The organism is Shewanella sp. 10N.286.51.B2, assembly GCF_041469265.1.
Taxonomy (GTDB): Bacteria; Pseudomonadota; Gammaproteobacteria; order Enterobacterales; family Shewanellaceae; genus Shewanella.
Window position 1 is genome coordinate 57672 of record NZ_JBFRKH010000001.1, and the last position, 57671, is coordinate 115342.

At 42.0% G+C, this 57671-nt stretch carries 49 protein-coding genes and 1 pseudogene (2 of these 50 cut by a window edge); 36 read left to right on the top strand and 14 right to left on the bottom strand.

The annotated features are described in order from the left end of the window. On the bottom strand, positions 1-2135 hold the 5' portion of the coding sequence (gene pflB, locus AB4140_RS00235; protein ID WP_371999303.1) for a formate C-acetyltransferase. Its footprint begins 148 nt before the window's first position; the window shows 2135 of its 2283 coding nt (coding positions 1-2135); the start codon lies at positions 2133-2135; its stop codon lies beyond the left edge, outside the window. A 531-nt stretch (positions 2136-2666) separates the two neighbouring features. Between pflB and focA the strand changes: the two genes are divergently transcribed. Beyond that, positions 2667-3581, top strand: a complete 915-nt coding sequence (gene focA, locus AB4140_RS00240; RefSeq protein WP_102439872.1) for a formate transporter FocA — start codon at positions 2667-2669, stop codon at positions 3579-3581. Between the two features lie 352 nt (positions 3582-3933). Next, on the top strand, positions 3934-5460 hold the full coding sequence (gene yfcC, locus AB4140_RS00245) for a putative basic amino acid antiporter YfcC (protein WP_102439871.1): 1527 nt from the start codon (positions 3934-3936) through the stop codon (positions 5458-5460). Between the two features lie 114 nt (positions 5461-5574). Here yfcC and AB4140_RS00250 read toward each other — a convergent pair whose 3' ends face one another. Then, entirely contained in the window at positions 5575-6651 is a 1077-nt protein-coding gene (locus tag AB4140_RS00250; protein WP_371999305.1) for a methyltransferase, read from the bottom strand. A 277-nt stretch (positions 6652-6928) separates the two neighbouring features. Further along, complete coding sequence (gene cysK, locus AB4140_RS00255; protein WP_102439869.1) at positions 6929-7894, bottom strand: cysteine synthase A; 966 nt, start codon at positions 7892-7894, stop codon at positions 6929-6931. A gap of 357 nt (positions 7895-8251) precedes the next feature. Between cysK and AB4140_RS00260 the strand changes: the two genes are divergently transcribed. Next, positions 8252-9373 (top strand): beta-ketoacyl-ACP synthase III, encoded by a 1122-nt coding sequence (locus AB4140_RS00260; RefSeq protein ID WP_102439868.1) that lies wholly within the window; start codon positions 8252-8254, stop codon positions 9371-9373. 118 nt (positions 9374-9491) lie between these two features. On the opposite strand, the gene AB4140_RS00265 is transcribed toward AB4140_RS00260, so the two are convergent. Both AB4140_RS00265 and cysZ read right to left on the bottom strand, forming a co-directional pair. Next, positions 9492-11807 (bottom strand): carbohydrate binding family 9 domain-containing protein, encoded by a 2316-nt coding sequence (locus tag AB4140_RS00265; protein WP_371999334.1) that lies wholly within the window; start codon positions 11805-11807, stop codon positions 9492-9494. A 423-nt stretch (positions 11808-12230) separates the two neighbouring features. Then, positions 12231-12995, bottom strand: coding sequence for a sulfate transporter CysZ (gene cysZ, locus AB4140_RS00270; protein WP_076540003.1), 765 nt, complete (start codon positions 12993-12995; stop codon positions 12231-12233). Positions 12996-13199: 204 nt separating this feature from the next. On the opposite strand from cysZ, the gene AB4140_RS00275 reads away from it, so the two are divergent. The 16 genes and pseudogenes from AB4140_RS00275 to AB4140_RS00350 all read left to right on the top strand — a co-directional run bounded on the left by AB4140_RS00275 (position 13200) and on the right by AB4140_RS00350 (position 36672). Further along, positions 13200-16625, top strand: a complete 3426-nt coding sequence (locus AB4140_RS00275; RefSeq protein ID WP_371999307.1) for a chromosome segregation protein SMC — start codon at positions 13200-13202, stop codon at positions 16623-16625. Positions 16626-16654: 29 nt separating this feature from the next. Continuing rightward, positions 16655-17719, top strand: a complete 1065-nt coding sequence (zipA, locus tag AB4140_RS00280) for a cell division protein ZipA (protein ID WP_102440420.1) — start codon at positions 16655-16657, stop codon at positions 17717-17719. A 65-nt stretch (positions 17720-17784) separates the two neighbouring features. Beyond that, positions 17785-19791, top strand: a complete 2007-nt coding sequence (gene ligA / locus AB4140_RS00285; protein WP_102440426.1) for an NAD-dependent DNA ligase LigA — start codon at positions 17785-17787, stop codon at positions 19789-19791. Between the two features lie 149 nt (positions 19792-19940). Further along, positions 19941-20402 (top strand): annotated as a pseudogene (locus tag AB4140_RS00290) (DUF2919 domain-containing protein); the annotation flags it as partial. A 273-nt stretch (positions 20403-20675) separates the two neighbouring features. Continuing rightward, the gene (locus tag AB4140_RS00295; RefSeq protein ID WP_198589271.1) at positions 20676-21881 is read left to right on the top strand and encodes an HD-GYP domain-containing protein; all 1206 of its coding nucleotides are present in this window, start codon (positions 20676-20678) and stop codon (positions 21879-21881) included. 30 nt (positions 21882-21911) lie between these two features. Next, positions 21912-22733 carry an SDR family oxidoreductase gene (locus tag AB4140_RS00300; RefSeq protein WP_102440417.1) on the top strand — a complete coding sequence of 274 codons (822 nt, stop codon included), beginning with the start codon at positions 21912-21914 and terminating at the stop codon, positions 22731-22733. Between the two features lie 88 nt (positions 22734-22821). Beyond that, positions 22822-23055, top strand: coding sequence for an RNA-binding S4 domain-containing protein (locus tag AB4140_RS00305; RefSeq protein ID WP_102440416.1), 234 nt, complete (start codon positions 22822-22824; stop codon positions 23053-23055). A gap of 10 nt (positions 23056-23065) precedes the next feature. Next, the gene (locus AB4140_RS00310; protein ID WP_102440415.1) at positions 23066-23458 is read left to right on the top strand and encodes a ribonuclease E inhibitor RraB; all 393 of its coding nucleotides are present in this window, start codon (positions 23066-23068) and stop codon (positions 23456-23458) included. 131 nt (positions 23459-23589) lie between these two features. Next, the gene (locus AB4140_RS00315) at positions 23590-25575 is read left to right on the top strand and encodes an NERD domain-containing protein kinase family protein (protein WP_102476078.1); all 1986 of its coding nucleotides are present in this window, start codon (positions 23590-23592) and stop codon (positions 25573-25575) included. Between the two features lie 107 nt (positions 25576-25682). After that, a complete protein-coding gene (locus AB4140_RS00320; protein WP_102440413.1) occupies positions 25683-26150 on the top strand; it encodes an N-acetyltransferase in 468 nt (155 codons plus the stop codon). Positions 26151-26522: 372 nt separating this feature from the next. Continuing rightward, a complete protein-coding gene (locus AB4140_RS00325; RefSeq protein WP_102440412.1) occupies positions 26523-26876 on the top strand; it encodes a hypothetical protein in 354 nt (117 codons plus the stop codon). A gap of 551 nt (positions 26877-27427) precedes the next feature. Next, positions 27428-28807, top strand: a complete 1380-nt coding sequence (locus AB4140_RS00330) for a DASS family sodium-coupled anion symporter (RefSeq protein ID WP_102440411.1) — start codon at positions 27428-27430, stop codon at positions 28805-28807. A gap of 249 nt (positions 28808-29056) precedes the next feature. Next, positions 29057-29818, top strand: a complete 762-nt coding sequence (locus AB4140_RS00335) for a TSUP family transporter (protein WP_102440410.1) — start codon at positions 29057-29059, stop codon at positions 29816-29818. A 76-nt stretch (positions 29819-29894) separates the two neighbouring features. Next, the gene (sbcD, locus tag AB4140_RS00340; RefSeq protein ID WP_102440409.1) at positions 29895-31154 is read left to right on the top strand and encodes an exonuclease subunit SbcD; all 1260 of its coding nucleotides are present in this window, start codon (positions 29895-29897) and stop codon (positions 31152-31154) included. Further along, positions 31154-34951: an AAA family ATPase gene (locus AB4140_RS00345; RefSeq protein ID WP_371999312.1), complete on the top strand. Its 3798-nt coding sequence runs from the start codon at positions 31154-31156 to the stop codon at positions 34949-34951. The genes sbcD and AB4140_RS00345 overlap by 1 nt, the downstream gene beginning before the upstream one ends. Before the next feature lie 446 nt (positions 34952-35397). Further along, positions 35398-36672, top strand: a complete 1275-nt coding sequence (locus AB4140_RS00350; RefSeq protein WP_102440407.1) for a peptidoglycan DD-metalloendopeptidase family protein — start codon at positions 35398-35400, stop codon at positions 36670-36672. Between the two features lie 60 nt (positions 36673-36732). Here the strand turns inward: AB4140_RS00350 and AB4140_RS00355 are convergent, their stop codons facing one another. The 4 genes from AB4140_RS00355 to AB4140_RS00370 form a co-directional block, all read right to left on the bottom strand. Further along, the gene (locus AB4140_RS00355; RefSeq protein WP_102440406.1) at positions 36733-37167 is read right to left on the bottom strand and encodes an HNH endonuclease; all 435 of its coding nucleotides are present in this window, start codon (positions 37165-37167) and stop codon (positions 36733-36735) included. Positions 37168-37208: 41 nt separating this feature from the next. Further along, positions 37209-37892, bottom strand: a complete 684-nt coding sequence (locus AB4140_RS00360) for a M48 family metallopeptidase (protein WP_102440405.1) — start codon at positions 37890-37892, stop codon at positions 37209-37211. A gap of 101 nt (positions 37893-37993) precedes the next feature. Continuing rightward, the gene (locus tag AB4140_RS00365; protein WP_102440404.1) at positions 37994-38431 is read right to left on the bottom strand and encodes a DUF3010 family protein; all 438 of its coding nucleotides are present in this window, start codon (positions 38429-38431) and stop codon (positions 37994-37996) included. A gap of 79 nt (positions 38432-38510) precedes the next feature. Then, positions 38511-39878 (bottom strand): DEAD/DEAH box helicase, encoded by a 1368-nt coding sequence (locus tag AB4140_RS00370; RefSeq protein WP_371999315.1) that lies wholly within the window; start codon positions 39876-39878, stop codon positions 38511-38513. A 118-nt stretch (positions 39879-39996) separates the two neighbouring features. On the opposite strand from AB4140_RS00370, the gene rssA reads away from it, so the two are divergent. The 6 genes from rssA to AB4140_RS00400 all read left to right on the top strand — a co-directional run bounded on the left by rssA (position 39997) and on the right by AB4140_RS00400 (position 46210). Continuing rightward, on the top strand, positions 39997-40971 hold the full coding sequence (rssA, locus tag AB4140_RS00375; protein WP_102476082.1) for a patatin-like phospholipase RssA: 975 nt from the start codon (positions 39997-39999) through the stop codon (positions 40969-40971). Between the two features lie 406 nt (positions 40972-41377). Further along, positions 41378-43498, top strand: coding sequence for an anaerobic ribonucleoside-triphosphate reductase (nrdD, locus tag AB4140_RS00380; RefSeq protein ID WP_102440401.1), 2121 nt, complete (start codon positions 41378-41380; stop codon positions 43496-43498). Between the two features lie 146 nt (positions 43499-43644). Beyond that, complete coding sequence (gene nrdG / locus AB4140_RS00385) at positions 43645-44118, top strand: anaerobic ribonucleoside-triphosphate reductase-activating protein (protein ID WP_102440400.1); 474 nt, start codon at positions 43645-43647, stop codon at positions 44116-44118. A 139-nt stretch (positions 44119-44257) separates the two neighbouring features. After that, the gene (locus AB4140_RS00390) at positions 44258-44614 is read left to right on the top strand and encodes a YibL family ribosome-associated protein (RefSeq protein ID WP_076540062.1); all 357 of its coding nucleotides are present in this window, start codon (positions 44258-44260) and stop codon (positions 44612-44614) included. Positions 44615-44700: 86 nt separating this feature from the next. Beyond that, positions 44701-45315 (top strand): GTP cyclohydrolase II, encoded by a 615-nt coding sequence (gene ribA / locus AB4140_RS00395; RefSeq protein ID WP_371999318.1) that lies wholly within the window; start codon positions 44701-44703, stop codon positions 45313-45315. Positions 45316-45343: 28 nt separating this feature from the next. Then, entirely contained in the window at positions 45344-46210 is an 867-nt protein-coding gene (locus AB4140_RS00400) for a hypothetical protein (RefSeq protein WP_102476085.1), read from the top strand. Positions 46211-46329: 119 nt separating this feature from the next. Here AB4140_RS00400 and AB4140_RS00405 read toward each other — a convergent pair whose 3' ends face one another. The 5 genes from AB4140_RS00405 to suhB form a co-directional block, all read right to left on the bottom strand. Beyond that, positions 46330-46680: a VF530 family DNA-binding protein gene (locus AB4140_RS00405; protein WP_102440398.1), complete on the bottom strand. Its 351-nt coding sequence runs from the start codon at positions 46678-46680 to the stop codon at positions 46330-46332. Between the two features lie 114 nt (positions 46681-46794). Next, positions 46795-47460, bottom strand: a complete 666-nt coding sequence (locus AB4140_RS00410) for an AAA family ATPase (protein ID WP_102440397.1) — start codon at positions 47458-47460, stop codon at positions 46795-46797. 42 nt (positions 47461-47502) lie between these two features. Continuing rightward, a complete protein-coding gene (locus AB4140_RS00415; RefSeq protein WP_102440396.1) occupies positions 47503-47805 on the bottom strand; it encodes a PilZ domain-containing protein in 303 nt (100 codons plus the stop codon). A 147-nt stretch (positions 47806-47952) separates the two neighbouring features. Continuing rightward, the gene (locus AB4140_RS00420) at positions 47953-48360 is read right to left on the bottom strand and encodes a phosphate-starvation-inducible protein PsiE (protein WP_076540074.1); all 408 of its coding nucleotides are present in this window, start codon (positions 48358-48360) and stop codon (positions 47953-47955) included. A 194-nt stretch (positions 48361-48554) separates the two neighbouring features. Next, positions 48555-49358 carry an inositol-1-monophosphatase gene (suhB, locus tag AB4140_RS00425; protein WP_076542340.1) on the bottom strand — a complete coding sequence of 268 codons (804 nt, stop codon included), beginning with the start codon at positions 49356-49358 and terminating at the stop codon, positions 48555-48557. Between the two features lie 149 nt (positions 49359-49507). On the opposite strand from suhB, the gene trmJ reads away from it, so the two are divergent. The 11 genes from trmJ to AB4140_RS00480 form a co-directional block, all read left to right on the top strand. Continuing rightward, positions 49508-50245, top strand: coding sequence for a tRNA (cytosine(32)/uridine(32)-2'-O)-methyltransferase TrmJ (gene trmJ, locus AB4140_RS00430; protein ID WP_102440394.1), 738 nt, complete (start codon positions 49508-49510; stop codon positions 50243-50245). 24 nt (positions 50246-50269) lie between these two features. Beyond that, the gene (cysE, locus tag AB4140_RS00435) at positions 50270-51091 is read left to right on the top strand and encodes a serine O-acetyltransferase (protein ID WP_102476087.1); all 822 of its coding nucleotides are present in this window, start codon (positions 50270-50272) and stop codon (positions 51089-51091) included. Positions 51092-51404: 313 nt separating this feature from the next. After that, positions 51405-51866 (top strand): Fe-S cluster assembly transcriptional regulator IscR, encoded by a 462-nt coding sequence (gene iscR, locus AB4140_RS00440; RefSeq protein ID WP_076542338.1) that lies wholly within the window; start codon positions 51405-51407, stop codon positions 51864-51866. A 79-nt stretch (positions 51867-51945) separates the two neighbouring features. Further along, positions 51946-53160, top strand: a complete 1215-nt coding sequence (locus tag AB4140_RS00445; protein WP_102440392.1) for an IscS subfamily cysteine desulfurase — start codon at positions 51946-51948, stop codon at positions 53158-53160. Positions 53161-53199: 39 nt separating this feature from the next. Further along, the gene (gene iscU / locus AB4140_RS00450; RefSeq protein WP_076542320.1) at positions 53200-53583 is read left to right on the top strand and encodes a Fe-S cluster assembly scaffold IscU; all 384 of its coding nucleotides are present in this window, start codon (positions 53200-53202) and stop codon (positions 53581-53583) included. Between the two features lie 14 nt (positions 53584-53597). Then, a complete protein-coding gene (iscA, locus tag AB4140_RS00455; protein WP_102440391.1) occupies positions 53598-53921 on the top strand; it encodes an iron-sulfur cluster assembly protein IscA in 324 nt (107 codons plus the stop codon). Positions 53922-53981: 60 nt separating this feature from the next. Further along, the gene (hscB, locus tag AB4140_RS00460; RefSeq protein WP_102440390.1) at positions 53982-54506 is read left to right on the top strand and encodes a co-chaperone HscB; all 525 of its coding nucleotides are present in this window, start codon (positions 53982-53984) and stop codon (positions 54504-54506) included. A gap of 89 nt (positions 54507-54595) precedes the next feature. Then, entirely contained in the window at positions 54596-56458 is a 1863-nt protein-coding gene (gene hscA, locus AB4140_RS00465) for a Fe-S protein assembly chaperone HscA (RefSeq protein WP_371999323.1), read from the top strand. 8 nt (positions 56459-56466) lie between these two features. After that, a complete protein-coding gene (gene fdx, locus AB4140_RS00470; RefSeq protein WP_102440388.1) occupies positions 56467-56802 on the top strand; it encodes an ISC system 2Fe-2S type ferredoxin in 336 nt (111 codons plus the stop codon). Positions 56803-57089: 287 nt separating this feature from the next. Then, on the top strand, positions 57090-57497 hold the full coding sequence (locus AB4140_RS00475; RefSeq protein ID WP_371999325.1) for a GFA family protein: 408 nt from the start codon (positions 57090-57092) through the stop codon (positions 57495-57497). A 15-nt stretch (positions 57498-57512) separates the two neighbouring features. Then, positions 57513-57671: the start of a Rid family detoxifying hydrolase gene (locus AB4140_RS00480; RefSeq protein WP_102532190.1), read on the top strand. Its footprint extends 324 nt past the window's final position; the window shows 159 of its 483 coding nt (coding positions 1-159); its start codon is at positions 57513-57515; its stop codon lies off the right edge, out of view.

Here is a 57671-nt window from a genome sequence, read left to right on the forward strand (position 1 = left end):
TTCATTACGTTAACGTTTAAGTGTTGACCACCTTCACTGTTAGCGTTGCTCATGAAGTAACCATCCATCAATGATGCAAGGTTAGCACGACGTCCAATTTCATCTTTACCTAGTGCATTTGGCACGATAGAGAATGTGTAAGAAATACCGTCTTGTGCGTGAGCAAATGGCAGTTTAGCTACTGATGTTAATGAAGCGATTGCGCCATTTTCATCACGACCATGCATTGGGTTAGCACCCGGAGCAAATGGTGCGCCAGCTGGACGACCATCAGGTGTAGTACCCGTTTTCTTACCGTATACAACGTTAGAAGTAATAGTAAGAATAGACTGTGTTGGAATCGCATTACGGTACATTTTCATGGTACGGATCTTAGCCATGAAACGTTCAACTAAGTCACAAGCGATGTCATCTACACGTGGGTCATTGTTACCAAATTTTGGATATTCACCAGAAATATCAAAATCAATTGCAATGCCGTCTTCGTCACGGATTGGCTTAACAGTACCGTATTTAATTGCAGATAGTGAATCGGCTGCAATTGAAAGACCTGCGATACCACATGCCATGGTGCGACGTACATCACGGTCATGTAATGCCATTAATGAAGCTTCGTATGAATACTTATCATGCATGTAATGGATAGAGTTAAGTGCTGTCACGTATTGTGTCGCTAACCAATCCATTAAGCCGTCTAAACGACCCATTACATCATCAAATTCTAATACTTCAGATGTGATTGCATCTGCTTTAGGTGCAACTTGGATTTTTAGTTTTTCATCAACACCGCCGTTGATAGCGTAAAGCATGGTTTTCGCTAAGTTGGCACGGGCACCGAAGAACTGCATATGTTTACCCACAATCATTGGGCTAACACAACAGGCAATTGCGTAATCATCTGATTCGAAATCAGGACGCATTAAGTCATCATTTTCGTACTGGATTGAGCTCGTATCGATTGATACTTTTGCACAGTAGTTTTTGAAACCTTGTGGCAGCTCATTTGACCATAATACGGTAATGTTTGGCTCAGGGCTTGGGCCCATGTTGTAAAGCGTGTGTAAGAAACGGAAGCTTGATTTAGTTACCAAAGTACGACCGTCTAAACCCATACCAGCAATTGATTCAGTTGCCCAGATTGGGTCGCCTGAGAACAATTCATCGTATTCAGGAGTACGTAAGAAACGCACCATACGAAGTTTCATTACGAAATGGTCAACCATTTCTTGTGCTTGTTCTTCAGTGATAACACCGTTAGCGATGTCACGTTCAACGAAGATATCGATGAAAGTAGAAGTACGGCCCAATGACATTGCTGCGCCATTTTGGCTCTTAACAGCTGCAAGGTAACCAAAGTAAGTCCATTGGATTGCTTCTTTTGCATTCGTCGCAGGAAGAGAAATATCACAGCCGTATTTTGCTGCCATTTTCTTGATTTGACCCAATGCACGATGTTGCTCTGCAATTTCTTCACGCAGTTGCATTGTGTAAGTTAAATCTTCGCCAGCTTCAAAACCTGCTTGAAGTGAAGAGAACTGAGCGTATTTATCTTGCATTAGGTAGTCAATACCGTAAAGCGCGATACGACGGTAATCACCAATGATACGGCCACGGCCATATGCATCAGGTAAACCAGTTAAAATACCAGATTTACGACAAGCCATAATTTCAGGAGTATAAATATCGAATACACCTTGGTTATGGGTTTTACGTAATTCAGAATAAGTGTATTTAACGTCTGCGTTTAATTCGCGGCCATAAGCTTTACAAGAGCCTTCAACCATACGAATACCACCATTTGGCAGCATTGAACGCTTAAGCGGCGCATCAGTTTGCAAACCAACGATAGTTTCTAAATCTTTATTGATGTAACCAGCATCATGAGAAGTAATGGTCGAAACCATTTCTGTGTCGAAATCAACAGGTGCGTGGGTTGCATTTTCTTGCTTGATGCCAACCATCACTTTTTCCCAAAGTGATTCAGTAGCTGCGGTAGCGCCAGCTAGGAAAGATTCATCACCTTCATATGGGTTGTAGTTTTTCTGAATAAAGTCACGAACGTTGACTTCTGTTTTCCAGTCGCCAGCTTCAAAACCTTGCCACGCATTTGCAAATAACTCTGTTTTATCGGTCATGGTAATTTACCTTCTCGTCAATTAACTGCTGCTGAACTGCGACTTGATGTTAGTTGATGTCTATTACAAACAAGTTAGCAGAACAAAAATTGAGATCCCTATTGATGGATGATCGCAAGGGCATCTAATCCGTTGGCTTAACCGTTATCGTAATAGCGATTAAGCTAAATTTCCCATTTATCTAAATTGGTAAGACCAATTTACCCTGCAAAGATTAACATAGCTTTGGGTTAACTTCACTTAAAAAAATAAAATCTGGCTATGCGAACAGTGAAACTGTTAAGTGCTTAACAGTTTCTGAGCAAAAAGTTTTTTATTTAATCAATTGGGTCTATTCTTGCTAACCTTTTGCAAGCGTGCTGCTAAGGCTGCTTAGCCCTATATTGCTTGCTATACTGATTTATAGCACCTTTTAGCAAAACTGATACTTAATTAGTGGCTGTTAATCTAATTGGGTCATGGTGCTGGTAGATTTTTTAATCTTTGTTCTTGGTCATACCAATTTAATTTATAGTTTTACTCGGGGTTTTTATGAAAAATGCATCTGGCGATCAACAGCAAATTGCTGCGACGCCAACCACCTTCCAAAATGCTGAAGCATTTGGTTTAGCTAAAGTTGCTAAAAGCCCTTGGCAATCATTTATGTTATCGATATTTGCCGGTGCATTTATTGCGATTGCATTTGTGTTTTACATTACAGTGACTAACGGCAGTACTATGGGCTGGGGCATGACACGCTTTATTGGCGGTATTGCGTTTAGCTTAGGATTAATTTTAGTTGTGGTGTGCGGCACAGAGTTATTCACAAGTACCGTGTTAACCTCGATCCCTTGGGCGCAGAAAAAAGTCAAAACAGCGACCCAATTACGTTGTTGGGCCAGAGTTTATGCGGGCAATTTAGTCGGCGCACTATTGATGGTGTTTCTGATCATGAGTGCGCGCATGTTTGAACTCAATGATGGTCAATGGGGGTTAAGTGCAATGAAGCTGGCACAGCACAAAATTCATCACACTTGGTCACAAGCATTTACCTTAGGTATTTTATGTAACATGTTAGTGTGCTTAGCTGTGTGGATGACCTTTGCCACCAAAGATCTCCTGACGAAATCCTTACTGATGATCCTGCCTGTAGCCATGTTTGTGAGCAGCGGTTTTGAGCATAGTATTGCCAACATGTTTATGGTGCCAATTGGTATTGCTATCCATTCATTTGCACCGGATAGTTTTTATGTAGCACTTAACCTAGACCCGCAACAATTTGCCGATCTTACTGTGAGTAACTTCGTGTTTCATAACCTGATCCCTGTAACCTTAGGTAATATAGTGGGTGGTGGGGTGTTTGTTGGCATCGGCTTTTGGTTAGTTGAACAAGGTAAATTAACCCTTGGCACTGACGGCGCAAGTCACGGCACTATTACAAGCCGTGTTGAGCCTAAAAACGATTAAGCCCCTTAGAGTATGAAGTCTGCATAGAACTACTGTCAGTCTTAATTTGAATGCCCAGCCTTTGCTGGGCATTTTTGTAGCTAGCCTTTTTTACCAAAGCGATTTCAAACTCAGCAGCATTTGATATCAAGCAATAATATCATCAGGCTTTTATTGTTGACTGGTTTTTATTCGATTAAACTTTTTCAATAACAAACGAATATGCGTTAAGGCTACTTTTTAGGCGCTAATATATTGTTAACCTGCCATTTTTAGATATTTTAACTAAAAGTCTGCAATATTTAAGACTATTTAAATGCTAGTATTTTATAAATAAAACCTACCTGATAATAACAATAACAGTGGTAATGAAATGTTAGAGCAACAAATAGCCAGTAATCCCCCCCAAACAACCAAAGTAATGCCTGATACCTTAGTGATCATATTCTTTGTTGCCTTTGCTGCAGCACTGTTGACCTATGTGGTGCCCATTGGCTCCTTTACTACCCAAGAGGCACATTATGTTGTCGATGGTGTGGAAAAGACACGCAGTGTTGTCGACCCTAATTCGTTTAGCTATGCAACAGATGAACAAGGTGAGCCACTACTTAGCCCAATGGGGCTATTTAAAGGTGATGGTGGCATGGGCTTTTTTAACTTCGCCTTTGAAGGCTTAGTCTCAGGCTCTAAGTGGGGCAGCGCAATCGGCGTGATTATGTTTATGTTAGTGATTGGCGGCTCATTTGGAGTGGTGATGGCCACTGGCACCATTGATAACGGTATTTTACGCTTAATCGATAAAACCAAGGGCAACGAGCAGTTATTTATTCCGGTTATCTTTAGTTTATTTTCTTTAGGCGGGGCGGTTTTTGGTATGGGCGAAGAGGCAATCGCCTTTGCAATTATCATTTGCCCGTTAATGATCCGCCTTGGTTACGACGGCATATGTACCGTGATGGTGACTTACGTTGCGACACAAATTGGTTTTGCCAGTTCGTGGATGAACCCATTTAGTGTGGCGATTGCTCAAGGCATTTCAGGGGTGCCGGTATTATCTGGGGCAGGGGTACGCTTTGGGCTTTGGGTTGGCTTTACCCTCATTGGGATTATTTTTACCATGCGCTACGCCAGTAAAATTCAAAAGCAACCCAGCTTGTCGTTTAGTTTTCATAGTGATCAGCATTTTAGAGATAACCAGCAAGGAACAGTAAAAGACAGTCGCTTTAATATGGGTGACATCTTGGTATTACTAACCATTGCAGCAACCATAGGCTGGGTTATCTGGGGCGTGATTGCTCATGCGTGGTTTATTCCTGAAATTGCCAGCCAGTTTTTTACCATGGGCATTGTGGTCGGTATTATTGGCATATTGTTCAACCTAAACGGCTTAACCATGAATAAAGTAGCTCAAAGCTTTAAGCAAGGTGCAGGCACCATGCTCGAGCCTGCACTATTAGTGGGTTTAGCTTCTGGCATTTTATTATTAATTGGCAGTGGGGGGGCAACAGAACCGAGTGTGCTAAACAGTATTTTGCACAGTGCAGGTAGCGTGATTGGCCAGCTACCGAATGCCTTATCTGCTTGGTTTATGTTGTTATTCCAGTCGGTATTTAATTTCTTCGTCACCTCAGGCTCAGGCCAAGCGGCGTTAACCATGCCATTGATGGCGCCACTGGCAGATCTTGTGGGTGTGACTCGTCAAGTATCAGTACTGGCGTTTCAGTTAGGCGACGGCTTTACCAATGTGTTAGTGCCTACTTCAGCGTCGCTGATGGCGACTTTAGGCGTATGCCGAGTGGATTGGGGTGATTGGGTTAAGTTTATTTGGCGCTTTATGGTAGCGCTAATGGTGCTTTCGAGCATTGCAGTGATTACGGCCCATTATTTAGGCTTCAGTTAAACAAGGCGCGATATTATTTATTATAAATGGCATTTATTAAAAACGGCATCAATGAATTGATGCCGTTTTTTTATTGTGATAACGACTAAATAAGTCATTAACTTAAAAATGAGCTTAACAAGGCTTTTTCTTACAGCGTAACAAAGTATGACCTATGCCAATGTTATCTATATCTTCATCCACATAAAGGCCTGCTTCACTGATCATTTTTAGCATATCTTTACTGTGATACATGCGGCTATTACCATTCGCTATTGCAGTAAAATATAGTGAGGTGGCGTTAACACAGTAGGCACCCGCTTCGTATGGTTGTCTGTCCCAGTAAGTCTCTAAGATACACAACTCACTATCAGAGCGCATAGCAGCAGCGGCGCGTTTTAAAATAGTGACAATTTGCTGTTTTGAGAAACAATCCAAGAATTGGCTCATCCAATATAAATCAGCATGTTGATAGAAAGGTTTATCACTATCAAGCAAATCGGTTTCAAGTGGATGCACACGATCGGCAACCTGATTTATCTTGGCATTTTCCATCGCTACAGTTAACTGCCCCGGCAAGTCCATAATGGTGATGTTGACTTGGTCATCATAGCCTGTGCAAGCAAACGCCCACTTACCTGTATTGCCGCCCACATCAACAATATGTTGTGGCTTAGATCGAAAAATTAACGGTAAAAGACTATCAAACGCATGATCGGAATAGTAATGGTCAAACTCAAACCAGCTGCGTTTAACCTGCTCAGGTAATTGGCTTAATCCCGGGTAAATGGTGTCCCAATCGCCAAGGTATTTTAAGCCTTCAGCTTTGCCATTACGAAGTGATGCTTCTAATTCAAACAAACCTTGGTAACAGACATCGTGAATAAAGTTCAGATTCTTTGCAGCCATATCATCATGTAATAAGAAATGTCCTGTTTTATCTAAGCGGTAAAGCTCATCTTTGCACCAAAGCAGACCCATACTTAGACCCATATCTAGCAAAACATGAATAGCATACTCAGATACGTCAGCATCATTTACTAACTGCGCTAAGCTAATACCTTGATCGCCTGCTGCATCAATTTGTGCCAGTAGGCCGAATTGGCTAAGGCAACGGGCCACTTGAAAGCTTACAGGTGCGAAGGCTATTTTTTGTGCTTCGAATTTAGCATCGTAGGCGGATATTTTTTTCGGTGATTGATAAAAAGACATAAAATGAAGATTGCTCTAGCAGCAGGAGAAAAAGTGCTGCGATATTAGCAAACACTATTAAATAGGAGCTTGATCTAGCTCTAGATGTTGAGCTTGTTAACGACATACTAGGGCGGGATAATGCATTTTGGGGACACACGCCTTAGAAGTTGCAGATAGTTGAATTGAAACTTACTTATGTGCAGGTAGTTACGTTTGTTTAAACCAATAAAAAGCTCTGCAAATGCAGAGCTTTTAAAGTGTTTAGCGATTTTTAGCAATCAGTCACTAAATATGGTTACTGTACGTTTTCGCTATCGCTAAATTCGCCAGCAAATAGTGCTGATGATAAGTAACGCTCTGCAGCTGAAGGCAAAATAACAACAATATTTTTGCCTGCATACTCTGGCAGTTCAGCAATACGATTCGCTGCAACTACAGCTGCACCTGAAGAAATACCCACTAAGATACCTTCTTCTTTCATTAAGCGGCGCGCCATATCAATTGCATCTTCATTGCTAACAGCTTGCACAAGATCAACCAAATCTAAATCTAAGTTGCCAGGGATGAAACCTGCGCCAATACCTTGAATTTTGTGCGGTCCAGGTTGCAGAGGCTCACCTGCTTTAGCTTGAGCAATAACTTGAGAATCAACTGGCTCAACCGCCACTGACACAATATCTTTATTCTGACTTTTTAAGTAACGGCTCACACCCGTAATAGTACCGCCAGTACCAACACCTGCTACGAATACATCGACTTTACCATCGGTGTCATTCCAGATTTCTGGGCCTGTGGTTTTTTCATGAATTTCTGGGTTCGCAGGGTTACTGAATTGACCGAGAATAAGGTACTTTGAAGGATCAGATAAACGAATTTCTTCTGCTTTATCAATCGCGCCTTTCATGCCCTTAGCGCCTTCAGTTAACACAAGGTTAGCACCTAATGCTTTTAATAATTTGCGGCGCTCAAGGCTCATGGTGTTTGGCATAGTAAGTGTTAGCTGGTAACCGCGCGCGGCAGCAACATAAGCTAGTGCAATACCAGTATTACCTGAGGTTGGCTCAACTAATTCGATACCAGCTTTGAGGGTACCTTTCTTTTCGGCATCCCAAATCATGTTGGCACCGATACGACACTTAACACTGAAACTTGGATTGCGTGCTTCTATTTTTGCTAGCACATTACCATTGCTTACTCGATTAAGGCGCACTAGTGGGGTATTACCTAGCGTATATGAATTGTCTTCGTAAATGTTGCTCATGGTTTAGCTCCTTGTTTGCATTGTCTAATGATAATCGGTTTAGGTGGCTTTAACAGTGACAGTTAGTTATTCGTTATTCCTTTTAGTTATTAAAGCAAACTCTACTATAATAATAAAGCATCTTCTTAATTAACAATCATTTACTTTTGCTGCAACAGTTAAGCACATTATTACTCGCTTAGATGGTCAGACCTTTAGCAAATCGTCAATTAGTGCTTAGCGAAAATGCCAGAACCCAATAGACTTGTTTTAATTGTAAAATTTTCCCTGTATTAACCAGATGGCCAAAAGTTATCAGTATGGCAATGTCGAGGTGGGAAACTTGTTACTCCCCAATACCTTAATGGCAGATATAATATGAACAAAGTGGTGATTTCAGGAAGTGGACTTTACACCCCACCCCATAGCATTAGTAATGAAGAGCTAGTAACAAGCCTTAATCGTTACGTCGACCAATATAACAGCCAGCATGCTAGCTTAATCGCGAATGGTGAATTAAACGCATTAGCCCACTCATCGGCTGAATTTATCGAAAAAGCCTCAGGAATTAAGCAGCGTTATGTGATGGTCAAAGAGGGCATTTTAGAGCCTGACATCATGATGCCTTTGATAAAAGATCGCCCAAGTACCGAATTATCTATGCAGGCTGAAATGGGTATCGCGGCGGCGAATAAAGCCTTAGAACAGGCTAAATTGCTCGCCAGTGACATTGACTTAGTGATTGTTGCCTGTGCTTATACTCAGCGCTCATACCCTGCAATTGCTATCGAAATTCAGCAAGCCATGGGCACAAAGGGCTTTGCCTACGACATGTTGGTGGCGTGTTCGTCAGCTACATTTGCCATAGTCAATGCGATCAATGCCGTGCAGTCAGGTACAGCATCTAGGGTATTGGTGATTAATCCTGAAATATGTTCGCCGCAGGTTAATTATCGCGATCGCGATAGCCACTTTATTTTTGGCGATGTCGCAACCGCAGTTGTGGTTGAAAAAGCGAACAATGCTCACACTGAGTTTGCTTTTAATGTGCTGTCGAGCAAATGCGTTACTGATTACTCTAATAATATCCGCAGTAATTTTGGCCATATGAATCGCTGTGATCCGCTCAATGCTAACAGCAGTGATAAGTTGTTTCATCAACAAGGGCGCAAGGTATTTAAAGAGTTGTTGCCAATGATTTATCAGCATTTAGACAAGCAACTCGAACAAGAGCAGATACAAGCTAATGAATTTAAACGCTTGTGGTTACATCAAGCCAATATCAATATGAATCAGTTTGTGGTGCGTAAACTGCTTGGTGACAATGTGGATGCAGCGCAGGCACCAGTGGTATTAGATGAATACGCAAACACGGCTTCAGCGGGCTCGATTATTGCTTTTAATAAATATAATCAGGACTTTAAAACTGGTGATTTAGGTCTGCTTTGCTCGTTTGGAGCAGGCTACTCTGTTGGCAGTATTATTTTAGAGAAGACTTAATTTTAACTGTGTGTACTTTCAACTAAATCAAAAAGACTGCCAAGGCAGTCTTTTTGATCATCAATGGGTAAAATCTTAAACAACTAACAACTAACAACTAACAACTAACGACTAATAACTACAGTAACCAGGCATAACTTACTTTCATAAAGTAGGTTTTATCTTTTTGGGTTAATGAATCGATTTCATCGGTAGCAACCAAGCCGTCGGAATAACCCAGATAAAATACACTTTGTGGATTTAGCTTATAGCCATATAAAATTTCATTGCCTAAATTCTGACTTTGCTTATTCGGCGATTGGTATTGATATAAACTTGGATCGCGCTCAATATCGGTATAGACACTGCTTAAACGTAAAAAACTATTTAAGCTGATTTGCCAATTGAGACGTAAATCAGTCAGGTTAGCGGTAAACAAAGTACCTTCATCAACATCAAGGGTTTGGTAGCGATGATTCACATCTAAGATGATTGACTCAGTCACCTTCCACTCCACCGCTGGGTTAAACATAGTCACAGTAGCCGCACGGTCGTTGGCGTAATCAATATCATCACCGTAGTTCATATCAATTTCTAATTTCAGTGACTGTATCGGGGTAAAGTTGGCGTACAACCAATTGAAATTAATATCGTACATGGTGGCATTGCCATCAATGGCCAGTGATGAGCCATCATGGCGTCTACCTACGCGGTCTTTGTGAACAAAACCGGTTGAGATGTAACTTTGTAAGCCGCCGTTAAACTCAATATACACCTCAGCTTCTTGTTCAATTTTTTCATTATTTTGATTGTGGGTAATGTCCCAATCGCCGCCAAATACCACTTTGTTGAAAAAGTTTTCCATTGGGTACCAAACATAATTACCGCCGACGACAAACTTACTGGCATCAATTCGGTCAATAAAACCTAAGTCAGCTCTAAAGTCTTCACCAATGGATTCATAACGGCTAAAGGCGCGCCAGTTACGACGAATATGGTCGTAGCTTACCCGGTACATACTGTCGGAAAAGTTATCTTGCTTGTTAGTGCGTAGCACGCGTTCATTGTATTCACAATTACCCAACTCACAGCTTTGTGGCGGTGCGCTGCAATCCTCGCCTTGGCAAAACTGTTGAAACAAATCATCAGGATATTGCGTGTCTGAAAATACATATTGCCCGGTAAAAGTATCTTGCTCAGTGGGCTGATACTTGATATCAACACTGGCAACATAGTTATGGTAATTCTCTGAGGTTTTAGCGGTAACCAGACCACCAAAAGATAGCTTCTTGTTGGGATCAAAGCGGTACCTTGCTGCAAGGTTATAGCTTTCTTCGTTAATGGTGGCGATATCTGAGCTTAAGTTACCCGGGATTAAAAACTGGGTATTTTCGTCATTAGCCGCCAACACAGCTAAAGTGTGATCATCAGTTTTACTGGTAAGCTTTACCCCATAGTCAGGTGAGGCAATATTACGAGTGTGTAATAGGCTTAATTGGGTATCGAAATAATCTTTATTATCTAAAAAGAAAGCACGTTTTTCAGGGTAAAATAACGCAAAAGTATTGTTAACATCTAGCTGACCAGAATCGGCTTCTACTTGGGAAAAGTCAGGATTAATGGTGGCATTAAATAACGTTGTAGGGGTGATGCCCCAACGTAAATCGAGCCCAGCTTCAACATGATTATCATCTTCCCAAGGCTGGTTAGGATTAAGATTACGTTGATTATTACTGGTTGCCACCACTGATGGGGTAATTTGAATATCTTTACCTTGCTTAGCGCCTTCAAGGCCTGTTGCGGTGCCGAGCTGACATAATTGACATGACACATTGCGATCGATCTTATGGCTTGATATACGGTGAGTTTCGTTTCTTGGATAGAAGCGGATTAACTCAATCCCCCAAGTTTGCAGGTCTTTATTATCATCAAAGTTAAATAGTCTTAACGGTAGCTCCATTTCAACTTGATAACCTTGGGCAGTAATCTTACCGCTGCCATACCAGATACCATCCCAAGCATCACTTTCTTCACCTGTTAACTCATTTTCAATAGAGTCATTTTGAACCCCATAAGGGTTGATAAAAAACTGATAGGCAAGGCGGGCATTATTAAAGGTGTCGAGCTTAATACCCACTTGATCATCACCCCATGAGCTATCGCGGTCACGTAAATTACTGCGGATCTGTTCAGGGTTTGGGTCATTAGCCAAAAAGGCAACAAACAAACTGGTTTCTGTGGCAAATATTTTCGCTTCAGTGCTAACGGGGGCGGCAATGTTTTCACCCGGTGAGGTTTCATATTTAAGCTGCATAGTGGCAGCTTGTTGCCACTGTGGCTCATTCAACTCGCCATCGATTTCTACAGCCTCGGATAAGGTTGGAATGGCGATATTAAATTGACTTGCATCACCAGCGATAACAGAAGCAGGGAGCAGAAAAGTGCTAAAAAACACGCTTAAAATAGCTGCGCTTCTAATGGTGGAATTTGATAGAAACAAAGGTGTTGTCAGGTATTTTTTCACAATACTTCTCATGATGAATCTGTAACTTATTGTTAGTTTGCGAGATTGTCGCAGAAAGTCATACTAAAGTCGTTAATTTTATGTGATTAAAATGTTTTTAGTTGTTACTTGCGTTTGAGGGCTTGGAATTAACAATTGATAAATATTTACTTGTTAAAAACTAGGATGACGCATGCTCAATAGGCCGCTTCCTAACGTTAGCCTCATATGCATACTTAAAGGCAACAGCAAATAATCAAAGTATTAGTCACAAACCTCAGTAAGAGACAGATATGCAATAAAAAGCCTCAACAAAATGTCGAGGCCTCTTGATATCAATACCGCAGAATCAACAACGATATTCTCATTGCGAAACTATTCAGGTGCTATTTCTGGATGCTTATAAGCATCACGGTATTTATCAACCCACATGGCGGTGGCGCCGCAAATAGCTACTGGCATGACGATAAAGTTCACTATCGGGATCATTGAAAACAGCGTTACTGTGGCGCCAAAGGTGTAGCTGGTGCCTTTAGTTTGATTGAGGGCAAACTTCATATCCTCAAACGGCACTTTATGGTTATCGAATGGGAAGTCGCAATACTGAATTGCCATCATCCATGCACTGAATAAAAACCATAAAACGGGCGCGGCGGTTTGGCCAACAACAGGCACGATAAATAACACTAGAAACAGTAATGCTCTAGGCAGGTAGTATTTTAATTTAGTCCACTCTCGACCCATTATTCGCGGTAAATCTTTAATTAAATCTACCGTTGTGCCAGAGTTAAGTGACTTACCCGTTAGGTGCATCTCAACTTTTTCAGCCAGCAGGCCATTAAAGGGCGCAGCTATCCAGTTCATCACTGAGCTAAAGATAAAAGACATCACCACTAATAAGCTAACAACCGCCAGTGGCCACAGGAAAAAATTTAACCATGTGAGGTATTCGGGGATTTGGCCGTTCATCCAAGCAAACATTTCATCTAATTTACCAATGGCAAAATAAATGACCGTTGAGAATAAAACTAAGTTAACCATTAATGGAATGAAGACAAAGGTTCGTAGCCCCGGTTGTTTTATGAGCTTAAACCCATCCATAAAATAATTAACACCACTTTTCATTGGTTTAATTGGCATCGATTACATCCTTGAAAAAACTAGTTATGATGATTGTGGTGATGCATTGAGCGGAAAACAAGCCTTAAAGTGTGTTTAAGTCATAAAAATCGTTACAAAATGCAGCGCGATTGGTAAAGTTGTACTTTATCCGTCTTACGCAGACGAGATGATTATTCATCGACGCTTCTTAATCAATCTCACTGGAACAACTTCACAAGCACAATGCGATTAAAACAAATAAAACTTGCTGGCTTTAAGTCGTTCGTTGACTCCACCAAAATTCCCTTCAACCAACCTTTAACGGCCATTATAGGCCCCAATGGATGTGGTAAATCCAATGTCATTGATGCCGTGCGCTGGGTGCTAGGCGAAAGCTCTGCTAAGCATTTGCGTGGCGACTCGATGATGGATGTGATTTTTAATGGCTCTAGCGCCAGAAAACCCGTGTCAGTTGCCAGCATTGAGTTGAGCTTTGAAAATCTCGATGGTCGATTAGCAGGCCAATATGCCAGTTATCAAGAAATATCGGTAAAAAGACAAGTCAGTCGCGATGGTGACTCAAATTACTTTTTGAATGGTCAAAAGTGTCGCCGTAAAGATATTACCGATTTATTTATGGGCACAGGTTTGGGCCCACGAAGTTATGCCATTATCGAGCAGGGGACGATTTCGCGTCTTATTGAATCTAAACCCCAAGAACTGCGGGTTTTTATTGAAGAAGCAGCAGGCATTTCCCGTTATAAAGAACGCCGCCGTGAAACTGAAAACCGTATTCGCCATACCCGTGAAAACTTGGAGCGATTGGGCGATATTCGCTTAGAGCTCGGTAGCCAAATCGACAAGCTTGAACAACAAGCGCAGGCCGCCAAGCAATATCGTGAGTTTAAGCAACAAGAACGTGACTTACATGCGCAATTGTTGGTGATGCGCTATCAAGAGCTTAAAAACCAAAGCGACAATATTGCCCAAGAGATTTTACAACTTGAAGTTAATTTAGCTGCTGCCAATGCTGATGGTGAAACCACTGAATTAACCCTTACTCAGCTTAAAACCCAAATTGCAGAATTAACCGCTGCTGAGCAACAGCTGGTGGCCGAGTATTATCAAGCAGGCACAGAAATCGCTAAGCTTGAACAACAGCTTAAACATCAACAGCTACAAGATAATCAGCTGGAAAAACAATTAGCAGATCTCATTTCGCAGCAGCAAGTTGCTAGTAATGCGTTGCAAACCTTGATGCTGCAAGAGCAACAATTAACGGCGCAGTTAGCTGAGGGCAAACCTGAACTTGTTGCAGCAGAACAAGCGCTGGGCGTTATTGATGCTCAGCTGCAAGATGTTGAGCAAAAAGCGGCAGGCTTACAGCAGCATTTATCGGTGTTATCTGATGGCGCGGCGAATGCCAAAATGGCAGCGGCACTAACCCAGAGCAAATTGCAGCATCAACAACAAATGCTGTCGCAGCAACAAAAGCAGTTAATCGAACTTAGTGCTGAGCAGCAGCGAAATACTGAGTCTGACTCACAAGCTGAATTAACCGCACTTGACCTCAAGTTAACCGCCCTTAAAGAGCAACTTGAATTAGAAGATGAAATCAAACATCAACTCACTGATGAACTTGAAGATAAGCAACAACAGCTAGCTCAGGCAAGTGAAGATTATCAGCAGCAAAAACAGCAGTTATCGTCACTAAGCGCCAGAAGTGAGCTGATTGAGCAATGGCTAACCAGCAATGACGATGATCAGCAAGCTTTATGGCAAACCATTGAGGTAACGCCAGGCTGGGAAAAGGCTGTTGATGTATTACTGCAAGGCATTTTAGCCACCAAAGTGATTGATGCTGGTGGTGCAATTGGCCCATCAGTGAGTGGTTTTATTGCCACAGGTGAGGTGAGCGCGCTGAATCACCAAATTAGCGCTGCGGTTAATTTATCCCCTTGGCTTCACCATGTAAGCTGGTGTGCCAGTGTTGATGAGGCAAAAGCGCAGCTTAAGCAGTTAAGCTCAGATGGCATTTTTGCCACTCAAGATGGTTATTTAGTGGGTCATGGCTTTGTCTTTAAAAAAGCCGACTCTAAGCAATCACAGCTGGCACTTAAAAATGAGTACCAGCAATTACAAATACAAATTAGCCAATTAAATGAGCAATTGTTGCAGTTGCAGCAGCAAGTGAGCTTACAAACTCAGCAAGTTGGCGATGCTCACGCGCAATTGAGTCAATCTCAACTTAAACATCACCAGTTGCAATTAGATTGCAGTAAGCTTGATGCTCAGAGCCACAGTTTGGTGCTGCAGCAACAAGACAGATTACGCCGACAAAAAAGCCTTGATGAACAAGTGGCTCAGCTGCAAGGACAAATTGGCGCAGGTCAACAAGCGATAGAGCGATTAACTGCCGAGCTTGAGTTATCCCAGCAAACGCATCAACAGCAGTTGGCAACCCAGCAGCAAGTAAATCAAGATTGGCAAACTGCCAGTCAGCAGCTACGAGATTATAAAGCTAACCGCAGTCAGCAAGAGCGTGATAGCAATAGTTGCCGGCAAAAAATGCAACAATTGCACACTCAAGTAGCAGTATTACAAGCCAATATTAGCCAGCAAACCCAGCAGAGCGAGTCCACCACAGCGCAAATCAAGCAGCTGCGGGAATCTTCGCAGCAAACTAATGCCAGTTTAGGTGAGCAGCAATTACAACAGCTGCAAACACAATTAAACGCGCAACTCGACATTCAGCAAGCTAAACAACAATTACTGAATTCAAATCGTACACAGCAGGCAGAGTTACAAACTCGGCTCGATAGTGCGGTATTGATTCAAAAACAACAGCTTGGTGCACTGCAAAACTTGACTCAGTCTCTCAGCGGGTTAAAGTTACGTCGTGAAGGATTAAAAGGTCAGGCCGATGGCCAATTTCAGTTACTTGAAGAACAACAGATAAAGATTCAAGATGTGATAGCGCATATTCCTGAAACAGCTAAAGTCATTGTATGGCAGCGAAACCTTGATAAAGTAAGAGCTCAAATCAGTCATTTAGGGGCCATTAACCTCGCGGCAATCGAAGAGTTTGAGCAGCAAAGTGAACGTAAGGCTTATTTAGATAATCAAGATAATGATTTAAATAAAGGCTTAGCCACACTTGAAGAGGCCATTCGTAAAATCGATAAGGAAACTCGCACTCGATTTAAAACCACTTATGATGCGGTCAATGCGGACTTATCAAAGTTATTCCCTAAGGTTTTTGGCGGTGGTAAAGCCTATTTAGCCTTAACGGATGATGATTTACTTGAAACGGGTGTGACCATTATGGCGCAACCACCCGGCAAGAAGAATAGTACTATTCACCTTCTTAGTGGTGGAGAAAAAGCCTTAACCGCTTTATCATTAGTATTTGCCATATTTAGACTAAATCCAGCACCATTTTGTATGCTTGATGAAGTTGATGCACCCTTAGATGATGCCAACGTTGAGCGTTTTTGCCGCTTATTAAAAGAGATGTCACAGAGTGTGCAGTTTGTTTATATTAGCCATAATAAAATCACCATGGAAATGGCTGATCAATTAATAGGTGTCACTATGCATGAACCGGGCGTTTCACGTATAGTCGCAGTCGATATCGAAGAAGCGGTGGCACTTGCCGACGCTGAATAAATAGAATAAATAGGATTACAGGGTCACCAATGGAAGATTTTCAACTGGTTTTGTCAATACTAGGCGCAATAGCGATTATCGCAGTATTGGTACATGGGTTTTGGTCTATTCGTAAACAACAACCTAAAACGTTAAAAGACAACCCAATGACGGGGTTTTATAAAGGCCAAGCAGAGCAGCGTGACTCACAGGGGTTTGACGCTGATGGTATTGGTGAAGTGAGACGGGTTAAAGCTGACGAGGTCTCAGTTGAGCCTGTTATGAGACAGTCGAAGGTTAGCCCACATTTAAAGCCTAATGTAAGCAGCAGTCAACTTGATAGTGCAGAGCTAGAAATTACTGCAGCGGGTTCAAAAAAGGGCATTGGCCTACAAAACCAATCAGCAGTGAATGTGCAAGCGCCAAGTTACCATCCGGGTAGAAAAGATCCCGTAATGACTACCGCTGCCAAAGAACCAGAGCATATACCAACCCAGCAAGCGCTGTTTGGTGAAGAGTTTAATGATGACTCTAATGAACCGTTTATTGACGACCCTATTGAAAAAGCCTCAGTAACCAAAGCTGAATCTAATGTGAGCTCTGCAAGTGTTCATTCGCCAGAACATCAAACCTTAGCACAAGAGCCGCTCACTCCTGTTGTCGAAACTGCGCCAAAGGCTGAGCCAGTAGAAGAGCCACTTGGCGAGCCGCAAGATGTATTAGTACTGCATGTGGTTGCCCGTGACGGTGAACAATTACAAGGCGCCGAGCTATTACCTTGTTTGTTATCGCTTAACTTTAAATTCGGCGATATGGATATTTTCCATCGTCATCAAGATAATGCCGGTAATGGAAAAGTGCTATTCTCCATGGCTAACATGTTAAAGCCTGGGGTATTTGACCCTGACAATATGGAACAGTTTGCCACTCAAGGTGTGGTGTTATTTATGACATTGCCTTGCCATGGCGATGCGTTAAGAAATTTCTCAATTATGCTTAATTCAGCCCAGCAACTGGCTGATGACTTAGGCGCTGAAGTGTTAGACGACAAGCGTAACGCCTGGACTGATACTAATAAACAAGCATACTTAAGCCGAATTCGAGCCGTTTCTTAAATTTTATTATATTTTACAATGAGGCCGCACTTGCGGCCTTGTTTGCTTTTTAGATGAGTGATTTTATGCAAGACATTAAAACAGAAATACAGCAAATTAGCAGTGAACTACACCGTCATAATATTCTTTATTATGTGGATGATGCGCCGAGTATTCCTGATGCTGAGTATGACCGTTTAATGCAGCGCCTTATTGCGCTTGAAACGGCTCATCCTGAGTTGATTAGCATTGATTCTCCCACCCAAAGAGTTGGCGGCGCGCCACTGGCCAAGTTTGATCAAATTACCCATTTAAAGCCGATGCTCAGTTTAGATAATGCCTTTGAGCAAGCAGACTTTGAAGCCTTTAATAAACGTATTAGTGATAAAGTAGATACGGTCAGTTACTGCTGTGAGCCAAAGCTTGATGGTCTAGCGGTGAGTATTTTATATCGTAATGGCGTATTAGAGCGCGCAGCAACGCGAGGCGATGGCAGCGTAGGTGAAGACATCACAGATAATGTGCGCACCATTAACTCGATTCCGTTAAAGCTTCGGGGTGATGATTTCCCTGAACTGATGGAGGTGCGTGGGGAAGTGATCATGCCTAAAGCAGCATTTGATGCGCTTAATCAGCGTCAACAGGCCAAAGGCGAGAAGACTTTTGTTAACCCACGTAATGCCGCCGCTGGCAGTATTCGTCAATTAGACAGCAAAATCACCGCCACGCGCGCATTAGGCTTTTACGCTTATGCTCTAGGTGTGGTCGAAGGTGAAAGCTCGCCAATGGCACAGAGTCACTTTGGGCAGCTTACCCAATTAAGACAATGGGGCTTACCTGTTAGTCAAGAAGTTAAAGTCTGTGACAGCTTACCTGAAGTGTTTGCTTACTATAGCGATATTATGACGCGCCGCAGCAGTTTATCTTACGAGATAGACGGAGTGGTAATTAAAGTAAATGATATTGCCAAACAAACAACCTTAGGCTTTGTCGCTAGAGCGCCGCGCTGGGCAATAGCCTATAAGTTTCCTGCGCAAGAAGAGATGACGCTACTTGAAGAGGTTGATTTTCAAGTTGGCCGCACCGGCGCAGTAACCCCAGTTGCGCGTTTAAAACCGGTGTTTGTTGGCGGTGTTACTGTATCAAATGCCACGCTTCACAATGCTGATGAAATTGCGCGTTTAGGCGTAAAAGTCGGCGATACGGTGATTATTCGCCGCGCGGGTGATGTTATCCCGCAAATTGTTGCCATTGTGGCTGAAAAGCGCCCTGATGATGCTAAAGAGATTACCTTCCCGACAGCATGCCCAGTGTGTGACAGTTTAGTTGAGCGGCTTGAAGGTGAAGCGGTAGCACGTTGCAGTGGTGGCTTATTTTGTGAAGCCCAGCGTAAAGAAGCCATTAAACATTTTGCCTCTCGCAAAGCATTAAACATCGATGGCATGGGCGACAAAGTGGTTGAGCAACTGATTGATAAAGAATTAGTACAAAGCCCTGCTGAGCTGTTTACCCTTACAGCATCGATGATCACCATGCTAGAACGTATGGCAATGAAGTCGGCGACTAAGCTGGTTGCCGCCATTGATGATGCCAAAACCACTACCTTATCAAGATTTATTTATGGCTTAGGTATTCGTGAAGTTGGTGAAGCCACCGCAGCCAATTTAGCCAGCCATTATAAAACCCTTGATGCCATTAAAGCGGCCAGCATTGATGAGTTAATTGAAGTGGATGATGTCGGCGTGATTGTTGCCAAACATATAGCGCATTTTTTTGCTCAGCCCCATAACCTTGAAGTGATTGATAAGTTAGTCGCTGCGGGTGTAAATTGGCCTGCTCTTGAAGCCGTTGATGAGTCAGCCTTAAGCCTTAAAGGCCAAACCTGGGTATTAACAGGTACCTTAACTCAGTTAAATCGCAACGATGCTAAAGCGCAGTTACAAGCGCTGGGGGCAAAAGTGGCCGGCAGTGTTTCTAAAAACACCGACTGTTTAGTCGCGGGGGAGGCTGCAGGTTCTAAGTTAACCAAAGCCCAAGACTTAGGCGTGAAAGTGATTGATGAACAAGGCTTATTAGATTTGCTAAGTCACTAATTATTAATTAATAAACACTAATCACTAACAATTAGTCGCTTTAAATAATCTTAAAAAGTAGCTACTGGCAATTTATTAATAGCATAAGTTAAGGCTTACCTAGCTTCGAACTAAGCAAGTAAGCCTTTACCTAATAAACTGGATACCCTGTGAATTTTAGCAATATCACTTGGCTTGATGACAAGGGCCATATAAAACCGCCGATATTTTTGTATTTAATGCTGATCTTTCTCGCCCGTGGTTGGTGTGTCTTTATTGCATCGTTAACCCAATTTAACGATCGCACTGGGCTCGTGAGACTATTTTATCCTGAAAAAAGCGATTTTTTACTGGCATTAGCGAGCGGGGTTGGTGCGGTAATTATTTATGGATTAGTGATTGCGGAGCGAAAACGCAGCCCACAGGTATTAAGGCCGCTATTTAATCAGATTAAGTACATTCTATGGCTACTACTGATTGTTGATGCTTTATTACTTAGCCAACGCCTGGTTCACGATCATTTTGTTTTCAAAGTCAGCTTTGCACTTGATGCATTATTTATCTTTTGGTCAGCTATTTATTTATTAAAATCAAAACGATTGCAGCATTATTTTAAAGATTGGCAAAATGAAGCCGATTATATGGCAGTAGAAGCTGAACTTGCCATGGCGAAAGAACAACAAGATGCTCAACTTTATGAGCCAGATGAACAGTCACAAGCCGCGCAGCATACTCAAAAGATTGTCGAGTCAGCCAAACATAATCGAGGCGTGTCTAATAAAGTTATTGCAACAGAAATAACCGACTCGATAAAGGTGAATAAGTAAAACATGTTAAGTCATAGTAGCTGACAGAAATAAAAACCAATACCAGCGGCTGCTATGGCGGTTAAAAAGGATCTTATCTTGGCTAAAGTAGTGGCTAAAACTGAGCCTATCAATATACCGTTATCACAACTGGTGGTCGGTATGACGGTAAAACTGCCGTTATCGTGGTTTAATAATCCGTTTTTTCGTAATAAAGTACTGATTAGCTCCCAAGCAGAAATTGAACTGATTAATAGCTTAGGCATTAACTATGTGACTGTGATTGACGGTCAGCATTTATTTGTTGAGCCCGTTATCAGTCAACCTGTGGTTGCTGCGGAAGTGGCCCCCGCGTTTGATATTAACGCCATAATCAAAAAGTCAGTAAATACAAGTCGAGTTCGCTTCAGTAAAGCCTGCAGTAATCTTCGCCCCGCATATAGTAAAGTCATTAGTGATCCGCCGGTATCACATCGAGAAGCAGTGACAGTCGTGGAGTTACTATTAACCCATTTACATGAAACCAAACAGCCACAAATTGGATTAGTTAACTGTGCTGATAAAGAAATAAACATGGCTCAGCATGGGATCTCGGTTGCTGTGTTATCCATTTTAATGGGGCACAGCCTTGAGTTAGCCCCTGCGCAAATGCGAGATCTTGCGTTAGGCTGTGTGTTTCATGATATTGGCAAATTAAAAATACCTGATGCCATACGTCGCAAACGCATTGATTTAACTAGCCACGAGCGAAACTATATAAAGACCCATCCCAATATCGGCTATGAAATGCTAGATAGAAGTGGTTTATTCCCTAAAGCCATGTTGGATATTGTGCTACATCATCATGAGTATATCGATGGTAGTGGTTACCCCAATAAACTCACCAAAAATCACATTCCTTTATTGACCCAAATCGTGATTCTAGCGAATGACTATACGGTATTGTTAGAAAGCACAGGCTCAGCACAATTGGCATTAGGCACCTTATTTAAAAGCCGTGCTGATAAACATGATAAAGCCTTGATTAGCATACTAGTGAAAACGTTAGGCGTTTTTCCTCCGGGCTCCATTGTTAAATTGTCCGATGGTAGTATCGCCAAGGTAATGATGACATCAACCGCATCTAAGCAGCCCCATGTAGTTAGTTGTTCAGCTCATGGTACTCAGGCCAGTTTTAGATGCTTAATTGATGAAGGGGTAACGATTGTTGAGACGGTAAAACTAGAAGATTTATCAAAAAAACTAGCTAACTTGCTAGAAGTTCACGCCCCTGTATGTTTTTATGTTTGCCATATTAATGATTAATTTTAGCGTTTTTTAACCCGTAGGATTTTCATGAACTGTATTGCAATTATTGGCTGTGGTTGGTTTGGCCTGCCATTAGCGACAAGATTAGTTAAACAAGGTTATCAGGTTAGCGGCACTAAGCGAACCCAAGCCGGTTGTGAGCAGTTATCCTCACTGGGTATTGATGCTTATAAGCTAGATTTAAGTGAGCAAAATATTGAAGCAACACAGCTTGAAGGCTTACTTGAAGCCGATGCGTTAATCATTAATATTCCGCCGGGCCTGCGCCGAGGTGAAAGTCATTATCTTGAGCATATTCAAACCTTGGTCAACTTGATTGCACCGCGCCAATATCAGCGGGTGATTTTTATCAGTACCACAGGGGTTTATCCTGCTAAAAATCGCATAATGACCGAAGCGGATGCTGCGGCATATGATGATAAAAGTGCAATATTATTGGCTGCGGAGTCGTTAATTGCTGCAATGGATAATGCTTGTATCGTGCGCTTTGCAGGCTTAATTGGCCCTAAGCGCCATCCGGGTAAGTTTTTTGCTGGTAAAACCGATGTTAGCGGCGCAAATGTCGCGGTTAATTTGGTTCATCTTGATGATTGCATTCAGGCAATAGAGGCCATATTGGCGGCGACGAGCTCAGGGAAAAATGTGTCGAGCTATTACAATTTAACTGCGCCGAGTCATCCTACTCGCGTTGAGTTTTACCAAGCAGCGACTGCTGACTTGGGCTTAGCAGCGCCGCAATTTAATCAAACCCAATTAGCCAGTAAAGTAATAAATGGTAATTTGATTTGCCAACAGCTTAATTTCAACTATATTCATCCCGATCCGCTAAAAATGCTAGCAGCTTGTTAATTGATAACTCGTTAGCGGCGAGATGGTTGGTATTAAGCAGTGATCAGGTATAATGCAACCCATATTTATGATTAAAGGCCAAAATTGAATGAGCAGCCAAGTTGCACAATTCGCACTTTTGAGTGGCGATGAGTTTGTTGAGTTATATAAAGTATTAAAAGTACAAGGTTTAGTCGATGGTGGCGGTGCAGCTAAGCATGTCATCTCTGAAGGCTTAGTCACAGTAAACAACGAAGTTGACACACGTAAGCGTAAAAAGTGTGTCGTTGGTGATGTCATTGAATTTAATGGCGATAAAATTCAAATTGTTGCCACAGCATAAGGATACAAGCATGCAATTCCCTGATGATGACAATGGTAAAATGTTAGCCGCAATGGCTGAGTCTGGTATTGACTTAACTGTAGCACTTGATGTTGATTTCTTTTTGATTTTTGATGATCAACGCGATGCAGAATCAGCATTAGAAGCACTCGCAGCAATGGGCTCAAATGGTGAGTTAGAGCTTAACTTTAGCGAAGAAATCGAAAAGTGGGAGCTGATTGTTTGTTTAAACATGGTGCCAACTTATGATGACTTGGTGGCTAAAGAACTTGAGTTAAACACCTTTGCCCAAGAGTTTGACGGCATGACAGATGGATGGGGCGTAATGCAACATCAAGAAGGTGATGACGAGTTTGCTGATGATGAGCATCAATGTGACGACAACTGCTCACACACCCACTAGTTAGCCTGTTAAAATATTGAAAACAAAAACCACCAATTAGGTGGTTTTTTTGTGTCTTTATATTATAGGATGGAGCCATATGCAGTTAAGGGAAGTTAATATCCCGCAGTATTTATGGAGTCGCATTTTAAATGGCAAGACACATTAGCTTTGGTACCCCAGTCAATGATGCCGAACGTTGGGCATTTTCTCTTTTATCTGACGAACTTCCTGAAGATTATCTCCTTTTAACCAATGTAGAAATTCCTACTCATACTGGCCAAGCAATGGAGGTTGACGCCTTAGTTGTCGGTGAGTTTGGTGTGTATGTGGTTGACGTAAAAGGCTACATTGGTCGCTTAAACGCTGGTTTACATGCTTGGTCACTGGATGGTCGTCATGTGGACAATAGTTTATCAAAAGCCAATTATGTCGCCCGAGTATTAGCGGGTAAATTAAAGAACAAAATTCCTGTGGGCGTTTATGCTCCTTGGTGTCAGGGCATGGTGTTTGTTACAGGGCGTAAAGGCGAAGAAATTCTGGTTGAAAAAGATACCGGTAAACTGAGTATTTATACCCCTGCAAAAATCATCGCCGCGTTAACCAAAGAGTGGGGCTTAACGGCGCCGCATATTCATCCTGTGACCGACACTCAAAAAGAAATGGTATTAGACACCATAGGCCAGGTGGCACTGGTTGAGCAACGTAACAACAAAATTCAAGATTTCATTAAGCTCAAATGTTTATTCCTGCAGCAAGGCTTGGAAGTTTGGCAATCAGAATATAATCCGGGTGGCTGGACCGCGCCATGGCTGCTGAAAATACTGGTGACCAGTGAGTTTGACGACAGTATTGATGCCAATTATCACGAGCAAAAATTGCGTGATGAATTTAAACGGATTCAGTCACTTTCAGGTTGTAGCTGCGTGCCTTTTTGCGCGCCACTTATTCAAGATGGTGAACAGGTGGTCTTGCCCATCAGAATGCCCCGTGGTGTGCCACTGAATATTTTTGATATTGGACAGCAAACCACTTATCAGCTGTTAGAAATTCTGCGCCGCAGTGTCACCGGCTTACAGCAAATCCATCGCCGCGGTTACACCATAGGTGGCTGGGAAGATAATTGTATATTTATCTCAGATGACGCTGACGTTGAATTTATTGATATTAAAGATTCACTTAATACCAGTGAAGATATACAAGCTTATGCCACGGCCTTTTTAGAATTAGCTGAAAAAACCGTACAACCACGTATTTACCAATGGTATCGCGCTGCAGCCAAAGGCAGCACCATTGACCTTGACGCGATTCGTTGTGATTTATCTGCAGTTATCGATTTAGGTGTGTGTGACACTTTACCGCACAAAATCGTTATCGAGCAGGGCGCGGTGGTTGATCATCATTACCGCCTCGATCACTTTATTTCAGCAACGCCTCGCAGCCAGCTATGGCGGGCATTGCATTTACAAGGGAACTTCCCATGCTGCGTCAGTGTTTATCAAGATGTGGATAACCAATGGCACACCCTGAGTAACATGTATCGCAGCCTGGCTAAAATTTATCATCCACATGTTGAGCGTGTGCTGGCATTTGGGCAATTGCCACAGTCGGATGATTTATTCATTGCCAGAGATTGGGTACAAGGAGTCGCGCTAGATGAAGTGGCCACAATACAAGTGGGTCAACCCAGGTTGTGGTTTATTCAACTATTAACAGCACTACAATACTTGCACAGTTTAGATATTCACCATGGGGCCATTTGTCCTAAAAATATCATTTGCCGAGACGGTAAGGCTACCTTAGTAAACTTTGGTATAGGTTCTGATATAGCTGCCAGCCATTACGCTGCGCAGTATGCCGATCCGACTATGTGGTCTGTAGAAGGCGATGCTGAAAAAGATTTATATGGCTTGGTCGCAAGTGTTGTCGATGCGATTTCTCCAGAGTCGATTAAACAAGGCAGTGGCGCAGATGCCATGATTAACGCCTTAATGAGCTTTGATAAGCAGTGGCTTGGCGAAGGCTTTTTTGAGGCTTGCTTAAGTATTTTGAAATTTGAATTTCGTATCGTTCCTAACCGCAGTTATGCCGAGCAGTTAGGGCTCGATGAAGTTGAGTATCAAAACTCTGGCTTGTAGTTATCTTGATTTATAGCCCTTCAGGCTTATGTTAAGGATGTTTGCCCCAAAAGCCGGTACAAGCCGTATTGGCTTATATGATTCGAGGATAATGTAAGAGGGATCCCATGATTATTAAACGCATTACTGCTGAACGACTTGATGATGTTTTGCCTCTGTTTAGCCAATATATGCATTTTTACGGGGTTGAGCAAGCCGTGACTGAGTATGCTACCTATTTGCTGGAACGGTTAAATAATCAAGAAGCGTTTATTTTTGGGGCTTACACTGAAGCGGATAAAGCGATTGGTTTCGTGCTTAATTATCAAAGTTTTTCATCCACAGAGCTAGGTAAAGTATTAGTGTTAAATGATCTATTTGTTGAGCCTGACTATCGAAATCAAGGCGCCGCTAATTTACTTATCCGATGCTCTATTGAATTGGCTCGCGGTATTCAAGCCGTAAGGGTTGAGTTAAGCACCGCGAAAGTGAATTTTCCTGCTCAATCTGTCTATGAGAAAATTGGCTTTGTAAAAGATAGCCGCTTTTTTTCGTATAGCTTGTCGGTTAAAGATCATCCTTTGCTAAATGAATAGGCACAAGTGATGTGTAGCTTAGCGTGACTTTATAATTTTCTTGTTGGTTACTTTAACTAGAACGGCACTTCTTGGCTGATAAACTCGAAAAATACAGCGCCCCTATAAAGCCCATCAGTTTTTAGGCATGACACCACTAAAGGCCTTTATGAGTAATGATGTGATTAAAAAACGAATATCGATAGCGATGTTGGCCAATATAAAGCCCATTTAAGCGGCCTATTTGAAGGGTGAATCATCGCCAGTATTCTTATACTACACTTGAGTCATGCAAATTAGCTTGTGGTAGGGTCATATCCTTCATATGGGATTTATTCAATTGCTGTAAGTTGATTAAAATAGCTATAACTTACGATATTGAGGTAACACCTGATGAGCTCTTTTAAAAAAACACTACTCGTTTCAACTTTGAGCATCGCCGCGCTGACAGGTATGGCGCATGCAAGTGATCTATCATGCACTGTTGCTGGTGGTGATGATATCACCATGGCTAATATTGATATTTTACGTTCAAATGAACCTGTGGTTAACATTGATGGCTATAAATCGCCGATCTTAAGTAATATTTATCGCATCGATGCAGTTGATGGCCAGGACATCAGCGAAACACCCACTTACCTTTTATACAATCATTACCCGCTAGCTGATCATAAGTTATATGCCAAGGTTCAAGTGCACGGTGAAGAGGCCGTTACTGGTTACTGCATTGTGACGGGTGAAATCTAAGCTCGCGTTATTGCATCGTATAATCGCATAACGACTAATACTCAGTAAGGCGGATGTGCCTTACTGAGTTTTTATTTTACTTTTTTAACGCCCCTATTGAGCATTCCTGCTGCTAAAGGATCTTTTTTGCTAAGCTAGTTTTACTATTAATAGCCCGTCACCCATCACCCATCACCCATCACCCATCACTATTTTATCATTTCTCTAAGCGGCATTTAAAACCACTTATGGTTATTACAGATCACGAAACGCTAATTAACTTTGTCTTATTACAAGTTTATCCTGGGCCAGTTAGATCTATGTCACATTATTTAAACGCTAATAAACATTCAGTTTGAGAGTACTAAATGGCGAATTCCGTCAATTTGAAACTTAATAACCACAATACATCTAGTGTTACTATTGTTGCGCATCACAACAGTGGCTGGTAATGGGATTCATCTCACGCCGCGCAGGCTTGACTATGTAATCAAGCAACCAAAAACAATGCTTTATCTTACCTATTACTCTGTTTACATTGTTGTCATTAAAAAATAAGGGAGAACGCTTTAATGGAAAACTGCCCAACAAAGTCGACGACAACCAAAAACAATAAAACTGACTTCATCATCTTGTTTGGCAACATTGCCTTGTTTGCCTTGCTATATCATTTATTACCCTTTGAACAAGGGGTCAATACCGGTCTATCGCTACTTATTTTTGCAGCTATTCTATGGTTAACCGAAGCGATTCATATCAGTATTACCGCCATTTTAATTCCGATATTAGCGGTGTTTTTGGGGGTGTTTGATACTTCCACCGCCATGAGTAATTTTGCTAACCCGATTATCTTCTTATTCTTTGGTGGTTTTGTGTTGGCGGCGGCGCTAAATCATCAGGGCATTGACCGCTTAATTGCGCAAAAGGTGTTGCTGCTGTCTCAAGGTAAGTTGAGTATTGCTTGTATGTTACTGTTTTTAGTGACCGCAGTGCTGTCGATGTGGATCAGTAATACGGCAACAGCCGCAATGATGCTGCCACTAGCCTTGGGTATTTTGCATCAACTGGATTTTAAACAGTACCGTAAAACCTATTTGTTCGTGCTACTGGGAATCGCGTATTCTGCCAACATTGGTGGAATTGGTACCCTAGTTGGCAGTCCGCCTAATGCCATTGCTGCGGCACAAGTGGGCTTAAGCTTTAGTGATTGGCTCGAGTTTGGTTTAATCACTGTGGCTATTATGTTACCAAGCATGTTAATCGCGCTTTATCTATTTTTAAAACCTGATTTATCGACTGTGTGTGAGATAAAAACAGAAAATGTAAAAATGACCGTTAGTGCAAAATTAACCCTGATTATATTTTTAGCTACAGTTTGTGGTTGGATATTCAGTAAACCATTAGCCCAAGCACTTGGTGGGATCAGTAAGTTTGATACCATTGTTGCTTTAGGTGCGGTAGTTGTGCTTGCCAGCCTTAAATTAGTGGACTGGAAAAAAATCGAATCGACCACGGACTGGGGAGTACTTATCCTGTTCGGCGGTGGCCTCACGTTAAGTGCAGTGTTAAAAGCCACAGGCACCAGTGTGTTTCTAGCCCACTTTGTGACAGATATTTTTGGCGATGCCCACATGGCGCTATTTATGATTGCAGTGATTACCTTTGTGGTGTTATTAACTGAGTTTGCCAGTAACACGGCTAGTGCAGCATTGCTGGTGCCAGTTTTTGCTGCAATTGCTGAGCCCTTAGGTTTATCGCCAGTGATGATTTCAGTAGTGATTGGTATTGCAGCTTCTTGCGCCTTTATGTTGCCTGTCGCCACCCCGCCTAATGCCATTGTCTTTGGCTCAGGTTATATCAAGCAATCTGAAATGATGCGTGCAGGTATGATTATTAACTTCATAAGTATGTTGGTGCTGTTTTTAATCACCAACTTGTTCTGGGGCTTTTAATTGCACTGTTAATCACAGTTAAAAAGCGCAATCACTTTACTCACTAATAAAAAGGTAACTTAGGTTACCTTTTTGCGTTTTTTAGCCGATATCTGTCAACAATTATTAAATGTTCACAGGCTCAGTGTTATTAAAAATAGCGACGTAAACGTTTGGATAAACTAAGGCACAATCTAATGCAGATAGCTTTTGAATTTTGCCATTAAAGCAGGTCTAATAGCGTATTATTTTGATTTATAGACCTATCTAATGTTCGAGTTAACCCTACAAATTGCTGTTATATTATTTTTCGTCGCCATATTGGCGGGTTTTATTGATGCCATTGCCGGTGGTGGCGGTTTACTCACTATTCCTGCATTGATGTGGGCGGGTTTACCGCCAGCTGCGGCTTTAGGTACTAATAAGCTGCAAGCTTGTGGCGGCAGCTTTTTTGCTAGTTTGTACTTTATTCGCAAAGGCATGGTTGACTTAAAACAAGCACGCTTATCCATTGTGTGCGCGTTTATTGGCGCTGCAGTGGGCACCATTATTGTACAAATGATTGATGTCACCGTATTAGAACTGGTATTACCATTTCTTATCCTCGCCATTGGCTGTTATTTTTTGTTTTCTAAAAAAATCTCAGAAGAAGATAAACAACAAGTGCTGACACCTGCCATGTTTGCTTTTACTGCCGCTCTTGGGGTGGGGTTTTATGATGGATTTTTTGGACCCGGAACCGGCAGTTTCTTTGCTTTAGCCTTTGTGTCACTGGCAGGTTACGGACTGGCTAAAGCCACCGCCCATGCCAAAGTGCTTAACTTTGCTACTAATGTGTCATCGTTAATCTTTTTTATGATTGGCGGCCAAGTGGCGGTTTTATTAGGGCTTATTATGTTAGTCGGGCAAGCTATCGGCGCAACTTTTGGCTCACGCTTAGTGATGACCAAAGGGGTAAAAATTATTAAACCGCTGGTGATCACCATGGCATTTTTAATGAGCTTTAAATTATTGTGGGCGCAGTACGGGTAAGTGACTTATATCTCCAGACTAATTAAGCGTTTTATGACAGATTTCAATAACAACACATCGAACAGAAAAGGTTTTCATGCGCATTATTCACACATCTGATTGGCACCTTGGTCAAAACTTTTACGGTAAAAGTCGCGCTGTTGAGCACAAGGCATTTTTGCAGTGGTTGTTAGCACAAATTAGCCAGCATCAGGTTGATGCACTGATTGTCGCTGGCGATATTTTTGATACTGGCACGCCGCCAAGTTATGCCCGCAGTTTGTACAATCAATTTATTGTCGATATTCAAGCAACAAATTGTAAGCTTATCGTTCTTGGTGGTAATCACGACTCTGTTGCTACCTTAGGTGAGTCAAAGCAGTTGCTGGCGTGCTTAAATGCCACGGTTATCCCAGGTGCGCTTGATAACGCAGCTGAGCATGTGTTGTTAGTGGCTGATAGTCATGATCACCCCTGCGCGATTGTATGTGCGCTACCGTATTTACGCCCTAGAGATATAGTATTAAGTGAGTCGGGTGAGTCCAGTGAAGATAAACAGCGCAAGTTAGCTAATGAAATCGCCGATTTATATCAGCGCTGTTTTGCTCATGCCCAAGCAATTAATAACCAGCAAACTACGCCATTACCCATTATTGCCACAGGGCATTTAACCACAGTGGGTGCCAGCACCAGTGAGTCGGTGCGAGACATTTACATTGGTAGCCTTGATGCATTTAATGCCAACTTGTTTCCTGCAGCGGATTACATTGCACTAGGCCACATTCATCGACCGCAAAAAATCGCCAAAACAGAGCATATTCGCTATAGCGGCTCGCCAATCAGTTTAAGTTTTGATGAACTTAACAGTCAAAAAAGTGTGTATTTGGTTGAGTTTGATAAGGCTAAATTAGCCGAGGTCAGTGCCCTTGAAGTGCCCAAGTTTCAAGCCATGGCAAGTGTAAAAGGCAGCTTGGCCGAAATCGCATCCCAGCTTGAAACCTTAGTTGAGCAAGGCAGCGATCAAGTCACTTGGCTGAGTATCGAAGTGGCCGAGCAAGACTTTTTAACCGACTTACAAAGCCGAATAGCCGAATTGACCGACGCCTTACCTGTAGAAGTACTGCAACTTAAGCGTGCTCGTAGCCAGCGCCAACAGCAAATTCAGCAAATGGATAATGAAACCTTAACTGAATTAAGCGTCACAGAAGTGTTTGAGCGCCGTTTAGCCCAAGAAGACTTTTCAGAACCCGAGCAGCAACAGCGACTTGAACGGGTAAAACAACAGTTTGATATTATCCTTGATGAAATGAATGAGCAGCTTAATGGCACAGCGCAACATGTTGAGGAGGCAAAATAATGAAAATCCTTAGCCTGCGTTTTAAAAATATTAACTCATTAAAAAATGAGTGGAAAATTGATTTTACCCAGTCGCCATTTAAAGAAAACGGCCTGTTTGCCATTATTGGCCCTACAGGCTCGGGTAAAACAACCATTTTAGATGCTATCTGCTTAGCGCTGTATCATCAGACCCCGCGCTTAGGGGTAATTTCAAAAAACACCAATGAGCTCATGACTCGTGGCACCAGCGATTGTCTGGCCGAGGTTGAGTTTGAAGTGAAAGGTAAGGCGTATCGCGCCTTTTGGAGCCAACGACGCTCCCGTGGTCAAGTTGATGGCAATTTACAAGATGCCCAAGTTGAGTTAGCGCAACTTGAAGATGGTAAAATTCTTGCCAGCCAAATTAAGCATAAAACCGAATTAACCGAAGCCATTACCGGATTAGATTTCGCGCGATTTACTAAATCGATGATGTTATCCCAAGGTCAGTTTGCCGCCTTTTTAAATGCCAAAGCTAATGAACGGGCTGAGTTACTTGAAGAGCTTACCGGCACAGAAATATACGGGCTTATCTCGGAGCAAGTACATCAAAAATTTAGCCAATCAAAGCAGAAGCTTGCCTTGCTTGAAGCTAAATCAAACAGCGTTGAATTACTAGATGATGACAGTATTAGCCTTAAACAAATAGAGCAAACTCAGTTAATTGAGCAAGCCGATTTATGCCAGCAACAACTGCAGCAACTGCAGCTGCAAGTCACGTGGGCTAAGCAGCTTGAGCAAGCAACTGAGCGACATCTTGCCAGTGAGCAGCAATTACAACTAGCGCAGACTGAACTTAAAGCCCAGCAAGCCAGTTTAGCTAAGTTAGCTGCCAGTGAGCCAGCTGAAAGCTTAATTCCGTTATTTGAAGGCATGAGCAAACTTGAAAACAGCCATGCACAGTTGCAAAAGCAGTTACAGCAGCGCAATACTGAGCTTGAACAGGCCAGCGCACAATTAAGTCAAATCGCCACTGAGCAACAGTTGCAGTCTCAGCACTTTAGTTTAGCTAAGCAGCAACATACGGATTTAGTGACGCTAATTGATACTCAGGTGCAGCCACTTGATAATCAAATTGAGCAAGTGAGCTTTAAACATGCTCAGCAGTTACAGTCTCAGCAGCAACAAACCCAGCTGCTAGAGCAATTACAGCAAAAGCAGCAGGCCATCGGCGGACAAATACAAACCGTTACGGCATTACAAGCCCAGCAGCAGCAAGTCATCAACCAATATCCCCAGGGCAAGTTGATCCAAACTCGCCTTGGTGTGTGGCAGCAGCAATATGCTAACTACGCCGAGCAAGTGACTCAGCAAACTAAGTTGACGCAACAAATTGCCCGTTTTCAGCAACAGCAAATTCAGCTCCAACAGCAGCAAAGCACACTGACAGCGCAAGTAACCAGTGAGCAACAGTTACTTGGACAATATCAACTCAGCCGCCAACAAGCCCAGCTGCAATTACAGACCTTGTTAGCCGGTGATGAAGAAGCACTCATTGAGCAGCAATATAATGACATAGTGACTCAGCAGCCAAAGCGCAGTCAGCTTGAACACTTGTCGACCCGTTACAGTGAATTGCAATTAGATCTTAATCAACATCGCCAGCAAAACGCGCAAACCCAACACGATATTGAGTTAAAGCAAGCTGAGTTAACCCAAATACGAGCCTTGTGGACAGATAAAAATCAGCAATTAAAAGACTTAACAAGCTTGCTAAAACAAGAGCAATATATTGCTGATTTAACCCAGCATCGGGCTAAGTTAGTAGAAGGTGAGCCATGCGCCTTATGTGGCTCGTTGGATCACCCTTTAGTGAGTGAATATCAAGCGGTTGATTTGTCGCAAACAGAGCTGCGCCATCAACAAACTAGCGCGCAATTAGATAAGATTAAAACCCAAGGCGAGCAAGCTAAATTGGCATTGCAAACCTTGCAGTTACAATATGAGTCAGCCTCACAAGCGGTGGCTAAGCTAACGGCGCAGAGTCAGCAATTACAACAGGACTGGCAGCAAACTTGTCAGCAACTTGGAATTGCATTTGCTATTGATGATAGCCAGCTGAGTGATTATGTAGCGCAAATGGCGCAGTTGCAGCAAAACTTATCCCAGCGATTAGCCGATATCAGGCAGGCTAAAACTCACCTGCAACAACAAAACGATCAGTACCAGCAAGCGAATAACGCCGCTGAGCAACAACAGCACCAATTAAGCTTATTAGCCCAAGAGCATACAAGCTGCAACAATGGCTTACAGGACGCTGAGCTGCAGCTTATTGAGGTGAATAAAACCCTTAATAACCTAGTGACTGAATTAAGCGATTCAATTGCGCAAACCGCAGAGTCTATGCCAGATATGGCTGGGTTTAAAGCGTGGTTAAGCGCCCTTGAACAACAAATAATGCAGTGGCAGCAAGCAAGCGATCAGCAACTTGAAGCACAGCAGCAATTACAATTATTGCAGCAGCAACAGCAAACCCAGGCGAGTCAACTAGAAGAGGCGTTGCAGCAATCACAGTCGCAGCAAGCGCAATTAACTGAAGTTGCAGCTGAGTTAGCCAAGTTGACGAGCCAAAGGCAGCAGCTATTTGCCGATAAGCAAACATTAACTGAAAAGCAGGCTAGCCAAGCCATGCTTGAGCAAGCAGAAAGCCAGTTAACAGCGCTACAAAGCCAATTGAATCAATATCAGCAGCAGCAAGATAATGTTAAGGCGCATATTGAAGCCGTTAATAAACAAATTGCAGTGGCATTGACTGAGTTAACCGCGGCAACCGAGCAGTGGCAGCAGCAATTAAGCCAAAGCCCATTTGCTAGCCAAGCGGAATTTGAGCAAGCCATTATTCCTCAGGCTGAGCGTGAGCAGTTAATTAACTTGCAGCAGCAACTTAATGAGCAGCAGTTAAAAGCGCGCACCTTGGTAGAACAAGCCAAGCAGCAATTAACAGCGTTAATGACCCAAGCAGAGCAATTTGGTTATGAGCAGCTAACGACTGAAAAGCAGCAACAAGGCTCAGACAAAGTCTTACTTCAAGGGGCTGATCTAGATTCAGAGCTAAAGTCAGAGCAAGAATCTGCACAAGGCTATTTAGCACAGGTCAGTTTGCAGCATCAACAAGTCGAGACCCAGTTAGGTGAGATAAAACAAACCTTATGGCAAGTGAACCATTTACTGGATGACGATAAACAAAAGCGCCTAAGTCAGCAGCAAATGCTGTTAGAGCTTAACCAAGCCAAACAAGCTTATGATGATATCGCCTATTTACACTCACTCATCGGTTCGCAAAAAGGCGATAAATTCAGAAAGTTTGCCCAAGGGCTGACATTAGATCATCTGGTTACTTTGGCTAATCGGCAGCTGGATAGGCTTCAAGGACGCTATTTGCTTGAGCGCAAACAATCGGTAGATCTAGAGCTGCAAGTATTGGATACCTGGCAAGGCGATGCAATTCGAGATACTCGCACCTTATCAGGTGGTGAAAGCTTTTTAGTCAGTTTGGCATTAGCGTTAGCGTTATCGGATTTAGTCAGTCATAAAACCAGTATCGACTCGTTATTTTTGGATGAGGGCTTTGGCACCTTAGACAGTCAAACCTTAGATACCGCCCTTGATGCGCTAGATAACCTTAATGCTTCAGGCAAAATGATTGGTGTGATCAGCCACATTGAAGCGATGAAAGAGCGCATTGGGGTGCAAATTAAAGTGCATAAAATGAATGGACTTGGAGTCAGTAAGTTGCAGAGTGAATATAAAGTTAATAGCGATGTCGAATTGGCTTAAGTTTGTCTCTAAAGCTTATCGCTCAGACTCGCGGCTAGGCTAACAACTAAACCGTCACTTGAGGTTAATGCAGCCGCATTAGCCTCATTATTTGCTTTGGGGTAGGGTTATTTTTAGGTCAATAAATTCTAATGATAAATCAACCATGCTGAGTAAAAAGCTGCCATTGTTGCAGCGCTTTTAGGTTAATTAAGCGAGTAATAGATGTAAATTAAAAACATCATGACTGATAACAGTCTTTTCCCATCTCAGTTACTTTCAATTGCCTAGTTCAAAGTTATGCAGGCGTGGTGAGTTTTTATATTTGTATTTGCAGTCTTTTTTGATATAACTCCCCCTTGGTATATAGTACTTAAGCACTCATTAAACTAGTGCTTAAGTATACATTCTTTTATACGTATATTAATACGTGCAGTAGGGCGGACACGAGATTGCTTTCAGCTCAAATGGATAAGCTACAAACGCTGGTTGGTAAAGCGCAAAACTTACCCACATTACATCGAAAATTATTGCTAGCAAGCGTGTTTATTGTCGCGGCGGCATTACTGTGGCCAACCCCGCAAGAATTTGCCTCGCAGCGGATCCCTGTTGCCCTTGATATCGAAGCCTTGATCCCACAGGTAGCCAATCATACTCCGGTTGAGATTAGTGAGCCGGTTGCGCCGACATTTGAACGTATTATTGAGCAAGGTGACACCTTAAGTCAGTTATTTGAAATAGCTGGTATTGGTCAACAGACCATGTACAAAGTGCTTGAAGCTGATTTAAATGTACTGGCATTAGATACATTATCGCCGGGTAATCGTATTCGATTTTGGCAAGACGAACAGCAAAAACTAACCAAACTAGAGTTGTATTTTAATCCAGCTTACCAAGTGGTATTTAGCCGTTTTGACGATGGCAGTTACGAGGTTAATGAGGTCAATATAGAAGGCATTTGGCAAAACCGCATTATTAGTGGGGATATCAATGGCTCATTTTATTTATCGGCCCAGCGCTCAGGTTTAACTGCAGCGCAAATACAAACCATAGAAACGCTACTTTCAAGCAAGCTAAATTTCTCCCGTGATTTGCGTGCAGGTGATCAATTTTCAGTATTAATGAATGATCAATTTATTGAAGGCGTATCCACCGGAGCCAGTAAATTAGAAGCGGTGCGTATTGAAACCAGAGGTAGAAATATTAGCGCCTTTCAAAATGTGGATGGTAATTTTTATGATGACAAAGGCCAAGGTCTAGCCAGTGCCTTTCAGCGAATACCGCTGGAAAGGCAGTATCGCTTATCTTCACATTTCAATCCGACCCGTAAGCACCCTGTTACTGGTAGAACCTCGCCACATAACGGTACTGACTTTGCCACTCCTACTGGCACCAGAGTGGTAGCGCCGGGGGATGGTGTGGTGTCAATGGTCACTAATCATCGCTTTGCAGGCAAGTATATTGTGATTGAACACGACAATAATGTTAGAACCCGCTATTTGCATATGTCGAAGTTCTTGGTCAGAAAAGGCCAGCGGGTTAAACGCGGGCAGGTGATTGGCTTATCAGGCAGCACAGGTCGGGTGACGGGACCACATTTACATTATGAGTTTCATGTTAATGGTCGCCCAGTTAACCCAATGAAGGTGAGTATCATTGAAGCCTCGGTATTGCCTAAAAAGCAAATGAACGCCTTTAAGCAACTGGTGAAAACCAAACAAATGATGATGGATTTAGGTTAACCCATTTAATCTTTTTATCGTTAAATTAAAACCACTTTTAATTCGTTTGAAAGTGGTTTTTTATTTGCGCCATTTGGTTTCTGAGTGATTTGATTTACCAAGGTTACATTGATCGCATAGCACTTGTAGGTTATCGATATCGAGCGCAAGTTCAGGATATTTGGAGCGAGGTTTGATGTGGTCAACGTGCATGACTGCGCCATGTTGTGGGCTAGTGCCGCAGCACTGACAAACTGAGCCGTACTTTTCAAAAGCGTTTAGACGCAGGCTTAACCATTTTTGAGATGAATAAAAAGATACCGATTTGGGTTCTTCAAATGGGATTAACTCCCAATCATTAAATTCGCATGGCGCCAGATCGGGTCCCATCAAACCCACCGAAAACCCTTTAAGTTGATTATCCTTAAGCCAATTACGAATGGCTTTCATGGCTGCTTTTTCGGTTTTGTATTTTCGAGTGCGACGATTGTCGCCCCTAAAGCTTGCTACATACATTAATACCCTCCTAAGAAAATAGGTTTATGAATATCTTAAGCTTAATAAGGGGCTTTTCCTAGCTCAATACAGGTCAGTAATAAGCGTAAGTCGAATTCCAGCTGGTGGTAATCGCTGGTCATATATTCGCACAGTTGATAAAAAGCTTTGTTGTGATCTTTTTCTTTAAGGTGGGCTAATTCGTGCACCACCACCATTCTCAGTAATGGCTCAGGCACATGGCGTAGTCGTGATGAAATTCGAATTTCATTCTTAGCTTTGACCTTACTGCCTTGTACGCGATTGGCGTAGGTATGTAGGCCTAAGGCTTGATGACTGAGGGTGATTTTGTCGTCAAAAACCACTTTAGAAAGCGGCGCAGACTGTTTTAAGAATTGCTGTTTAAACACCATGGTGTAGTCATAAAGCGCTTTATCAGTGCGTATATCGTGCACACTTGGGTAACGCTTTAATAGCACGGCAGCTAAGCTGTCATTGGCAATATAGCCTTTTACCTGTTCGATGGTTTGGGCTGAATAACCGGCAATGTATTTAAGCTGGGCTGTTTGCTGTTTTTTGGCCTTTACCTCATCACTGGTTACCAGGCTTGCTAGGGCTTGCTTAGCCGCCAGTTTAGTCGCTGTAGCTTGATTAACCGCTTTTACCGTCATTTGCGGCGGCGCACTTGGTCTGACTTTTTTTGATGTAACAGGAGTGGAAAATGAGGCGGATTTTCTTGAATTCATAGGGATATTTATTGCTTACTTTAAGCTTATCAGTAAGCTGCTTTTACCCACAAACAGGCCATAAAGCAGCTTACTCACAAGAAAATCTAATTCAAACTGAGTTAGATTTTGCCATACATGTGGCGGTTTTGCTGAGCGTATGCGGCTTCAAAAGCAGGTAATTGCACACGTTTAAGCTCAAGGGTATCAAGATCGGCTTGTGGCGGATTACGCTTTAGCTCTTCTTTGATAGTCACTGGGCTAATAATCGCTACTGGTAATTCAGTAATTTGAATTGCTGCTTCAAGTTTAAAGCTAGTAGCAGAGCCGGAGAACTTGCCTTTTTGTTCACGTTCAATAATCACGATTTCATCAACTTTGTAATCTTCCATTAATTTATGGAAAGCAAAATGAAATTCACGAATTGATTCTGTTTCAACAGATTTTGAAATGCTGAACGAGATTTGACGACATTCCGGTACGTTGAATGACTCTTTCTCATAATTTAATAAGCTGATGATGGCTTCGCCACCTTTTAATTCTACACCACAAATCTTCATGTTATACCTTACTTAGAGCGAGTTTATTTGGCATGTTGTTGAGCTGTGCTCAAATATGTTCATGCTGTCAAAATTACGGTTATTCTTCGTCACTGACAATTGAATCATCTGTTTCGATAATTTTTTCTGGTTTTGCTTTACGGCGCATTGGTGCGTCACCAATATCAATACCGGTGGCAAAGCGCTTGTCGCGTTTAGGTGCCACTTTTGGCTTCTTGCTAGCGACACGCTTGGCATTACCTGTATTGGCATCAGCTGATTTTGCATTGGCGCTTGATGCCTTAGGCTTGTCTCTTAAGCCTTTAAATTTAGCTTCAAGGCCTGCGATAGTTGAGAAGTCAAAGTTCTTACGTAAGAACACCTGTACTTTCTTAAAGCTATCCCAGTCTTTCGGGCCTACTAATGAAATAGCATCGCCTTTAGCGCCTGCGCGGCCAGTACGGCCAATACGGTGAACATATTCTTCGGCAAACTTTGGCATGTCAAAGTTAATTACTAATGACACATTTAATAAGTCTAACCCGCGAGAAGCAACATCTGTGGTGACTAAAATCTTTTGTTGGCCACGGCTGAATTTGTCCATAATTTGATTACGTGCTGACTGACTTAAGTCACCACTGAGCGCAGCGGTTTCTAGCCCTTCAGCAGACAATAGTTTGGCGAGTCTGTCAGTGTCTGAGCGAGTTGCAGTAAAAATGATCACTTGCTTGTGTTGCTCATGTTTTAAAATATGCTGCAGCAGGGCTTGTTTGTGATCAAGGTGGTCAACTAAAAAGATGCGCTGAACGATATCTTTATGCTCTGCATGCGATGCGCCAATAGCCACATGGCTAGGGGTCTTTAATAATGTTGCGGCGATATCATTGATGTCATCGTGATCTAATGTCGCTGAAAACATCAAGGTTTGTCTGCGCTTATGATCTGCAGCGTCATTAATGGCTTTAAGTTGTGGCGCAAAACCAAGATCTAACATGCGATCGGCTTCATCAAGTACCAGTAACTCTAAGCCATTTAGGTATAAGTGGCGCTGTTGAAGATGATCGGCAATACGCCCAGGTGTTGCCACAATAAAGTGTGGGTCACGAGATAGCGATTTTGCTTGATCGTTAAAGTTCTCGCCACCTAAAATACTAATGGCTTTATATTGGGTATTGGCAACCAGTAAACGTAATTGACCATAGACTTGCTGAGCAAGTTCACGGGTTGGCAATAAAATCAGAACGCGAGGGTCTTTTTTAGAGAGGGCCCTAGTCGATATTACCCGCTGCAAAGCAGGTAATAAAAACGCCAGGGTTTTACCTGAACCGGTTTTAGATGATGCCATTAAATCTTTACCCGCTAGGGCAATTGGCAGGGCTTGCTGCTGAATTTCTGTTGGCTCAGAAATGCCCATATGCTTTAGACTGTCTAGTAAGCGTTTATCTAAAGAAAAATCGGTAAATAACAAAGGTAAATCCCCTAAAAAATGATAGCCAGATATTATAACGTGTAAGCGACTTGATAGCCAACAGCTTAAGCGTAAGATAAGCTACTTAGGTGTGCAAAAATGGTTAAGGGTTTGGTAAATGTCTAAGGCTTCAAAAGAAAATAAATCATCACTTCGTGTTGGGATCGCCCTCGGTAGTGGCGCGGCTAAGGGCTGGGCTCATATTGGGGTGATAAAAGAGCTGGCCGCCATGGGGATCCACCCTGAAAAGATTGCTGGCTGCTCTGTTGGGGCTCTGGTGGGCGCAGCTTATGCTAATGATCATTTAGAAGAGTTACATGAGTGGGTGAGTGGGTTTTCTAGTTGGGATGTTTTAGGCTTAATGGATTTAAGCTGGCGCAAAGGTGGCTTAATCAGTGGTGAAAAAGTATTTGATGTTTTAGCTGGTCGAATAGGCGATCTAAAAATAGAGCAATTGCAAAAGCCGTTTGCGGCAGTGGCGACCGATTTATATTCTGGCCAAGAAATTTGGTTCAAAGAAGGCGATTTACGTCATGCGGTAAGAGCCTCGTGTTCAATGCCGGGCTTTTTACCCCCAGTACAATTGCATGATCGCTGGTTAGTGGATGGCGCAGTAGTAAACCCTGTGCCAGTGTCAATGTGCCGCACCATGGACGTTGATGTAGTGATTGCAGTGGACTTAAATGGTCACCGCCGTAATAGTATGCATATGTTGCCTCAACAAATGACCAGCTGTGCGCCCACTGAAATTGAAAAGCAATTAGTGGCCAAAGAGCCAGAGTCGGCGTTTATGGATCTGCTAGGTAAAGGTAAAGAGTATATAAATAGTTTTTCAGAAAAGTTTTCCACAAGCACGAAATCTCACCCTGGGATGATTGCGGTGATGTCGCAATCAATGGATATTTTAGAGCAGCGCCATAAACGCGCCAGATTAATGGGCGATCCACCGGATGTGTGTTTAGTGCCACAGCTTGCTGATATCGGTACCATGGAGTTTCATCGTGCTGATGAAGCGATAGAAGCAGGCCGTCAATCTGTGCGCCAATCTGCGCATTTAATTTATGCAGCCCTTGGTATTAGCCCAAATGATTAACGCCAATTAAAGCGCTTTGCTTTAATCATACTGATTTTTAACGGTTGAAATGACCTGTTTAAGCATCAATATACCAGTATAAATCTGTGATAACTATTTGTATAAATCTGCGATAACTATTCGTATAAGCCTGCAATTACCAGTTTAAATCTGTAATAAATAGCAATCTATTTATAGGCGTTTCAGCACTCAGTAGCTGCTTTTTATAACCTGGTCAAGTTCAACTTTTCTAAATAGTGTTGAGCTTGGCAGTAATTTTTTTCATTTTGTTCCCCTTCATCAAAACATGATCTAGATCATGGATTTTTAGTGCCTATTATTGCCTAATGCACCATATATTGTGTTTGTTGATAATTATGTGTGGATATATAGTGTTTATATCCTGTGCATAAAAGGAGTAAAAGTAATGCCTGTAGTAATTAAAAGGGACGGTTGTCGTACTCTATTTGATGAGTCGCGGATCAAGGATGCCATTGTTGCAGCAATGGAAACTGCTACAGGTAGTGCTGATGAAGACTATGCTTCAACAGTCGCTTGTGTGATTAGAGATCAAGTTGCTAACGATGAAGAAGTTGAGATCCATCATTTACAAGCTTTAGTTGAAAACTTATTAATGGAAGGTCCTCATAAAGAGGTTGCGCGTCATTATATTGAGTATCGTCACGACCGTGATATTTGCCGTGAAGCCAAAAGTAAATTGAACTGTGAAATTCGTGGTTTGGTTGAACAAAGCGACGCGTCGATTTTAAATGAAAATGCCAATAAAGACGCTAAAGTTATTCCAACTCAACGGGATTTACTTGCTGGCATCGTGGCCAAACATTATGCCAAGTCGCATCTATTGCCAAAAGATATTGTTGCTGCACATGAGTCAGGTCAACTGCATTATCACGACTTAGACTATGCACCATTCTTCCCAATGTTTAACTGCATGCTAATTGATTTAGCTGGCATGTTAACCCATGGTTTTAAAATGGGTAACGCTGAAATTGACACCCCTAAATCAATTTCAACTGCGACTGCTGTAACTGCGCAAATTATTGCCCAAGTGGCTAGCCATATCTATGGCGGCACCACCATTAACCGCATTGATGAAGTATTAGCTGAGTTCGTTCAAAAGAGCTATCAAAAGCAGTTGGTTATCGGTAAAGAGTGGGGCGTAGCAGATGTTGAAGCCTTTGCCATGGCGCAAACTGAAAAAGAATGTTACGACGCATTCCAGTCTTTAGAATATGAAGTAAATACCCTTCATACCGCCAATGGCCAAACGCCATTTGTGACCTTTGGTTTTGGCTTAGGCTCGTGCTGGGAAGCGCGTTTAATTCAAAAGTCGATTCTTAAAGTACGTATGGCAGGTCTAGGTAAAAACCGTAAAACAGCGGTATTCCCAAAACTGGTTTTTGCTATTCGTGATGGCCTAAATCATAAAGCTGCTGATGCTAACTACGATGTGAAGAAGTTAGCATTAGAGTGTGCCACCATGCGCATGTATCCAGATATTCTTAATTATGAACAAGTTGAACGCGTTACTGGTTCATTTAAAACGCCAATGGGTTGTCGTTCATTCTTAGGAACTTATGAAGAAAATGGTGAGTTAATTCATGAAGGGCGTAACAACTTAGGTGTTGTCAGCTTAAACTTACCTAGAATCGCCATTGAAGCCAAGGGCGACGAAACCGCTTTCTTTGCCTTATTAGAACAGAGAATGACACTCGCTCGTAAAGCACTCGATACCCGTATTGCCCGCTTAGTGGGTGTAAAAGCGCGTGTTGCACCAATCCTATATATGGAAGGTGCTTGTGGTGTTCGTTTAAATGCAGATGATGATGTGTCTGAAATCTTTAAAAATGGCCGCGCGTCAATCTCATTAGGCTACATTGGCTTACATGAAACCATTAATGCACTTTATGGTACTGATGAGCACGTGTTTGATAGCGAGCTGTTACGCACTAAAGCCATTGAAATTATCTCAGTGATGAAGCGCGCGACTGAAGCGTGGAAACAAGAAACAGGTTATGGCTTTAGCCTATACAGCACCCCAAGTGAAAACTTATGTAGTCGTTTTTGCCAGCTAGATGCCAAAGAGTTTGGTGTGGTTGCAGGGGTTACTGATAAAGGTTACTACACTAACAGTTTCCATTTAGACGTCGAAAAGAAAGTCAATCCATACGATAAAATTGAGTTTGAATTACCGTACCCAGAAATCACCAATGGTGGCTTTATTTGTTACGGTGAGTTCCCGAACATGCAGCACAATATTGAAGCATTAGAAAACGTCTGGGATTACAGTTACACCAGAGTGCCTTATTACGGTACCAATACCCCAATCGATGAATGTTATGACTGTGGTTACGTTGGTGAGTTTAACTGTACCAGTAAAGGTTTTGTGTGCCCTAAATGTGGCAACCATGAGCCAAGCCGTGTGTCGGTAACCCGTCGTGTATGTGGTTATCTAGGCAGCCCTGATGCAAGACCATTTAACTATGGTAAGCAAGAAGAAGTTAAACGCCGCGTTAAGCATTTATAAATAGCAAATTCATGAAGTTAGCAAAGCTAATTCCGTGATTAACCCAACAAGGCGCTTTAAGCGCCTTGTTTTGGTTTGGCCTTAGTGATGCAAATAGGTTTACAGCGTGAGTGTTTACGCGACAATGAGCAGTAAGAGAAGTGATTATGAATTACCATCAGTATTTTCCTATCGATGTGATCAACGGCCCAGGTACCCGCGCGACCTTGTTTGTTTCAGGTTGTGAGCATCAATGCCGTGGTTGTTATAATCAGTCTACTTGGGATCCTCGTTCAGGCCATGAATTTAGCCAAATGATGGAAGATCAAATTATTGCTGATTTAAATGATACTCGTATCAAGCGCCGTGGTTTATCACTTTCTGGTGGCGACCCATTATTCCCAGCTAATCTCGACAGCATTTTGTCTTTGGTTAAACGGGTAAAACAACAATGCCCAGATAAAGACATTTGGCTATGGAGTGGCTACAAGCTCGATCAAATGTCCCTCAAACAACTGCAAGTATTAGACTATGTAGATGTGTTAGTGGATGGCAAGTTCGAGCAAGATTTAGCGGATCCCAGTTTGAAGTGGCGTGGTAGCAGTAATCAAATTATTCATGATTTAGTTCAAATAGATTAACCATAAGCTGCTGTGGATAATGTGTTTCGTCTAACGAACTGTTATACTTCGCCTCCGTAAACGTGTTGGATTGATACAAGTGCTGTGTTTGAGCATGTTATTGTGTCAGTGGCACAATGTTGAAATTTAAGGTAACACAATGAATTTAAAAGAAGAACTGCAAGCATTAAACGATAAAGCAGAAAAGTTTCGCCGTAAACTTGCTGCTGCACAAGCCCGTGAAGATAAAGCGGTTATCATGCAGTTTAAAAAAGAGATCGCGACAGTAACAAAACGTATTGCAAGTTTGAAAAATCAGCAATCACGTCAATTAAACAAAGCCGGTAAAGATGTAAAAGAACTAAAATTTAGTCGTGTGCTGACCAAAGCGGAACAAGCAGACATGGGTAAATTAAAAAAATCAGTTAAAGGATTAGTTGTTGTACATCCAATGACTGCGCTTGGCCGCGAAATGAATATTAAAGCAGTAACTGGTTTTGCCCCAGCAAAATTCTAATCCAGTTTATCCCTATTAGTTATGACGTAAGTCAGTTGCATGGATGATGAGACTCATAAATTGAGCGTTGTCTGAAAGGTTGGTCAATGTCGATTAAATATATCGCCACTTCTAAGTTACCTACGCCTTGGGGCGTATTTGCAATGCATGGTTTTGAAGATACCGAAACCGGTAAAGAACATGTTGCGCTAACGTTTGGTGAGCTAAATGCTAATGAGCCAATGTTAGGTCGTATTCACTCTGAATGTTTAACCGGTGATGCCTTGTTTAGTTTGCGTTGTGATTGTGGTTTTCAGCTGCAAACTGCAATGCAAAATATTGCTGAATTAGGCCAAGGTTTTATTCTTTATTTAAGACAAGAAGGCCGTGGCATTGGTTTACTGAATAAAATCCGAGCCTACGAACTGCAAGATCAAGGTGCCAATACTGTTGAAGCTAACGAACGTTTAGGTTTTGAAGCTGATATGCGTAAGTACGATATGATTGAACCTATGTTAGCTCAAATTGGTGTTAGCAAAGTGAAGTTAATGACCAATAATCCACGTAAAGTGAAGGCCATGCAGGCAGTTGGCATTGAAGTGAACGAAAGAGTTCCATTGCAAGTGGGCAAAAACCGTTACAATGAAGCATATTTAAAAACCAAATCAACCGAGTTAGGTCATATGATGACAGAACACCATTTTATTGATGACAATAAATAACAGTTGACGAAATAGCGTAGATTAAATCATGTTACTGAGTTGGTTTACTGGTTTTAAAGCAAATCAATTTCCATTATATAAAAGCGCTGTAATAGCTATTGCAGCGCTTTTTGTTGTTCAACCTTGTCAGGCTCAATTTGATGCTGACAACCCCGATCTTTCCCATTACGCTTTTGCAAATTATATTGGCAGCGGGATTTATCGCGCTTCTGGCCAGAGCGCTGCAGTGGCCAATATTCCTTTCGCATTTGATATTGAACAGGCCGATGATCACCTGCTGACCCTAAGGTTGCCAGTTTCATTGGGCTTTTTTAATTACTCTTTTAGTGACTTGCCAGAAGGTGAACTACCCGATGGTGTCGGCACTATGACCATAACCCCAGGGATTGAGTACAAATGGTTTTATGACGAGCAGCTCACCCTAGAAACCTATTTAGATTTGGGCTACGGGCATAACTTTTCAAATTCCAGTAATGTGGGGATTTTCTCTACTGGTTTTTCAGCGTTATATGAATTGGCACAACCCAAATATAATCCGGTGTGGGTTAACCGAATTTATTATGCTGGCTATAAAAGCAGTATCAATGACAGCTCTGATGGCTATTCTGTATTGCAATCTGGCATTGATTTTGGCTTAAATCAACGCTGGGATTGGGGTGAGTATACCGTTGAGCCACGCTTGTTTGTAGCGGGGCGCTGGTATTTCGATAAACTTAAGTTTGTTACCCCAGTGCAAGAAAATGTGCTTACGCAATATTCCTATGAAGTGGGAGTGACATTAGCCTTGTCTAAGCCGTTAGGTTGGGGATGGTTCAGTACAGACCGATTTGGTATGAGTTATCAAACTGATGGGGAGTTACAGGTGTGGCGATTAATTTTTGAATTCCCTATGTAGTTTCATCGGTTACAAAAAAGCCTGATGGTTTAATTAAACCAATCAGGCTTTTTTGTACTATTTACCGAATAAACAGGTAGTTAGAGGTTTGTTTCAGACCGCTTGTTTATCAATGGTGTTTATTTGCCCCAAATATCAGCGTTAACACCTGCAGTGCATTTATTATTTTGCGCTTTGGACACAGGTTTGCCACCCGAGCCTTGATGAGCCTTTGTCGTTGATTTTGCTGCATCATAAACTTTAGGAGCAGGCAAAGGCAGCTTGTTGGTTTTTAGCCATAAGTATTCAACTTTATCACGGGCCCATTCGGTTTTTCTTAAAAACTTGAGGCTGGATTTAACACTTGGATTATCTTGAAAACAGCGAATATTAATGCGGCTGCCTAATTCTTCCCAGCCATACTTTTCCACTAATTCAGTGACAATAGTTTCTAATTTAATTCCATGAAGAGGATTGTTTGCTTGAGTCATGTACGCAGCTTAATTTACCAATTTGCCGACATTATAACATTGGCTTGCTGATGACGTTAGTGCTGAAATGTTTCAGTGCTAAGTTAACCACACTGAAACTTCAGCATATCAGACCTAAAACTCGAAGCTATTATCTGGTGGAATGGCAAAAAGCTCTTCGGCTATGGCGCGAATTTCTACTGCTGCTTTACCTTCAGGGTCAATCTCAAGCACTGACGAGCCACTTTCTTCGCTGTCATCATAAATATTACGATTGAAGGTAATGGCATTTAGCGCTTTTAAGCCAAATGATTGCACTACTTCCTTGGCCTCTAAAATACGCTTAAATTGCGATGGCAGAGCAGGGCATTGACTGACGACTATTGCAGCCACCATTTTTGGGTTGACCATTTTACAGGTGCTTAGCATGTCCTCCATGTGTGGAAGCGTTTTTAAATCACGTCTTTTGGGCCTAAGCGGAATGAGTACGTAAGTGGCGACTGACATCGCTGCGCGCATGGCAAGGTTATCTTGACCACCGCAATCGACAATAACGTATTCAAAGCGCTCATTAAGACTAAGTAAATCATTACGGATTTTGCCGTATAATTGAATGCAATTAATGGGTTTTAAACTGGGGTGTTCATTTCTGGCTTGGATCCAATCTGAGGTGGTTTTTTGCGGGTCACAATCAACCATCAATACACTGGCATTGAAGGTTTCGGTTACATATACAGCGAGGTTTTGCGCTAAACAACTTTTGCCACTACCACCTTTTTCGCCGCCGACTAATATAATCATAGTATCACCTTAATGTTAAAGATATTGCACTGCTTTAAGCGTTTAAAGCAACTGCATGGCAATATGATAACTCTGTGGATTTGACTCAAGGCAACGACATACTTGGCCTTTGATGGTATTTTGTTTGTCAGTGTTATGGTTGAAGGTGACTGCGATTAAGTCGCCTAAGGCAAACGGCGCTTTATAGTCGATTAAAATTCCTTTACGGGCTAAATCGATACAAATGCCAGCATCTTCCTGGGGCTGGCCATTAGCGTCAATCCAATGCAATAAAACTCGCTCGGCTTCCATATCGACTCTTAAAGAAGCTCTTTTTTCTTCAAACCCTATAGGCTCATTTGACATAACCTTATCGCTCCCTGTTTGCTTAATCCATCATAAGTATTAGTCATTATTAGTGATAGTAATCAACATCGTTAAAAAAAGCGATAAGTAAGTCACTTATCGCTTTATTTGTTGATATAAATTAACAAAGGTGTCTACTCTGTGAGCTTAGTCGAAATCTTTGCTTTTAGGGTAGGGCAGTTTCAGTTGTCCCCAGCGAATGACAATGACCGTGGCTGCTAGCACAATCGTTGAAACAGAAATCGCCAGTATGCGCCAGTCATCCATATCTTTCATATCAAGAATTAAGTAACGGGCCAGTGCCACAATAGCAATATATAGTGGCATGCGGATAGGTAGCTTACCTGACTCGAGGTAATTGACCACCATGGCTAAGACTTCAAGATAAATGAAGAGTAGTAGCAAATCGGCAAGTTCTACGGTTCTAATATCGAACATATGCATCACCTCTTCGCCAATGGCAAAGACGGTCGCAAGAGAAATAATGAAAAGAACGATATGTTCGACGCCTTTAAGGCTTTTAACACCTATTTGGCGGAGTATAGGGAGTGGCATGATTATTACATCTCTTATTATAAATTTGATTGATAATTCAGTATATTCTGCTAAATGGAATAATACTGAGTGATCTAGTTCAAATAATATAAATTTATCCCAATATCATCACTATTTAGCAGTGCCATTGAAGGCTAAAGAACTGCAGATACAAAAAAGCCGCCATAAAAGGCGGCTTTTGGCGTTAATTGAAATTAGCGTTTTAAGCCTTCATTTAATAAAGGACGCATAATTTTAACTAACTCGGAAGTCACTTTAGGAGAACCTGCAACAATATTACCTGAAGTCATATAGTTATGGTTTCCGGTAAAGTCAGCTACAGTACCGCCAGCTTCACGACAGATTAAGTCGCCTGCTGCGATGTCCCAAGGCTTAAGACCGATTTCAAAGAAACCGTCAAAACGACCCGCGGCAACATAGGCTAAATCAAGTGCGGCTGAACCGGTGCGACGAATGTCTGCACATACAGGGAATACTTCACCTAAGATGTTTAGGTAAGATTCAGTGTGTTGGCGAGCTTTGAACGGGAAACCAGTACCAATAATGGTGCCATCAAGTGTTTTAACATTAGTTACACGTAGACGGAAGTCATTAACTTTAGCGCCTTTACCACGAACGGCAGAGAACAGTTCTTCGCGTACAGGATCGTAAACAACGGCAACTTCAATTTTGCCTTTGTATTGAACAGCGATAGAAACTGCGAAATGAGGGATACCACGAACGAAGTTGTTGGTACCATCCAAAGGATCAACTATCCACACATAATCTTTATTGGTGCCACGGTTTTCACCGTTTTCTTCGCCAACAATCGTATGATCTGGGTAAGATTTACGAATTTGGTATGTAATGGTAGATTCAGCTTCCTTGTCTACACTCGTAACAAAGTCATTTAGACCTTTTGAATCAATCTCAACATTGTCGAGTTCAGTGTAGGCGCGCATAATAGTTTGGCCCGCAGCGCGTGCAGCGCGCGTGGCAATAGTCAGCATCGGATGCATAGCAATCCCCTGGATGTTAAAGAACGAATAAATCAGCGGCATATTATACGCTTTTTGACAGTTATATCAAATGCAGATTTTCATATAACGAATTAATTGCTGCTTGTGTTACTATTCCAAAATAGTTTTTTAAAGAATAAAGTAGTTTCATGCTGAGTAATATACGCGTTGTTTTAGTGGGTACATCACACCCTGGTAATATTGGTTCTACAGCAAGAGCCATGAAAACCATGGGGTTATCAAATTTATATTTGGCTGAACCAAGAGTTGAGCCTGATGGGCAATCTATTGCACTTGCTGCTGGCGCAGCAGATTTAATCCGAGATATCACTATTGTTGATTCTTTAACAGATGCAATCAAAGACTGTAGCTTAGTCATTGCAACCAGTGCCAGAAGTCGTACTTTAGATTGGCCAATGCTAGTGCCAAAAGAAGCAGGTGAAAAACTTGCTCTTGAAGGGATAAAAGGGCCTGTAGCGATTGTCTTTGGTCGTGAGAACCACGGGTTAAGCAATGAGGAATTACAAGAGTGTCATTATCATGTAGCCATACCTGCAAATCCAGAATATAGCTCATTGAACTTGGCGCAAGCGGTACAAATCATTTGTTATGAAACCCGTATGGCCCACCTTGCGTTAGATGAAAAAGCAACGGTTGAAGAAGAATACCCGTTAGCAGAAGACTTACAGCGTTTTTATGTACACCTTGAGTCAACACTAACAAAAACTAACTTCATTATTAAGAATCATCCAGGGCAGATTATGACCAAACTTAAACGTTTATTCGCCCGTGCAAGGGTTGAAACTGCGGAGATGAATATTCTGCGCGGTATATTGACTTCAATCGATAAAAAAGTCGCGAAATCAGACGAGAACAAAGATTCATAACGTTAACGTATTAAGGATTGTTATATGGGCGTGATTGCGCGACTAAAAGAAGATATTGAATCTATATATCACCGCGATCCCGCGGCGAACAGTAGTTTCGAAATATTAATGAACTACCCTGGTATGCAGGCAATTTGGATCCATCGCATCAGTAACAAGCTTTGGAATGCAAATTGGCGTCTGCTATCTCGATGTTTGTCTACTTTTTCGCGTTGGTTAACAGGGGTCGAAATTCATCCTGGTGCGACTATTGGCCGTCGATTCTTTATCGATCATGGTATGGGCGTTGTGATTGGTGAAACAGCCGAAATTGGTGATGATTGTACGCTTTATCATGGCGTTACCTTAGGTGGCACAACATGGCAAGCGGGAAAACGTCACCCAACACTGCAAAATAATGTGGTGGTTGGTGCTGGGGCACAAATTCTGGGGCCTATTACGATGCATGATGGCGCTAGAGTTGGCTCAAATTCAGTAGTGGTTAAAGATGTTGCTAAAGACACTACTGTAGTGGGTATACCTGGCCGCGTGGTATCAAGTCCTTCAGCGCAATCGAAAGAACAAACTGAGCGTAGAAGCGCCATGGCGAAAAAATACGGCTTTGATGCCTATGCAGTGTCGCCAGACAACCCAGATCCTGTTGCCAGTGCCATTGGGCAAATGCTTGATCATATGCATTTAATGGACTCTAAAGTACAAGAGATTTGCCAAGCGGTGCAAACCATGGGCGGTGAAGTCTGTACTGAAAAGCTACCAGAGTTGAATGTTGACGACTTTACTGAAGCTGAACAAGAAGCGGCTGAAAAACGTACTCAAGAAATTGATAAGTTTGACCCGATTATATAATCAGTAGACTTGAAAATGACACAATCGACACCCACTTATCTGGGTGTCGATTTTTTATTTCTGTACTGCAAATTTTAACAACTGAAGCATTTTTGTAAAAGTAGGACGAATTTATCACAAATTAGGGCTTTTAATGGCTCGCTGGCATTGAATCTTGCACTATAAAAAGGTTAAATAGCCCTGCAAATTTTAAGACCTAAATTGTTAGATGTGAACGAGAGATAATACTTGAGTAAATTACTTGGTTAAATACTTGACTAAAATACTCGGGTATGGTGAAATTGCTCTATGGTTTATGGGAGCAAATAACGTTATGAAACTGACATCAAAAGGTCGCTACGCAGTGACAGCTATGCTGGACGTTGCAATTCACTCAGCTACCGGGCCAGTTCCCTTAGCGGATATTTCTGAGAGACAGGGGATATCGCTTTCCTATCTTGAGCAACTTTTCGCCAAGCTTCGTAAACATGGTCTTGTATCAAGCGTGCGTGGTCCTGGTGGCGGTTATCGCCTAGGCCAAGAAGCCAATGATATCTCTGTAGGCATGGTTGTCCATGCTGTTGACGAGTCTGTCGATGCGACTCGTTGTCAGGGAAAAGGGAACTGCCAAAGTGGCACCCGCTGTCTAACCCATTCGCTATGGGGTGACTTAAGTAAACAAATTTCAGATTTCTTAGATGGCATTACACTTGCTGGATTGATGCACAAACGAGATGTTCAATTTATCTCACTAAAGCAAGATGAAATGCAGAATGAACATAGAGTTAGTTTATAATTTCCTGTTCATATATTGATAACTATTTATATGTACGTTGTTAGTAGCCTCCTTTGGGCTACTCAGTACGGAGTGTATGATGAAGCTTCCTATCTATTTAGACTATGCCGCAACAACCCCTGTCGACAAACGCGTTGCCGACAAGATGGTGCAATTTATGACAATGGACGGTGTGTTTGGTAACCCAGCATCTCGTTCTCATCGTTATGGTTGGCAAGCCGAAGAAGCAGTTGATATTGCTCGTAACCAAGTAGCAGATTTAATCAACGCTGATCACCGTGAAATTGTATTTACATCTGGTGCGACTGAATCAAGTAACCTTGCCATTAAAGGTATTGCGCATTTCTATCACAAGAAAGGCAAGCACATCATCACTAGCAAGACAGAACATAAAGCAACGTTAGATGTATGTCGTCAGCTTGAACGTGAAGGCTTTGAGGTCACTTACCTTGAACCAAGTGCAAACGGTTTAATTGCATTGTCAGTGATTGAAGCTGCCATGCGTGAAGACACTATTTTAGTGAGCATCATGCATGTAAACAATGAAATTGGTGTGATTCAAGACATCGAAGCCATTGGCGAATTATGTCGCTCAAAAGGTATTTTCTTCCATATGGATGCAGCACAAAGTGCTGGTAAATTACCGATTGATGTACAAGCAATTAAAGTTGATTTGATTTCAATTTCTGGCCATAAAATGTATGGGCCTAAAGGCGTAGGTGCATTATATGTGCGCCGTAAGCCTCGTATCCGTTTAGAGTCACAAATGCATGGTGGCGGACATGAACGTGGTATGCGTAGTGGTACATTAGCGACACATCAACTTGTTGGTTTAGGCGAAGCAGCCGCGATTGCTAAGCAAGATATGATTGAAGACAGTGCCCGTATCCTTCGTCTACGTGACAAGTTATGGAATGGCATTAAACATATTGAAGAAACTTATATTAATGGTGACATGCAGCAACGTTATTGCGGCATTTTCAACGTCAGCTTCAACTTTGTTGAAGGCGAGTCATTAATGATGGCGCTTAAAGATTTAGCGGTTTCATCAGGGTCTGCATGTACTTCAGCAAGCCTAGAACCAAGTTACGTATTACGTGCACTAGGCTTAAATGATGAAATGGCACATAGCTCAATTCGCTTCTCAATCGGTCGTTTTACCACTGATGAAGAAATCGAGCATGCAATTAAAGTAATTGATGAATCTATCGGTAAATTACGTGAAATGTCTCCATTATGGGAGATGTTCAAAGATGGTATCGACCTTGATCAAGTTCAATGGGCACATCACTAATACATTATTATCGATAGCGATAAACGGAGCAGAATTGTTATGGCTTACAGCGAAAAAGTAATCGAACATTATGAAAATCCACGTAACGTTGGTTCATTTGATAAAAATGATCCATCAGTGGTAACCGGAATGGTAGGTGCACCCGCATGTGGTGATGTAATGAAATTACAACTTAAAATAGGCGAGAATGGCATCATTGAAGATGCTAAATTCAAAACTTATGGTTGTGGTAGTGCCATTGCATCAAGCTCATTAGTAACAGAATGGGTTAAAGGCAAAACTGTTGAAGAAGCCGCTACGATTAAAAATGCAGACATTGCAGAAGAGTTAGCGCTTCCACCAGTTAAAATCCATTGCTCAATTTTAGCTGAAGATGCTATTAAAGCAGCGTTGGATGAGTACAAATCAAAGCAAGATAAGTAATACCTGGAGTTAAGATGGCAATTACAATGACCCCAGCTGCGGCTGATAGAGTTAAATCTTTTCTAGTAAATCGTGGGAAAGGTTTAGGTTTACGCCTTGGGTTAAGAACATCTGGTTGTTCAGGTATGGCTTATGTCATCGAGTTTGTCGATGAAATTAATGACGACGATGAAGTTTATGACATCGAAGGCGTAAATATCATCATAGATGCCAAAAGCTTTATTTATCTGCAAGGTATAGAGTTAGATTTTGTTAAAGAAGGCCTAAACGAAGGTTTTCAATTTAACAACCCTAATGCCAAAGGTGAATGTGGTTGTGGTGAAAGTTTCACTGTTTAGTTAATCTATACTATGAAGCTTGTATCGCAAATCACCAATCAAAGAGCATGATATCTGCCAATGAATTATTTTGAGTTATTTCAATTTTCACCTTCCTTTGATATCGATATCGCCCAACTTGCAGAACGCTACCGCGAACTGCAACGGGCGGTTCATCCCGATAAATTCGCTAATGGATCTGAGCAACAAAAATTATTATCCGTGCAGCGTACTGCACAAGTTAATGATGGTTATCAGACTCTCAAGAATCCGCTCAGACGTGCCGAACACATATTGAGCCTTCGTGGTATTGATATAAGCCATGAAACCACCACAGTTAAAGACACTGCATTTTTAATGCAGCAGATGGAATGGCGTGAAGCATTAGAAGATATCGAGCACAGCCAGCAACCCGACGACTTAATCAGTGACTTATTTGACTCTTTTGCTGATTTTGAAAAGTCACTCTCGCAAAGCCTTGCTATTTTACTGGTTAAAGACACCGATAATGATAATTTATTAGCGGCAGATCAGATCAGAAAGCTAAAATTTATGGCAAAATTGCAAGATGAACTCGCTAAAATTGAAGATTCATTACTAGACTAATGGATTGGTAAACTTAATGCTCTGTTTTTAACAGAGCATTTTGTTTTGATTTAATCGATGAATGTTCACTAATAAACTATTGGATTACTATGGCCCTTTTTCAAATCGCTGAGCCCGGTCAAAGCGCCGCGCCCCATCAGCATCGTCTCGCTGTTGGTATCGACTTAGGTACCACAAACTCTTTAGTAGCGGCTGTTAGAAGTGGCGAAGCATCAACATTAGTTGATGATAACGGGCAGCATTCTCTTCCTTCTGTGGTCCATTATAATGCCGAATCTATTGATGTTGGTGTTAATGCGCAAGCACAATCTGCCCAAGATCCTAAAAATACCATTGTTTCAGTAAAACGTTTTATGGGTAGAAGCCTTGCTGATATTCAAGCAAAAGAGCAACAGTTACCCTACGACTTTAGCTCAAGTGACAATGGCTTACCGATTTTTAATACTGCTTTTGGCGCTGTTAACCCCGTGCAAGTCTCGGCTGAAATTTTAAAGCCTCTTATTGCTCGCGCCGAGTTGACATTAGGTGGCAATCTTGAAGGTGTGGTGATTACCGTACCGGCTTATTTTGATGATGCCCAGCGTCAAGGCACTAAAGATGCAGCAGAGCTATTAGGTGTTAAAGTATTACGTTTACTCAATGAGCCAACGGCAGCAGCAATTGCCTATGGTTTAGATTCAAAACAAGAAGGTGTGATTGCCATTTACGACTTAGGTGGCGGCACATTTGATATTTCAATACTGCGCCTAAATCGCGGCGTGTTTGAAGTATTAGCCACTGGTGGTGACTCTGCGTTAGGTGGTGATGACTTTGACCATTTATTGCAAGCACATCTACAGCAAGCTTTTGGTTTAACTGATTTGTCTGCCACGCTTTCACGTCAATTATTGATTGAATCGAGAAGAGTTAAAGAGCACTTAACCACATCTGAGAGCTGCATAGCATCGATTACGTTAGATAATGCTGAGCGCGTAGAAACACAATTGACTAAAGCTGATTTTGAAACATTGATCAGTTCACTGGTGAAAAAAACCATTGCCAGTTGTCGCCGCACGTTACGTGATGCCGATGTCAGTACTGATGAGATTATCGAAACTGTAATGGTTGGTGGTTCAACTCGCGTGCCTTTAGTACGTGAACAAGTTGAAAATTTCTTTAAGAAAACCCCGTTAACCTCAATCGATCCTGATCGCGTGGTTGCCATTGGCGCTGCGATCCAGGCTGACATTTTGGTGGGTAACAAACCAGAATCTGACTTATTATTACTTGATGTTATTCCATTGTCTTTGGGTATCGAAACTATGGGTGGGCTGATTGAAAAAGTCGTCACCCGTAACACCACCATTCCAGTGGCGCGAGCTCAAGAGTTTACCACCTTTAAAGATGGTCAAACGGCGATGGCATTTCATGTGGTGCAGGGCGAGCGTGAAATGGTTGACGATTGTCGCTCATTAGCGCGCTTTACCTTAAATGGTATTCCAGCACTTGCAGCCGGCGCTGCGCATATTCGCGTGACCTTCCAAGTGGATGCAGATGGTTTACTTAGCGTAACCGCTATGGAAAAATCAACCGAAGTGAAGACCACGATTCAGGTTAAACCTTCATTTGGTTTATCTGACTCTGAAATAGCGACTATGCTGAAAGATTCAATGAAGCATGCTAAAGATGACATTAGCCGTCGTATGCTAGCTGAGCAGCAAGTTGAAGCGTCTCGAGTAGTGGAAACACTAACCGCAGCATTAGCAAAAGATGCGGACTTATTAAATGAGCAAGAGCGCAGTGCTATTTATAGCGCCATTGAACAGTTACAAGTGACCGCTCAAAGCGATGATACTGACGCGATTGAAAAAGCGATTGAAGCGTTAGATGCACAAACCCAAGAGTTTGCTAATCGTCGTATGGATAATTCAATTCGAACAGCACTGAAAGGCCAGTCTGTCGATAATATATAGGTGAACAAATGCCGCAGTTAGTATTTTTACCCCATGAAGAGCTGTGTCCTGATGGAGCAGTTCTTGAAGCAGAAATAGGCGAAACGATTTTAGACGTTGCTTTAAAAAATGGCATTCATATTGAACATGCTTGTGAAAAGTCATGTGCCTGTACCACTTGTCATTGTATCGTCCGTGAAGGCTTTGATGAGCTAGAAGAAAGTGATGAATTGGAAGATGACATGCTAGATAAAGCTTGGGGTTTAGAGCCTGAAAGTCGTCTAGCTTGTCAGGCTAAAGTTGTTGATACTGATATGGTTATCGAGATACCAAAGTATACCGTTAATATGGTCAGTGAAGGCTAGAATCTTCAAATACAGTTAACGGGTGTAATAAATTGAGCAACGTCTATATCTATAGAGGTTGCTTTTTTTTGGACAATTTTTAGAAACAGTTAACTTTTCTTTGCGTCATTATTCATATCCCCCTTCGCTCGATATTCTTTATGTTCGTTATGCTAATTATCTCTAAAGCAATTTACTTCTTTACTCATTGACACGATTTTAAGTTGCAATGTTGAATTAATGTAACTATCTTGTTTGTGAATTTGCATTCGCAAACTAAGTTGGCATCATTTTATCTAGAGGACTATATGAACATCACCGGACATTGCCATTGTGGTGAGTTAGTTTTTACTGCCAAGGTTTTACCAGAAAAAGTTGTCATCTGTCATTGCACTGATTGCCAATTACTATCGGCTAGCGCCTTTAGGACGGTAGTGATGTCAGAAGTTGACGGTATGAATTTTATCAAAGGCACGCCAAAGGAATACATCAAAGTTGCCGAAAGTGGTAATCAACGAGCCCAAGGTTTTTGTCAGCAATGTGGCTCAGCAATGTACGCCACTTCCGTTGGTGATAAGTCTAGGGTGTATGGAATTCGTTTAGGGGTTGTGGATCAAAGAAATAAATTAACGCCGGTTATGCAAATCTGGCATCGTTCAGCACAACCTTGGTTGAATACTTTAAATGACATAAGCACATTTTCAACAACACCATAATATTAAGGGATGACAATGAAATTGATCGTCAGTTTATCTATTTTAGCGAGTTTTTATGTTAATGCTGTGCAGAGTTCTGAACAGAAAGTGCTGCCAGTAAATCTTGGTAGCTATTCAGAGGGTGAAGTTAGTTTTTTAAATACCCAGCAAGGTGACATGACCTTGCCATTTTCT

Bases quoted from the DNA above. Each gene is read 5' to 3' on its own strand.
- AB4140_RS00360 (WP_102440405.1), bottom strand. From the start codon at position 37,892: ATGAATTCAAGAAAATCCGCCTCATTTTCCACTCCTGTTACATCAAAA.
- AB4140_RS00390 (WP_076540062.1), top strand. From the start codon at position 44,258: ATGAATTTAAAAGAAGAACTGCAAGCATTAAACGATAAAGCAGAAAAG.
- AB4140_RS00415 (WP_102440396.1), bottom strand. From the start codon at position 47,805: ATGTCAAATGAGCCTATAGGGTTTGAAGAAAAAAGAGCTTCTTTAAGA.
- AB4140_RS00405 (WP_102440398.1), bottom strand. From the start codon at position 46,680: ATGACTCAAGCAAACAATCCTCTTCATGGAATTAAATTAGAAACTATT.
- AB4140_RS00305 (WP_102440416.1), top strand. From the start codon at position 22,822: ATGAGCAGCCAAGTTGCACAATTCGCACTTTTGAGTGGCGATGAGTTT.
- fdx (WP_102440388.1), top strand. From the start codon at position 56,467: ATGCCGCAGTTAGTATTTTTACCCCATGAAGAGCTGTGTCCTGATGGA.
- ligA (WP_102440426.1), top strand. From the start codon at position 17,785: ATGCAAGACATTAAAACAGAAATACAGCAAATTAGCAGTGAACTACAC.
- focA (WP_102439872.1), top strand. From the start codon at position 2,667: ATGAAAAATGCATCTGGCGATCAACAGCAAATTGCTGCGACGCCAACC.
- AB4140_RS00400 (WP_102476085.1), top strand. From the start codon at position 45,344: ATGTTACTGAGTTGGTTTACTGGTTTTAAAGCAAATCAATTTCCATTA.
- hscA (WP_371999323.1), top strand. From the start codon at position 54,596: ATGGCCCTTTTTCAAATCGCTGAGCCCGGTCAAAGCGCCGCGCCCCAT.
- AB4140_RS00310 (WP_102440415.1), top strand. From the start codon at position 23,066: ATGCAATTCCCTGATGATGACAATGGTAAAATGTTAGCCGCAATGGCT.
- AB4140_RS00350 (WP_102440407.1), top strand. From the start codon at position 35,398: ATGGATAAGCTACAAACGCTGGTTGGTAAAGCGCAAAACTTACCCACA.
- AB4140_RS00315 (WP_102476078.1), top strand. From the start codon at position 23,590: ATGGCAAGACACATTAGCTTTGGTACCCCAGTCAATGATGCCGAACGT.
- zipA (WP_102440420.1), top strand. From the start codon at position 16,655: ATGGAAGATTTTCAACTGGTTTTGTCAATACTAGGCGCAATAGCGATT.
- rssA (WP_102476082.1), top strand. From the start codon at position 39,997: ATGTCTAAGGCTTCAAAAGAAAATAAATCATCACTTCGTGTTGGGATC.
- AB4140_RS00445 (WP_102440392.1), top strand. From the start codon at position 51,946: ATGAAGCTTCCTATCTATTTAGACTATGCCGCAACAACCCCTGTCGAC.
- AB4140_RS00475 (WP_371999325.1), top strand. From the start codon at position 57,090: ATGAACATCACCGGACATTGCCATTGTGGTGAGTTAGTTTTTACTGCC.
- nrdD (WP_102440401.1), top strand. From the start codon at position 41,378: ATGCCTGTAGTAATTAAAAGGGACGGTTGTCGTACTCTATTTGATGAG.
- AB4140_RS00365 (WP_102440404.1), bottom strand. From the start codon at position 38,431: ATGAAGATTTGTGGTGTAGAATTAAAAGGTGGCGAAGCCATCATCAGC.
- AB4140_RS00355 (WP_102440406.1), bottom strand. From the start codon at position 37,167: ATGTATGTAGCAAGCTTTAGGGGCGACAATCGTCGCACTCGAAAATAC.
- AB4140_RS00410 (WP_102440397.1), bottom strand. From the start codon at position 47,460: ATGATTATATTAGTCGGCGGCGAAAAAGGTGGTAGTGGCAAAAGTTGT.
- nrdG (WP_102440400.1), top strand. From the start codon at position 43,645: ATGAATTACCATCAGTATTTTCCTATCGATGTGATCAACGGCCCAGGT.
- sbcD (WP_102440409.1), top strand. From the start codon at position 29,895: ATGCGCATTATTCACACATCTGATTGGCACCTTGGTCAAAACTTTTAC.
- AB4140_RS00420 (WP_076540074.1), bottom strand. From the start codon at position 48,360: ATGCCACTCCCTATACTCCGCCAAATAGGTGTTAAAAGCCTTAAAGGC.
- yfcC (WP_102439871.1), top strand. From the start codon at position 3,934: ATGTTAGAGCAACAAATAGCCAGTAATCCCCCCCAAACAACCAAAGTA.
- cysK (WP_102439869.1), bottom strand. From the start codon at position 7,894: ATGAGCAACATTTACGAAGACAATTCATATACGCTAGGTAATACCCCA.
- AB4140_RS00300 (WP_102440417.1), top strand. From the start codon at position 21,912: ATGAACTGTATTGCAATTATTGGCTGTGGTTGGTTTGGCCTGCCATTA.
- AB4140_RS00260 (WP_102439868.1), top strand. From the start codon at position 8,252: ATGAACAAAGTGGTGATTTCAGGAAGTGGACTTTACACCCCACCCCAT.
- ribA (WP_371999318.1), top strand. From the start codon at position 44,701: ATGTCGATTAAATATATCGCCACTTCTAAGTTACCTACGCCTTGGGGC.
- hscB (WP_102440390.1), top strand. From the start codon at position 53,982: ATGAATTATTTTGAGTTATTTCAATTTTCACCTTCCTTTGATATCGAT.
- AB4140_RS00345 (WP_371999312.1), top strand. From the start codon at position 31,154: ATGAAAATCCTTAGCCTGCGTTTTAAAAATATTAACTCATTAAAAAAT.
- cysZ (WP_076540003.1), bottom strand. From the start codon at position 12,995: ATGCCAATTAAACCAATGAAAAGTGGTGTTAATTATTTTATGGATGGG.
- AB4140_RS00320 (WP_102440413.1), top strand. From the start codon at position 25,683: ATGATTATTAAACGCATTACTGCTGAACGACTTGATGATGTTTTGCCT.
- AB4140_RS00250 (WP_371999305.1), bottom strand. From the start codon at position 6,651: ATGTCTTTTTATCAATCACCGAAAAAAATATCCGCCTACGATGCTAAA.
- iscA (WP_102440391.1), top strand. From the start codon at position 53,598: ATGGCAATTACAATGACCCCAGCTGCGGCTGATAGAGTTAAATCTTTT.
- AB4140_RS00330 (WP_102440411.1), top strand. From the start codon at position 27,428: ATGGAAAACTGCCCAACAAAGTCGACGACAACCAAAAACAATAAAACT.
- trmJ (WP_102440394.1), top strand. From the start codon at position 49,508: ATGCTGAGTAATATACGCGTTGTTTTAGTGGGTACATCACACCCTGGT.
- suhB (WP_076542340.1), bottom strand. From the start codon at position 49,358: ATGCATCCGATGCTGACTATTGCCACGCGCGCTGCACGCGCTGCGGGC.
- iscU (WP_076542320.1), top strand. From the start codon at position 53,200: ATGGCTTACAGCGAAAAAGTAATCGAACATTATGAAAATCCACGTAAC.
- cysE (WP_102476087.1), top strand. From the start codon at position 50,270: ATGGGCGTGATTGCGCGACTAAAAGAAGATATTGAATCTATATATCAC.
- iscR (WP_076542338.1), top strand. From the start codon at position 51,405: ATGAAACTGACATCAAAAGGTCGCTACGCAGTGACAGCTATGCTGGAC.
- AB4140_RS00275 (WP_371999307.1), top strand. From the start codon at position 13,200: ATGCGATTAAAACAAATAAAACTTGCTGGCTTTAAGTCGTTCGTTGAC.
- AB4140_RS00325 (WP_102440412.1), top strand. From the start codon at position 26,523: ATGAGCTCTTTTAAAAAAACACTACTCGTTTCAACTTTGAGCATCGCC.
- AB4140_RS00335 (WP_102440410.1), top strand. From the start codon at position 29,057: ATGTTCGAGTTAACCCTACAAATTGCTGTTATATTATTTTTCGTCGCC.